At 68.8% G+C, this 53992-nt stretch carries 68 protein-coding genes (2 of these 68 only partly in view); 40 read left to right on the forward strand and 28 right to left on the reverse strand.

Annotated features, from left to right (window positions below):
• The 10 genes from folE to lysS form a co-directional block, all read left to right on the forward strand.
• Window positions 1-424, forward strand: partial view of a GTP cyclohydrolase I gene (gene folE / locus LXM64_RS01415; protein ID WP_137418250.1) — the 3' portion only. 167 nt of this gene lie to the left of the window's left edge; 424 of the gene's 591 nt are visible here — the last part of the coding sequence; its start codon lies beyond the left edge, outside the window; it ends in the stop codon at window positions 422-424.
• A gap of 11 nt (window positions 425-435) precedes the next feature.
• Window positions 436-1224, forward strand: coding sequence for a dihydropteroate synthase (gene folP / locus LXM64_RS01420; protein WP_234075510.1), 789 nt, complete (start codon window positions 436-438; stop codon window positions 1222-1224).
• Window positions 1221-1592 carry a dihydroneopterin aldolase gene (gene folB / locus LXM64_RS01425; RefSeq protein ID WP_234074316.1) on the forward strand — a complete coding sequence of 124 codons (372 nt, stop codon included), beginning with the start codon at window positions 1221-1223 and terminating at the stop codon, window positions 1590-1592. Before folP ends, folB begins: the two co-directional genes overlap by 4 nt.
• Window positions 1589-2113: a 2-amino-4-hydroxy-6-hydroxymethyldihydropteridine diphosphokinase gene (gene folK, locus LXM64_RS01430; RefSeq protein WP_234074317.1), complete on the forward strand. Its 525-nt coding sequence runs from the start codon at window positions 1589-1591 to the stop codon at window positions 2111-2113. Before folB ends, folK begins: the two co-directional genes overlap by 4 nt.
• Window positions 2110-2601, forward strand: a complete 492-nt coding sequence (locus LXM64_RS01435) for a DUF3180 domain-containing protein (RefSeq protein WP_137418247.1) — start codon at window positions 2110-2112, stop codon at window positions 2599-2601. The genes folK and LXM64_RS01435 overlap by 4 nt, the downstream gene beginning before the upstream one ends.
• Window positions 2549-3133, forward strand: a complete 585-nt coding sequence (locus tag LXM64_RS01440) for a PH domain-containing protein (protein WP_234074318.1) — start codon at window positions 2549-2551, stop codon at window positions 3131-3133. The genes LXM64_RS01435 and LXM64_RS01440 overlap by 53 nt, the downstream gene beginning before the upstream one ends.
• Window positions 3130-4728: a PH domain-containing protein gene (locus LXM64_RS01445; protein ID WP_234074319.1), complete on the forward strand. Its 1599-nt coding sequence runs from the start codon at window positions 3130-3132 to the stop codon at window positions 4726-4728. The genes LXM64_RS01440 and LXM64_RS01445 overlap by 4 nt, the downstream gene beginning before the upstream one ends.
• Window positions 4725-5432: a Rossmann-like and DUF2520 domain-containing protein gene (locus tag LXM64_RS01450; protein WP_234074320.1), complete on the forward strand. Its 708-nt coding sequence runs from the start codon at window positions 4725-4727 to the stop codon at window positions 5430-5432. The genes LXM64_RS01445 and LXM64_RS01450 overlap by 4 nt, the downstream gene beginning before the upstream one ends.
• A complete protein-coding gene (gene panC, locus LXM64_RS01455) occupies window positions 5429-6277 on the forward strand; it encodes a pantoate--beta-alanine ligase (protein ID WP_234074321.1) in 849 nt (282 codons plus the stop codon). The genes LXM64_RS01450 and panC overlap by 4 nt, the downstream gene beginning before the upstream one ends.
• Before the next feature lie 73 nt (window positions 6278-6350).
• Entirely contained in the window at window positions 6351-7913 is a 1563-nt protein-coding gene (gene lysS, locus LXM64_RS01460; RefSeq protein ID WP_234074322.1) for a lysine--tRNA ligase, read from the forward strand.
• Window position 7914: 1 nt separating this feature from the next.
• Here lysS and LXM64_RS01465 read toward each other — a convergent pair whose 3' ends face one another.
• Window positions 7915-9027 (reverse strand): DUF4192 family protein, encoded by a 1113-nt coding sequence (locus LXM64_RS01465; RefSeq protein ID WP_234074323.1) that lies wholly within the window; start codon window positions 9025-9027, stop codon window positions 7915-7917.
• 98 nt (window positions 9028-9125) lie between these two features.
• On the opposite strand from LXM64_RS01465, the gene LXM64_RS01470 reads away from it, so the two are divergent.
• The 4 genes from LXM64_RS01470 to LXM64_RS01485 all read left to right on the forward strand — a co-directional run bounded on the left by LXM64_RS01470 (window position 9126) and on the right by LXM64_RS01485 (window position 12858).
• Window positions 9126-9308, forward strand: coding sequence for a hypothetical protein (locus tag LXM64_RS01470; RefSeq protein WP_137418240.1), 183 nt, complete (start codon window positions 9126-9128; stop codon window positions 9306-9308).
• 67 nt (window positions 9309-9375) lie between these two features.
• Window positions 9376-10845, forward strand: a complete 1470-nt coding sequence (gene cls / locus LXM64_RS01475; protein WP_234074324.1) for a cardiolipin synthase — start codon at window positions 9376-9378, stop codon at window positions 10843-10845.
• A 116-nt stretch (window positions 10846-10961) separates the two neighbouring features.
• Window positions 10962-11660, forward strand: a complete 699-nt coding sequence (locus LXM64_RS01480) for a hypothetical protein (protein WP_234074325.1) — start codon at window positions 10962-10964, stop codon at window positions 11658-11660.
• A gap of 454 nt (window positions 11661-12114) precedes the next feature.
• The gene (locus LXM64_RS01485) at window positions 12115-12858 is read left to right on the forward strand and encodes a hypothetical protein (protein ID WP_234074326.1); all 744 of its coding nucleotides are present in this window, start codon (window positions 12115-12117) and stop codon (window positions 12856-12858) included.
• 205 nt (window positions 12859-13063) lie between these two features.
• Here LXM64_RS01485 and LXM64_RS01490 read toward each other — a convergent pair whose 3' ends face one another.
• Both LXM64_RS01490 and LXM64_RS01495 read right to left on the reverse strand, forming a co-directional pair.
• Window positions 13064-13294 (reverse strand): helix-turn-helix domain-containing protein, encoded by a 231-nt coding sequence (locus LXM64_RS01490; RefSeq protein WP_234074327.1) that lies wholly within the window; start codon window positions 13292-13294, stop codon window positions 13064-13066.
• Window positions 13291-13911, reverse strand: coding sequence for a hypothetical protein (locus tag LXM64_RS01495; RefSeq protein ID WP_234074328.1), 621 nt, complete (start codon window positions 13909-13911; stop codon window positions 13291-13293). The genes LXM64_RS01490 and LXM64_RS01495 overlap by 4 nt, the downstream gene beginning before the upstream one ends.
• A 198-nt stretch (window positions 13912-14109) precedes the next feature.
• On the opposite strand from LXM64_RS01495, the gene LXM64_RS01500 reads away from it, so the two are divergent.
• The 3 genes from LXM64_RS01500 to LXM64_RS01510 all read left to right on the forward strand — a co-directional run bounded on the left by LXM64_RS01500 (window position 14110) and on the right by LXM64_RS01510 (window position 17953).
• A complete protein-coding gene (locus LXM64_RS01500; RefSeq protein WP_234074329.1) occupies window positions 14110-16635 on the forward strand; it encodes an ATP-dependent Clp protease ATP-binding subunit in 2526 nt (841 codons plus the stop codon).
• An 82-nt stretch (window positions 16636-16717) separates the two neighbouring features.
• The gene (locus tag LXM64_RS01505) at window positions 16718-17221 is read left to right on the forward strand and encodes an amino-acid N-acetyltransferase (protein ID WP_234074330.1); all 504 of its coding nucleotides are present in this window, start codon (window positions 16718-16720) and stop codon (window positions 17219-17221) included.
• Between the two features lie 57 nt (window positions 17222-17278).
• Window positions 17279-17953 (forward strand): hypothetical protein, encoded by a 675-nt coding sequence (locus LXM64_RS01510; protein WP_234074331.1) that lies wholly within the window; start codon window positions 17279-17281, stop codon window positions 17951-17953.
• Here the strand turns inward: LXM64_RS01510 and LXM64_RS01515 are convergent.
• Both LXM64_RS01515 and LXM64_RS01520 read right to left on the reverse strand, forming a co-directional pair.
• Window positions 17950-19044 (reverse strand): tyrosine-type recombinase/integrase, encoded by a 1095-nt coding sequence (locus LXM64_RS01515; protein WP_234074332.1) that lies wholly within the window; start codon window positions 19042-19044, stop codon window positions 17950-17952. The two genes, LXM64_RS01510 and LXM64_RS01515, sit on opposite strands and share 4 nt — an antisense overlap.
• Entirely contained in the window at window positions 19019-19555 is a 537-nt protein-coding gene (locus LXM64_RS01520; protein ID WP_234074333.1) for a hypothetical protein, read from the reverse strand. Before LXM64_RS01520 ends, LXM64_RS01515 begins: the two co-directional genes overlap by 26 nt.
• A 117-nt stretch (window positions 19556-19672) precedes the next feature.
• On the opposite strand from LXM64_RS01520, the gene LXM64_RS01525 reads away from it, so the two are divergent.
• From LXM64_RS01525 to LXM64_RS01565, 10 genes are all read left to right on the forward strand, one after another.
• A complete protein-coding gene (locus tag LXM64_RS01525) occupies window positions 19673-19861 on the forward strand; it encodes a helix-turn-helix domain-containing protein (protein ID WP_234074334.1) in 189 nt (62 codons plus the stop codon).
• An 88-nt stretch (window positions 19862-19949) separates the two neighbouring features.
• The gene (locus LXM64_RS01530) at window positions 19950-20696 is read left to right on the forward strand and encodes a hypothetical protein (protein WP_234074335.1); all 747 of its coding nucleotides are present in this window, start codon (window positions 19950-19952) and stop codon (window positions 20694-20696) included.
• The gene (locus LXM64_RS01535) at window positions 20693-20923 is read left to right on the forward strand and encodes a hypothetical protein (RefSeq protein WP_234074336.1); all 231 of its coding nucleotides are present in this window, start codon (window positions 20693-20695) and stop codon (window positions 20921-20923) included. The genes LXM64_RS01530 and LXM64_RS01535 overlap by 4 nt, the downstream gene beginning before the upstream one ends.
• Entirely contained in the window at window positions 20920-21807 is an 888-nt protein-coding gene (locus tag LXM64_RS01540; RefSeq protein WP_234074337.1) for a tyrosine-type recombinase/integrase, read from the forward strand. Before LXM64_RS01535 ends, LXM64_RS01540 begins: the two co-directional genes overlap by 4 nt.
• Window positions 21808-21821: 14 nt before the next feature.
• Window positions 21822-22424, forward strand: a complete 603-nt coding sequence (locus LXM64_RS01545) for a hypothetical protein (RefSeq protein ID WP_234074338.1) — start codon at window positions 21822-21824, stop codon at window positions 22422-22424.
• Between the two features lie 354 nt (window positions 22425-22778).
• Window positions 22779-22949 (forward strand): MerR family transcriptional regulator, encoded by a 171-nt coding sequence (locus LXM64_RS01550; protein WP_234074339.1) that lies wholly within the window; start codon window positions 22779-22781, stop codon window positions 22947-22949.
• 187 nt (window positions 22950-23136) lie between these two features.
• Window positions 23137-23385 (forward strand): helix-turn-helix domain-containing protein, encoded by a 249-nt coding sequence (locus tag LXM64_RS16135; protein ID WP_419144872.1) that lies wholly within the window; start codon window positions 23137-23139, stop codon window positions 23383-23385.
• Entirely contained in the window at window positions 23382-23729 is a 348-nt protein-coding gene (locus LXM64_RS01555) for a hypothetical protein (RefSeq protein WP_234074340.1), read from the forward strand. The genes LXM64_RS16135 and LXM64_RS01555 overlap by 4 nt, the downstream gene beginning before the upstream one ends.
• A 9-nt stretch (window positions 23730-23738) precedes the next feature.
• Entirely contained in the window at window positions 23739-24653 is a 915-nt protein-coding gene (locus LXM64_RS01560; RefSeq protein ID WP_234074341.1) for a hypothetical protein, read from the forward strand.
• A 193-nt stretch (window positions 24654-24846) separates the two neighbouring features.
• The gene (locus LXM64_RS01565; protein ID WP_234074342.1) at window positions 24847-25413 is read left to right on the forward strand and encodes a hypothetical protein; all 567 of its coding nucleotides are present in this window, start codon (window positions 24847-24849) and stop codon (window positions 25411-25413) included.
• Between the two features lie 25 nt (window positions 25414-25438).
• Here LXM64_RS01565 and LXM64_RS01570 read toward each other — a convergent pair whose 3' ends face one another.
• Window positions 25439-25759, reverse strand: a complete 321-nt coding sequence (locus LXM64_RS01570) for a hypothetical protein (RefSeq protein ID WP_234074343.1) — start codon at window positions 25757-25759, stop codon at window positions 25439-25441.
• 72 nt (window positions 25760-25831) lie between these two features.
• On the opposite strand from LXM64_RS01570, the gene LXM64_RS01575 reads away from it, so the two are divergent.
• Entirely contained in the window at window positions 25832-26068 is a 237-nt protein-coding gene (locus LXM64_RS01575; protein ID WP_234074344.1) for a hypothetical protein, read from the forward strand.
• Between the two features lie 103 nt (window positions 26069-26171).
• Here LXM64_RS01575 and LXM64_RS01580 read toward each other — a convergent pair whose 3' ends face one another.
• On the reverse strand, window positions 26172-26693 hold the full coding sequence (locus tag LXM64_RS01580; protein ID WP_234074345.1) for a hypothetical protein: 522 nt from the start codon (window positions 26691-26693) through the stop codon (window positions 26172-26174).
• A 111-nt stretch (window positions 26694-26804) separates the two neighbouring features.
• Here LXM64_RS01580 and LXM64_RS01585 point away from each other — a divergent pair, with 111 nt between their 5' ends.
• On the forward strand, window positions 26805-27149 hold the full coding sequence (locus tag LXM64_RS01585; protein WP_234074346.1) for a hypothetical protein: 345 nt from the start codon (window positions 26805-26807) through the stop codon (window positions 27147-27149).
• 919 nt (window positions 27150-28068) lie between these two features.
• On the opposite strand, the gene LXM64_RS01590 is transcribed toward LXM64_RS01585, so the two are convergent.
• The 5 genes from LXM64_RS01590 to LXM64_RS01610 form a co-directional block, all read right to left on the reverse strand.
• A complete protein-coding gene (locus LXM64_RS01590) occupies window positions 28069-28758 on the reverse strand; it encodes a hypothetical protein (protein WP_234074347.1) in 690 nt (229 codons plus the stop codon).
• Complete coding sequence (locus LXM64_RS01595; protein ID WP_234074348.1) at window positions 28759-29043, reverse strand: hypothetical protein; 285 nt, start codon at window positions 29041-29043, stop codon at window positions 28759-28761.
• A gap of 116 nt (window positions 29044-29159) precedes the next feature.
• Window positions 29160-29360 (reverse strand): hypothetical protein, encoded by a 201-nt coding sequence (locus LXM64_RS01600; protein ID WP_234074349.1) that lies wholly within the window; start codon window positions 29358-29360, stop codon window positions 29160-29162.
• Window positions 29360-29524 carry a hypothetical protein gene (locus LXM64_RS01605; protein ID WP_234074350.1) on the reverse strand — a complete coding sequence of 55 codons (165 nt, stop codon included), beginning with the start codon at window positions 29522-29524 and terminating at the stop codon, window positions 29360-29362. The genes LXM64_RS01600 and LXM64_RS01605 overlap by 1 nt, the downstream gene beginning before the upstream one ends.
• 78 nt (window positions 29525-29602) lie before the next feature.
• Window positions 29603-29890, reverse strand: coding sequence for a hypothetical protein (locus tag LXM64_RS01610; RefSeq protein WP_234074351.1), 288 nt, complete (start codon window positions 29888-29890; stop codon window positions 29603-29605).
• 206 nt (window positions 29891-30096) lie between these two features.
• On the opposite strand from LXM64_RS01610, the gene LXM64_RS01615 reads away from it, so the two are divergent.
• A complete protein-coding gene (locus LXM64_RS01615; RefSeq protein ID WP_234074352.1) occupies window positions 30097-30426 on the forward strand; it encodes a hypothetical protein in 330 nt (109 codons plus the stop codon).
• A gap of 10 nt (window positions 30427-30436) precedes the next feature.
• Here LXM64_RS01615 and LXM64_RS01620 read toward each other — a convergent pair whose 3' ends face one another.
• Window positions 30437-30964 (reverse strand): HIRAN domain-containing protein, encoded by a 528-nt coding sequence (locus LXM64_RS01620; protein ID WP_234074353.1) that lies wholly within the window; start codon window positions 30962-30964, stop codon window positions 30437-30439.
• 167 nt (window positions 30965-31131) lie between these two features.
• On the opposite strand from LXM64_RS01620, the gene LXM64_RS01625 reads away from it, so the two are divergent.
• From LXM64_RS01625 to LXM64_RS01635, 3 genes are all read left to right on the forward strand, one after another.
• Window positions 31132-31611 carry a hypothetical protein gene (locus tag LXM64_RS01625; protein WP_234074354.1) on the forward strand — a complete coding sequence of 160 codons (480 nt, stop codon included), beginning with the start codon at window positions 31132-31134 and terminating at the stop codon, window positions 31609-31611.
• Between the two features lie 172 nt (window positions 31612-31783).
• Window positions 31784-32368 carry a Panacea domain-containing protein gene (locus LXM64_RS01630; protein WP_234074355.1) on the forward strand — a complete coding sequence of 195 codons (585 nt, stop codon included), beginning with the start codon at window positions 31784-31786 and terminating at the stop codon, window positions 32366-32368.
• Between the two features lie 31 nt (window positions 32369-32399).
• Window positions 32400-32993, forward strand: a complete 594-nt coding sequence (locus tag LXM64_RS01635; protein ID WP_234074356.1) for a hypothetical protein — start codon at window positions 32400-32402, stop codon at window positions 32991-32993.
• Between the two features lie 149 nt (window positions 32994-33142).
• On the opposite strand, the gene LXM64_RS01640 is transcribed toward LXM64_RS01635, so the two are convergent.
• Entirely contained in the window at window positions 33143-33997 is an 855-nt protein-coding gene (locus tag LXM64_RS01640; protein WP_234074357.1) for an alpha/beta hydrolase family esterase, read from the reverse strand.
• A gap of 85 nt (window positions 33998-34082) precedes the next feature.
• Here LXM64_RS01640 and LXM64_RS01645 point away from each other — a divergent pair, with 85 nt between their 5' ends.
• Window positions 34083-34430, forward strand: a complete 348-nt coding sequence (locus LXM64_RS01645) for a MerR family transcriptional regulator (RefSeq protein ID WP_137418231.1) — start codon at window positions 34083-34085, stop codon at window positions 34428-34430.
• 3 nt (window positions 34431-34433) lie between these two features.
• Here the strand turns inward: LXM64_RS01645 and LXM64_RS01650 are convergent, their stop codons facing one another.
• Together LXM64_RS01650 and LXM64_RS01655 are read right to left on the reverse strand one after the other, a co-directional pair.
• Entirely contained in the window at window positions 34434-34622 is a 189-nt protein-coding gene (locus LXM64_RS01650) for a hypothetical protein (RefSeq protein ID WP_234074358.1), read from the reverse strand.
• Between the two features lie 4 nt (window positions 34623-34626).
• The gene (locus LXM64_RS01655; RefSeq protein WP_234074359.1) at window positions 34627-35073 is read right to left on the reverse strand and encodes a GNAT family N-acetyltransferase; all 447 of its coding nucleotides are present in this window, start codon (window positions 35071-35073) and stop codon (window positions 34627-34629) included.
• Window positions 35074-35112: 39 nt separating this feature from the next.
• On the opposite strand from LXM64_RS01655, the gene LXM64_RS01660 reads away from it, so the two are divergent.
• Complete coding sequence (locus tag LXM64_RS01660; protein ID WP_234074360.1) at window positions 35113-35592, forward strand: GNAT family N-acetyltransferase; 480 nt, start codon at window positions 35113-35115, stop codon at window positions 35590-35592.
• A 24-nt stretch (window positions 35593-35616) separates the two neighbouring features.
• Complete coding sequence (locus LXM64_RS01665; protein ID WP_137418227.1) at window positions 35617-36030, forward strand: dehydrogenase; 414 nt, start codon at window positions 35617-35619, stop codon at window positions 36028-36030.
• Between the two features lie 208 nt (window positions 36031-36238).
• Here the strand turns inward: LXM64_RS01665 and radA are convergent, their stop codons facing one another.
• From radA to add, 10 genes are all read right to left on the reverse strand, one after another.
• A complete protein-coding gene (radA, locus tag LXM64_RS01670; protein ID WP_234074361.1) occupies window positions 36239-37588 on the reverse strand; it encodes a DNA repair protein RadA in 1350 nt (449 codons plus the stop codon).
• A gap of 46 nt (window positions 37589-37634) precedes the next feature.
• Window positions 37635-38507, reverse strand: coding sequence for a hypothetical protein (locus LXM64_RS01675; RefSeq protein ID WP_234074362.1), 873 nt, complete (start codon window positions 38505-38507; stop codon window positions 37635-37637).
• A gap of 183 nt (window positions 38508-38690) precedes the next feature.
• Window positions 38691-39803, reverse strand: a complete 1113-nt coding sequence (locus LXM64_RS01680; protein WP_234074363.1) for an acyl-CoA dehydrogenase family protein — start codon at window positions 39801-39803, stop codon at window positions 38691-38693.
• A 17-nt stretch (window positions 39804-39820) separates the two neighbouring features.
• On the reverse strand, window positions 39821-40735 hold the full coding sequence (locus tag LXM64_RS01685) for an ABC transporter permease (protein ID WP_234074364.1): 915 nt from the start codon (window positions 40733-40735) through the stop codon (window positions 39821-39823).
• On the reverse strand, window positions 40732-41904 hold the full coding sequence (locus LXM64_RS01690; protein ID WP_234074365.1) for an ABC transporter permease: 1173 nt from the start codon (window positions 41902-41904) through the stop codon (window positions 40732-40734). The genes LXM64_RS01685 and LXM64_RS01690 overlap by 4 nt, the downstream gene beginning before the upstream one ends.
• A complete protein-coding gene (locus LXM64_RS01695) occupies window positions 41901-43709 on the reverse strand; it encodes an adenine deaminase C-terminal domain-containing protein (RefSeq protein WP_234074366.1) in 1809 nt (602 codons plus the stop codon). The genes LXM64_RS01690 and LXM64_RS01695 overlap by 4 nt, the downstream gene beginning before the upstream one ends.
• Entirely contained in the window at window positions 43706-45235 is a 1530-nt protein-coding gene (locus LXM64_RS01700) for an ABC transporter ATP-binding protein (protein ID WP_234074367.1), read from the reverse strand. The genes LXM64_RS01695 and LXM64_RS01700 overlap by 4 nt, the downstream gene beginning before the upstream one ends.
• A complete protein-coding gene (locus LXM64_RS01705) occupies window positions 45235-46245 on the reverse strand; it encodes a BMP family lipoprotein (protein ID WP_234074368.1) in 1011 nt (336 codons plus the stop codon). Before LXM64_RS01705 ends, LXM64_RS01700 begins: the two co-directional genes overlap by 1 nt.
• Before the next feature lie 45 nt (window positions 46246-46290).
• Window positions 46291-46920, reverse strand: a complete 630-nt coding sequence (locus LXM64_RS01710) for a hypothetical protein (protein ID WP_234074369.1) — start codon at window positions 46918-46920, stop codon at window positions 46291-46293.
• On the reverse strand, window positions 46917-48014 hold the full coding sequence (gene add / locus LXM64_RS01715) for an adenosine deaminase (protein ID WP_234074370.1): 1098 nt from the start codon (window positions 48012-48014) through the stop codon (window positions 46917-46919). Before add ends, LXM64_RS01710 begins: the two co-directional genes overlap by 4 nt.
• A gap of 184 nt (window positions 48015-48198) precedes the next feature.
• On the opposite strand from add, the gene LXM64_RS01720 reads away from it, so the two are divergent.
• Complete coding sequence (locus LXM64_RS01720) at window positions 48199-48687, forward strand: nucleoside deaminase (protein ID WP_234074371.1); 489 nt, start codon at window positions 48199-48201, stop codon at window positions 48685-48687.
• 246 nt (window positions 48688-48933) lie between these two features.
• Here the strand turns inward: LXM64_RS01720 and LXM64_RS01725 are convergent, their stop codons facing one another.
• A complete protein-coding gene (locus LXM64_RS01725; protein ID WP_234074372.1) occupies window positions 48934-49686 on the reverse strand; it encodes a GntR family transcriptional regulator in 753 nt (250 codons plus the stop codon).
• 37 nt (window positions 49687-49723) lie between these two features.
• On the reverse strand, window positions 49724-50194 hold the full coding sequence (locus tag LXM64_RS01730; protein WP_234074373.1) for a PCC domain-containing protein: 471 nt from the start codon (window positions 50192-50194) through the stop codon (window positions 49724-49726).
• Window positions 50195-50428: 234 nt separating this feature from the next.
• Between LXM64_RS01730 and LXM64_RS01735 the strand changes: the two genes are divergently transcribed.
• The 3 genes in view from LXM64_RS01735 to LXM64_RS01745 are tightly spaced (at most 47 nt apart) and all read left to right on the forward strand, a layout consistent with a single transcriptional unit that may run on beyond the window.
• The gene (locus LXM64_RS01735; RefSeq protein WP_234074374.1) at window positions 50429-51622 is read left to right on the forward strand and encodes a metal-dependent hydrolase family protein; all 1194 of its coding nucleotides are present in this window, start codon (window positions 50429-50431) and stop codon (window positions 51620-51622) included.
• Window positions 51623-51669: 47 nt separating this feature from the next.
• Window positions 51670-53283, forward strand: coding sequence for an ABC transporter substrate-binding protein (locus tag LXM64_RS01740; RefSeq protein WP_234074375.1), 1614 nt, complete (start codon window positions 51670-51672; stop codon window positions 53281-53283).
• Window positions 53283-53992, forward strand: the 5' portion of a protein-coding gene (locus LXM64_RS01745; RefSeq protein WP_234074376.1) for an ABC transporter permease. Its footprint extends 307 nt past the window's final position; 710 of the gene's 1017 nt are visible here — the first part of the coding sequence; its start codon is at window positions 53283-53285; the stop codon falls past the right edge of the window. The genes LXM64_RS01740 and LXM64_RS01745 overlap by 1 nt, the downstream gene beginning before the upstream one ends.

The raw sequence follows: 53992 nt of genomic DNA on the forward strand, positions 1-53992 counted from the left end.
CACCATCTCGGTTGCGCAGGGGCCGGCGCCGGACACCCTCCCGTCGGGACCCGTCGTGCTGCGCGATGTGCGCTTCCGCTCGGTGTGCGAGCATCACCTCCTGCCGTTCGCTGGCAAGGCGCACCTCGCCTACCTGCCCGCCGAGCGTGTGGTCGGACTCGGGGCGCTGCCGCGCGTGGTCGACATCCTCGCCTCCCGCCCGCAGGTGCAGGAACGTCTCGGCGAGCAGATCGCGGACGCGATCGCCCAGGGCGTGGCTGCACGCGGGGTGCTGGTCGTGCTCGACGCGTCGCACGAGTGCGTCACGATGCGCGGCGGACGCCAGGTCGATGCGACCACGGTGACCATCGCGGCCCGCGGCGAGCTCGCCGAGCCCGCGGCGCGCGCCGAACTCATCGCCCTGATCGCAGGAGGAGCCTCGTGAGCTGTCTGATCATGGGCATCGTCAACGTCACGCCGGACTCCTTCAGCGACGGCGGCCGTTTCCTCGCCCACGAGGAGGCGGTGCGCCACGCGCTGCGGCTGGTGGGTGAGGGCGCCCAGATCATCGACGTGGGCGGCGAGTCCACCAGACCCGGCGCGGAGCGCGTGGGCGTCGAGGTGGAGCAGGAGCGCATCCTGCCGGTCGTGCACGCGCTCACCGAGTCCGGGGTGACCGTGAGCGTCGACACGATGAACGCGGCGACCGCCGCCGCCGCCGTGGCCGCGGGTGCGCGGATCATCAACGACGTCTCCGGCGGACTGTCGGACCCCTCGATCCTGGATGTGGCCGCCGACGCGCACGTGGACATCGTTCTCGGGCACTGGCGCGGCCACTCCGACGACATGTACGCCCCGGCGCAGTACCGCGATCTGGCCCGCGAGGTGACGGGAGAGCTCATCGCACGGATGGAGGCCGCCGCGTCCGCCGGCATCCCGCCGTCTCGCCTGGTGCTCGACCCCGGCGTCGGCTTCGCCAAACGCGGCGCGCAGAACTGGGAGATGCTGCGGGCTCTGCCGCAGGTGGTCGGGATCGGTCCGCGCGTGCTCGTGGGCACGAGCCGCAAGCGGTTCCTCGGCGAGACGCTCGGCACCGACGATCTCGCCCGTCGCGACCGGGCCACCGCCGTCACCAGCGCTCTGGCCGCCCACGCCGGCGCCTGGGGTGTGCGCGTCCACGATGTGCAGGCCACCGCCGACGCCCTCGCGATCGCGGAGGCGTGGCGCTCGGGAGGAGCAGGATGAGCCGCGACACGATCACCCTCACCGGCCTGCGCGGCCTCGGCTTCCACGGCGTCTACGCCGATGAGAAGCGTGACGGACAGGAGTTCGTGGTCGACGTCATGATGCGCCTCGACCTCGCCCCGGCAGCCGTGAGCGACGACGTCGCCGACACGGTGCACTACGGCGAGATCGCCGAAGAGGTCGTGGCCGTCGTCACGGGCGAGCCGGTCGATCTCATCGAGACGCTCGCCGCCCGCATCGCCGCCGTCGTGCTGGCGCGCCCGCTCGTCGACGAGGTCACGGTCACGGTGCACAAGCCGCAGGCGCCCATCACGGTGCCGTTCGCCGACGCGGCCGTGACGATCGTGCGCGCCCGAGGCGAGCGATGAACCGCCGGCTCGCCCAGGGCTTCGACGGCTCGTCCGCGCCGGCGGGGGCCGCATCCGTCACGGCGGTGATCGCGCTGGGCTCCAACCTGGGCGATCGCGGCGCGCTGCTGGACGAGGCGGCGGCCGACCTCTCGCGGCTCCCGTTGACGACGAACGTGCGCGTCGCTCCCGTCATGGAGACCGTGGCGGTGCGTCCCGACGGACCCGACCCCGACGCGCCCCGCTACCTGAACACCGTCGCGCTGGTGGACACCCGCCTCGCGCCCTCCGTGCTGCTGGAGTTCCTGCACCGCATCGAGGCCGACCACGGCAGGCGCCGGCGTGAGCGGTGGGGCGACCGCACGCTCGATCTCGACCTCATCGCCCACGGCGATGTGCGCTCGGACACGGCGACGCTGACGCTGCCGCATCCGCGCGCCGCCGAGCGCGACTTCGTCCTGCGGCCCTGGCTCGCCCTCGACGCCGATGCGGTGCTGCCCGGTGTCGGCCGTGTCTCCGACCTCGTCGAGGCGCTGTCATGAAGCGCACCTCGCCCGCATCCCTCGCGATCGCCGTCGTCCTCGGCGCGGGCGTCGGCTTCCTCATCGACCAGGTGCTGACGGCGTCCGGTCAGGCGACGTTCACCCCCGTTCTGACGCTGCCGATCCTGTTGGCGCTGCTCGGCGCGCTCGTGCTGGTGCTCGGCATCGGGGTGCGGCGCGCGACGCGCGGACGCTCGGCCGTCCCGATCGATCCGTTCCGAGCCGTGCGCATCGCGATGCTCGCCAAGGCCGCGAGCATCGTCGGTGCGGCGATGGGCGGCGTCGCGATCGGGCTCTCGGTGTTCCTGCTGACGCGGCCCGTGATCCCCTCGGTAGGCTCGTTCAGCACCCTGATCGCGACGATCGTGGCCTGCGTCTTCCTCGTCGCGGCCGCCTTGGTGGCCGAGAGTCTGTGCACGATCCGGAAGGACGACGATGACGAACCCGACGCCGGGAGCCCCGGAGGCGACACCCTCTCCCACCTCTGACGAGGCGGTGCTGGATGCGGGCACCTTCGACGAACTGCTCGAGTCCCGTCGGGAGGGACTCTTCGTGCGCGACGGGTCGTGGCACCAGCTCGCCCGCGCCTACCGGACCGTGCAGCTGATCTCGCTCACGGCAGCGCTCGTGCTCGTGGCGGTCGCGGCACCGGTCATCGCGGCGGTCACCGGCACCGGTTGGGTGTGGATCCCCGCGGGCGTGCTGTTGGTCGTGCTGGCCATCACGCTCATCCTGACCCCGCGCCAGATCCGCTCCTTCGGCTACCGGCTGCGCGAGAACGATCTCGTGCTGCGCCGCGGCATCCTCTTCCAGCGCGTCGTCGCCGTTCCCTACGGACGCATGCAGCTCGTCGACATCACCCACGGTCCGCTCGATCGTGCCTTCGGCATCGCGCAGCTCAAGCTCGTGACCGCGGCCGCCGCATCCGCCGTCGTGATCCCGGGGCTCACGCAGGATGCGGCCGAGAAGCTGCGCGACGTGCTGATCGCGGTCGCGGAATCCCGGCGGACGGGACTGTGACCGAATCGGATGCGGGCCGCTCGGCGCTGAGCGACGGCGAGTGGCATCGGCTGCACCCGCTGACGCCGCTGCTTCGCGGCGGACTGTTCCTGGTCGTCGTCCTCGGCTTCATCGTCGCCAATCTGCGCGACCGGCTGATCGAGATCTTCGCGCCCTGGCTGGCGCCCGGGTTCGCGGGTCCGGTTCCGGGCGATCCGGTGGACTACGTGCTCGGCCACGACCTGGTGCTGCTCGCGCTGGCCGTCGTGCTGCTGGTGGTCGTGGCCCTCATCCTCGTGTTCTGGATGTCGTGGCGGTTCCACACCTTCCGCATCACGGGCGACGATGTCGAGGTGCGCTCCGGGGTCGTCTTCCGCACCAACCGGCGGGCGCCGCTCGACCGCGTGCAGGGCGTGAACCTCACGCGGCCTCTCGTGGCGCGGCTGCTCGGTCTCGCCAAGCTCGAGGTGGTCGGTGCCGGCCTCGACGCCAACGTGCGCCTCGAGTACCTCTCGACCTCCAACGCGGAACAGGTGCGCGCCGACATCCTGCGCCTCGCTTCCGGCCGCGCGCTCGGTGAGAGCCGACCGAGCGGTGCCGGCCCCACGGGGTCGTGGCGCTCGGCGGCCGTGCAGACCGCCTCGCAGGCGATGGACTCGCTCGTGGCGGGAACCGACGAGCCCGAGGTGGAGCCCGCATCCGTCGTCCGCATCCCGCCCGGCCGGGTCATCGGCTCCATGCTCCTGCGCGACTCGACCGTGGTGGTGTTGGCGATCATGATCGCGCTCGCCGTCTGGGCGGCGACCGGCCCGGGCTGGCTCGTGTTCGCGATCCTTCCCACCATGATCGGATTCGCGACTTACGTGGGCCGGGGGACGGTGCGTGCCCTGCGCTACGCGATCGCGCCGACCGACCACGGCGTGCGCATCGTGTTCGGCATCCTCACGACCGTCACCGAGATCCTTCCGCCGGGTCGGGTGCATGCGGTGCGTGTGCACCAGCCGATCCTCTGGCGCCCCGCGGGATGGTGGACGATCACCGTCAACAGGTTGTCCGGCTCGCGGGCGGGCCAGGAGGCGGCGGAGGCGTTCACCCGCGTGCTGCCGGTCGGCACGCGCGAAGACGCCGAGCGGGTGGTCGCGCTGCTGCTGCCCTGGCTCGACGACGCCGAACGCGCGCTCCTGTTCGAGCGCGGTCTGCTCGGCGCCGCCGCCGACCCCGCCTTCACGACGACGCCGCGCCGCGCCCGCATCCTGCGTCCGGTGTCGTGGCGGCGCAACGGCTTCGCCGTGACGGATGCGGCGCTGTTCCTGCGCCGCGGGAGATTCTGGCGTTCGCTCGTCGTCGTGCCGCTCGCCCGGCTGCAGTCCATCGCGCTGCAGCAGGGGCCCATCGACCGCGCGCTGCGCGTGGCCTCGGCCCGCGCGCACACCGTCGCCGGAGCGGTCGACACGAGCCTCGGCGCGATCGACGTCGAGGCGGCGCGGGGGATGTTCGAGGATGTGGCGCGTCGCGCGGTGACGGCGGCGCAGAGTGACAGGTCGCACCGGTGGTTCGTCGAGGATGCGGCGACCGTCCGACCGGGCGACCGACGGGATGAGGAGGAGAACGGATGAGGCGTGACGGCCGTCTGGGCGTCGGAGTGATCGGTGCGGGCCGGGTGGGACCCATCATGGCGGCCGCTCTCGGCGGCGCGGGACACGCGCTCACCGGCATCACCGCCGGCAGCGACCAGGACCGCGTCGAGGCGATCCTGCCCGGAGTGCCGGTGCTGGATGCGGCGGAGGTGCTCCGGCGCAGCGAGCTCGTCGTGCTCGCCGTTCCGCACGAGGAGCTCCCCTCGCTCGTGGCGGGCCTGGCCGAGCTCGGCGCCTGGCAGCCCGGCCAGCTCGTGCTGCACACCGACCCCGGCTACGGCACCGAGGTGCTCGCCCCCGCGCAGCGGCTCGGCGCGATCGGACTCGCCGTGCATCCCGCCATCACCTTCACGGGGACCACGATCGATCTCCGCCAGCTCGCCGCCTCCTACGCGGCCGTCACGGCGCCCGCCGCCGTCCTGCCGATCGCTCAGGCGCTCGCGGTGGAGATCGGCTGCGAGCCGGTCGTGATCGCCGAGGCCGACCGGCCCGCGTACGCGGAGGCGATCGCGACCGCGACCGAGTTCTCCCGCGTGATCGTGCAGCAGGCGACGGGGCTGCTCGCGGGCATCGGCGTCGAGAACCCTGGCGGGTACCTGTCGGCGCTCGTGCGTTCGACGGTCGACGACGCCCTGACACGCGCGGATCCGCGCGGACCCGTGGGCGATACGATCGACGGATGATCCGCACCATCGCGGAGCTGCGCACCCGACTGGCAGACGCCAGAGCCGCGGCTCCCCAGGGCACGCGTGTCGCACTCGTCTCGACGATCGGTGCGCTGCACGACGGCCACACAGACCTCATCCGCACCGCGCGCGAGAACGCCGGGATCGTGGTGGTCTCCTCCTTCGTGAACCCGCTGCGCTTCGCCACGCACGCCGAGTACGAGGCCTATCCGCGCACGCCCGACGCGGATGCCGCGCTGCTCGAGCGGCTCGGCGTGGACCTCGTGTTCGCTCCGGATGCGGCCGAGCTGCTGCCCGCGGGGAAGGCCACGACGAAGGTGAGCGCGGGAGATCTCGGCCTGCGCTACGAGGGACGGGTGCGTCCCTTCTACTTCGACGGACTGCTGACCGTCGAGGCGCAGCTGCTGAACCTGGTGCGCCCCGACGTCGCCGTCTACGGCGAACGCGACCGCCAGCGCGTGTTCCTCGTGCGCCGGATGGTGCGCGAGCTCTTCTTCGACGTCGAGATCGTCGAGGTCGAGACGGTGCGAAGCGCAGACGGCGTGCCGATCTCCACACGGCTGGACACGCTCGACGCGGCCGATCGCGCCGCCGCCGCGCTCCTGCCGCGCGCGCTCGAGGCCGCCGCATCCAACGCCGACCGTGACGTCGACGCGTGCATCGCGGCGGCGCAGAGCGCGCTCATGGGCGAGTCCCGCATCCGGCTCGAGTATCTGAACGTCGTCGACCCGGCGACGTTCCTGCCCGTCGACGAGGGTCACCAAGGTCCCGCGCTCGCCCTGATCGCCGCCTCCGTCGGCGGCCACCGTTTCGTCGACAACGCCGAGATCTTCGTGCGCTGAGCCCCGCCGGCGGCAACCGGGCACCGCAGGCGCCCCGGATAGACTTGACGGCGACTTCCGAGGAGCCCCCACGATGACCTCTCAGCCCGAGAACACCGCGCCCGCCGAGACCCCCGAAGAGGACGTCTTCGAGCAGAAGGCGGTGCGACTGGCCAAGCGCGAGCGACTCATCGCGGAGCGGACGGATGCGGCGGGCGGGGCCTATCCCGTCTCGGTCGCCGTGACCGACACGATCCCCGCGCTGCGGGAGCGTTTCGCGAGCCTGGAGGCGGGCGAGGAGACCGGCGTCATCGCCGGCGTCGCCGGCCGCGTCGTCTTCAGCCGCAACACCGGCAAGCTCTGCTTCGCGTCGCTGCAGTCGGGCGACGGCAGCCGCATCCAGGCCATGGTGTCGCTCGCCGCCGTCGGCGAGGAGTCCCTGCAGCGCTGGAAGGAGCTCGTCGACCTCGGCGACCACGTGTTCGTGCGCGGCCAGGTCATCTCCAGCCGCCGCGGTGAGCTCTCGATCATGGTCGAGGACTGGCAGATCGCGTCGAAGGCGCTGCTGCCGCTGCCGAACCTGCACTCCGAGCTGAACGAGGAGACGCGCGTGCGCTCGCGCTTCCTCGATCTCATCGTGCGCGACCAGGCGCGGGCGACCGTGCGCACCCGCGCCGCGGTCAACGCGAGCCTGCGCGAGACCTTCGCGGGGCACGAGTTCATCGAGGTCGAGACGCCGATGCTGCAGGTGCAGCACGGTGGCGCATCGGCGCGTCCGTTCGTGACGCACTCCAACGCCTTCGACACGGAGCTCTATCTGCGCATCGCCCCGGAGCTGTTCCTCAAGCGCGCCGTCGTCGGCGGACTCGACCGGGTGTTCGAGATCAACCGCAACTTCCGCAACGAGGGCGCGGACTCGACCCACAGCCCCGAGTTCGCGATGCTCGAGGCCTACGAGTCGTACAGCGACTACAACGGCATCGCCGATCTCACGCAGGAGCTCATCCAGAACGCGGCCGCGGCCACGAACCGCCTCGCCGGACGTCCGGAGGCCGGCCACGTCGTGACCTGGGCCGACGGGACGGAGTATGACCTCGGCGGCGACTGGGACCGCATCTCGATGTACGACTCGCTCAACGAGGCGCTCGCCGTATCCGAGATCGATGCCGATCCCATCACCCCGCAGACGCCCGTCGCCGAGCTCGCCCGCATCGCCGAGGCCGCCGGTGTCGACGAGCCGCCGCACGCGACCCACGGCAAGTACGTGGAAGAGCTGTGGGAGCACTTCGTCAAGACGCACCTGGTGCGCCCGACCTTCGTCATGGACTTCCCGCTCGACACCAGCCCGCTCGTGCGCGAGCACCGCTCGATCCCGGGCGTCGTGGAGAAATGGGACCTCTACGTGCGCGGTTTCGAGCTCGCCACCGGGTACTCCGAGCTCATCGACCCGGTCATCCAGCGCGAACGCTTCGTCGAGCAGGCGAAGCTGGCCGCGCGCGGCGACGACGAGGCCATGCGCATCGACGAGGAGTTCCTGCGGGCGATGGAGCACGGCATGCCTCCCATGGGCGGCATGGGGATGGGCATCGACCGACTGCTGATGGCCGTGACCGGCCTCGGCATCCGCGAGACCATCCTCTTCCCGCTCGTCAAGTGAGTCAGCCGGGCTGAGCCCGGAACGCCCAGTCGGGCAGATGGCCGGCGTCGACCATCGACAGCACGATGAGAGACAGGCCGTGCTCCGCGTCGATCGCGAGCGCCTGCTCGCAGTAGCGCGCGGCGTGGGTGGAGCGCCCGAGCGCCCACGAGAGCCAAGCGCCCGCCGCGAGTGCGCCGGGTCGATACGCGGCGGGAGCGGATGAGGCCGCGAGTCGGCATACCTCCAACGCACCGGTCAGTCGATCGACGTCGGGGCGCGCTCCCTCGCCCATCATCCAGGCGCCCAGCTCGTCCGGGTACGCGACACCGGCCTCCCACTCCTGCTGCGCGATGAGCGCCGCATCGCCGCCGTCGACGCCGCGCACCCACGTGGCCAGTGCGATGTCGCGGAGGGCCGGGCGCGCCAGGCACCAGATCAGCAGCGCGAGATCCTGCACGTCGGCGCGCTCCGCGCCGGCCGCGTCGCCCGGCGGCACCGCACCTCGGAGCGTGAGCCACGTCTCGAAGAACGCGGGCAGATCCTCCAGGGCGAGGGACGCGACGAGGGCGTCGGGATGGATGCGGGCGTCCGCCGGGCGCGACCCGTTCAGCACCCACTCCAGTGCACGGGCGCACTCGGTCAACGCCCGGCCGACCCGCTCGCTCCGCGCGAGGTCGACGTGCGGCAGGGAGGCCCCTGCCCCCTGGTCGCCGGCGGGGTGGTGCGCGCCCGCATCCGGGTCGGCCGCGATCTCTCCGCCGAGGGCCGGATCGAGATAGGAGCGCCACCGTCCGGAGGAGATGTGGAGCGCATCGATGCGGCGGAGACCGCACGCCTGCGCCCTGACCTCCAACGCCGCCACGAGCTCCGCATGCGTCGGGGTGTCGGCGTCGTCGTACACGAGCAGGGCGTAGGCGTCGGTGTGCTCGACGCGGCAGGCGAACCCGATGAGGGTCGAGGCCACCGCATCCGTGTCGGCCGCCGCGGGCGGCAGGTCGACGCGAAGGCCGCCGTCGGTGCGGCCAGCGCTGAAGGGGATCAGCACGACGCTGTGTCGCGGCTCGTAGCCGAGCAGCCGCGGAACCAGAGAGAGGAAGTCGGCCGCATCCCGGGCCTTGATGATCGTGGTCATGCATCGAGGCTGCGCGGTCGCGGCCGCCAGGATCCGATCGCACAGGCCGCCGCGCCGGGCCCGGTCGGTGTGGAGGAGCCGTCGCGTACCATGGAGGAGTGGAGAACATCTGGGTCGCGGCGCTGTGGTCGATTCTGCCGACCATCGTCGTGACGGCGACGTTCTTCTTCATCGTGCGTTCGATCCTGCGTATGGACCGCACCGAGCGCCGCGTCTACTCGGAGATCGAGGCCGAAGAACGCGCCAAGCGCGGCCTGCCTCCGATCGCCTCCGACCACTGAGCGCCCACCACGCGGGTCTGGTGCGCCCGGCCGCTACGCTGAGCAGGATGCGGGCGGGGGAGACGACATGATCAACATCGACATCGATCTCGGATCGTGGTGGCTGGTCGCCGTCTTCGTCTTCGATGTCGTGATCCGCATCGCGGCGATCATCATCGTCCCCCGCAACCGGCGCCCCACGGCGGCCATGGCGTGGCTGCTCGCGATCTACTTCATCCCCGTGATCGGTGTCGTGCTCTTCCTGGTGATCGGCACACCGCGCCTGCCGCGCAAGCGCCGGCGCAAGCAGCGCGCGATCAACGAGTACATCCAGCAGGCCACGGCGGGGCTCGATCACGGCACGCTGCGTCCCGGTGCGCCGGGCTGGTTCACCTCGCTCGTGCGGCTGAACACCAACCTCGGGGCCATGCCGCTCTCCGGTGACAACGAGGCTCACCTCATCGCCGACTACCAGGAGAGCCTGGATGCGATGGCCGACGCCATCCGCGGCGCCCGGCGCTATGTCCACGTCGAGTTCTACATCCTGCAGACCGACGCGTCGACCGACAACTTCTTCCGCGCGCTCGAAGAGGTCAGCGAGCGTGGCGTCACCGTGCGGGTGCTGCTGGATCACTGGGCCAACAGGGGCAAGCCCTTCTACCGGCGCACGCTGAAGCGCCTCGACGCCATGGGGGCGCAGTGGCACCTGATGCTCCCCGTGCAGCCGCTGCGCGGCAAGTACCAGCGTCCCGACCTGCGCAACCACCGCAAGCTCCTCGTCGTCGACGGGGACATCGCCTTCATGGGCTCGCAGAACGTCACCGATTCGACGTACAACCTGCGCAAGAACATCCGCCGAGGCCTGCACTGGGTCGATCTCATGGTGCGCCTCGAGGGGCCGGTCGTCGGCAGCGTCAACGCCGTCTTCCTCTCGGACTGGTACAGCGAGACCGACGAGCTGCTGACCGAGGAGGTCGACGAGTTCGACCTGCGTCGCGCCACCGGTGATCTCGACTGCCAGATCGTGCCGAGCGGTCCGGGGTTCGAGTTCGAGAACAACCTGCGTCTGTTCCTCGGGCTCATGTACGCCGCGAAGGAGCGGATCATCCTCGTCAGCCCGTACTTCGTGCCGGACGAGTCGATCCTCAACGCCATCACGACCGCCTGCCATCGCGGAGTCGAGGTCGAGCTGTTCGTCTCCGAAGAGGGCGACCAGGCGATGGTCTACCACGCTCAGCGCAGCTACTACGAGGTGCTGCTGCGCGCGGGCGTGCGCATCTGGATGTACCGCAAGCCCTACATCCTGCACACCAAGGCCATGACGATCGACGACGAGGTCGCGGTCATCGGATCGAGCAACATGGACATGCGCTCGTTCGGTCTGAACATGGAGATCTCGATGCTCGTGCGCGGCGAGGAGTTCGTCGAGGAGATGCGGCAGGTCGAAGACCACTACCGCAATCTCAGCACCGAGCTCACCCTCGAGGAGTGGCTGCGTCAGCCCCTGCGCTCCACGGTGCTCGACAACCTCGCCCGGTTGACGTCCGCTCTGCAGTAGCGGTGATCGTGACCCGGCCGTTACCGGGCTTTCCGGTGATGCGCAGGCCGCTGCGACAAGATGAGAGACCGGCGGTCGCGTCGCGGCCGCATCCGTAGATCTCTGAGGGAGCCGTCATGCGCCGCACCACGACCCTGCTCACCATCACCGGCTCGTTGCTCGTCGCCGCCGGCATGCTCACCGGATGCGCGGGCGACGCCGCACCCGGCGAGTCCGCCGTCGCCGACCTGCAGCTGGATGCGGGCTGGGTCGACAGCGGCCGGATGATCGCCGTGGTGACCGAGGGCAGCTCCACCTGTGTGCCTGTCGCGGAGACGCCCACCTTTGCAGACGGAGTGATCACGGTGAGCCTCGACGACGCAGCCGGCGACGCCGGCCGAGCCTGCACGAAGGACCTCGTGCCGCGCGTCACGCTCGTCGGTGTACCGGAGGGCGTCGATCCCGCACAGGCGACCCGTGTGGACGTGAGCTACGGCAACGCATCCGGCAGCGTCGGGCTGCCAGGGGTCGAGGGCCTCGCCGGCCCCGGCACGCAGACGGATTTCCTGCCGAGCGCCGGCTGGCTCACCTCGGGCGGATTCGCGCTCGTGACGTGGGGTTCCTCCTCCTGCGCGCCCGTCGTGGACACGATCGAGAAGACGGCTGACGCCGAGATCACGCTCACCTTCCAGACCCCGGCCGCGGACCGCGCCTGCACGATGGATATGGCCCCGCGTGCGCTCATCGGCTCCGCCGAGGGGGTGGCCGAGGGGACCGGCGTCGAGCTCGTGCTCGTCGGCGACACGTTCGACAACACCCGCGTCCCCGTTCTCTGACGCCCTGCCGCTCCGGGGCTCCGATAGCTTCGCCTGTCACAGATCGACGAAATCGGCTCGATTCGTGACAGGCGAGCGGCTGGTCTGGATGCTCCCCTGTCACAGACCGATCGCTTCGGTTCGATCTGTGACAGGGGAGCCCTGGGGGATCGCCTGATGTGCGGCGCGGGTGCGCTCCTCCACACGTGCTCGCTGCGGCGTGTCCAGGTGGGGATGATCCGCCGTCGGTGCGGCGTGCATCCAGAGTGGAGCCGTGTCAGGAGGCCTCCCCCAGGATCTCGGCCCCGCGTTTCGAGTGGGTGCCGCACGGAAGCTCGGTGTTTCCGAGGCGACGCTACGTGCGCCCGATCTGCTGCGACCGTTCCACGGTGTTCGCGCGAAGGAGCGTGAGCTCCCTGTGCAGTGGCGCGGTGGCCTTCTCGGCGTCCATGAGGCTCGCCACATCGGACGGGCCATGGATTTCGCGACTCAGATGGGCGCACACGAGTTCTTCACCCACGCGACGGCGGCGGTTCTCCTTGGGCTGCCGTTGCCGCCTCGCCTGGCTCGCGACGAGGCGGTGCATGTGGGGGTGTTGGCTCCGCGGCGTCCTCCGCGGGGACGTGGTGTGGCCGGTCACCAGGCGGTCCCTGACCTCACCTCGGTAGTCCAGCATCGCGAGACCGGTCTGCATCTCACCTCGCCGGCGACGACCTGGGCGATGCTGGCCGCATCCCTCCGCCATCCCTACGACGTGGTGGCCATCGGTGATGCCGTCTTGCGCGACTGGCGGCTCGAACCCCTGGCGTCGATGGCCGAGATGAGCCGAGCAGTGGATGCGGGACGGAGGGTCGGGGTGGCTCGTCTCCGGGAGGCGCTCCCACGTCTGCGTGCCAGATCGGGCTCGCGACCGGAGACGTGGCTCCGGCTCACGATCGTCGATGCAGGATTGCCCGAACCGGATCTGAACGTCGATGTGTTCGTGGCAGGCGAGTACGTCGCGTGCGTCGACCTCGCGTATCCGGAGCGTCGCATCGCGTTCGAGTACGAGGGTGAGCACCACCTGCGTGACCCGCGTCAGTGGGCGTTGGACATCGAGCGTTATGAGCGTCTCGCCGCGGCCGGGTGGCTCGTCATCCGGGCAACGAAGCAGGACGTCTTCGAGCAGTCCGGTCGCTTCATCGCGCGCGCCCGTCGTGCGCTCGCGTCCCGATGGTGATGCCACGCCGCGTAAGTCGTGCTCACCTGTCACAGATCGACGCCGAATGCGCGATCTGTGACAGGTGAGCGGGACAAACCCTCACTCCCCTGTCGCAGATATAGGCGTTCGCGTCGATCTGTGACAGGGGAAGGTGAGGGGGGACGGACCCCGGAGGCGCGGGCGGCGGGTGGCGGGTGGCGCCGGGCCCGGGATCAGCCGGGGGTCAGTCCTGGCGGACGAGCAGGTCGCCGATCTCGCAGTCGAGGGCGCGGCAGATCGCCGACAGCGTCGAGTAGCGGATGGCGCGGGCGCGGTCGTTCTTGAGCACCGACAGGTTCACCACCGAGACCCCGACCGTGCGCGACAGCTCCGCGAGCGTCATCCCGCGCTCGGTCAGCAGTTCGTCGAGCCGGCAGTGGACACCGCTGGGGCCGTCGTCCTCGGCGGGGCTCATACCAGGCCCTCGGTGTCGCGCTGCAGCCGGTCGCCGACCGTGAACACGGTGCTGGCCATCGCGACGATGAAGGCGGCGAGGATCACCGGCGGCAGGTCCACGCTCATGACGGGGTTGTCGAACGTGCCCTGCGAGATGTCCCGGAAGGCGTCGTTGGCGACGATGTTGCCGAAGAACGGCACGCCGAACAGGCCCGCGAGCCCCGACGCGCCCGCGGCGACGACGAGCACCGTGTTGCGACCGTTGAACACCCGCCCTCGCATGACCGACAGCGTCACCAGCAGCAGGCAGACCACGACCGCGCTGACGGATGCGGCGAGCACGAGCTGCTGGATCACCAGAGCCCCTGTGCCCGCGACCGACAGGGCGCCCGGCGTGATCCATGCGCGCTCCAGGAGGATGTCGCGCATCGCCCCGTCGGGACCGATGGGAGCGGCGACCGTGGTGTCGGAGAACAGCGCCTCGACGGGAAGTGCCTTGCCGCTGAGTGCGTCGACGATCCGCCCGATCGCGAAGAAGAGCGTGACACCGACGACCGCGATCCCGGCGCCGACGAAGATCCACATCGCGGCGATGTCGCTGCCGCGCAGCACGCGGGCTTGAGTGGGGGTGGTCATGAGGTCCTCCCTGGCATATCGAATATCGTTGTTATCGAAAAACGATATGGGATGACTGGTGTGACCGCAAGCGGCGGATGCGGTGCGCCCACGGCGAACACGGGCTTGCCGCATCCGTGCTCTGGTTAGCCTCGATGTACAGCGCGCCGGAGGGTGCGCCCGATGTTGGCGTCACCTGGCGCCGGAGGAGTAGCCGCGATGTTCGAGAGATTCACCGACCGAGCCCGTCGCGTGGTTGTGCTCGCCCAGGAAGAGGCGAAGATGCTCAACCACAACTACATCGGTACCGAGCACATCCTGCTCGGTCTCATCCATGAGGGCGAGGGCGTCGCCGCCAAGGCGCTCGAGAGCCTGGGCATCTCGCTCGACGCCGTGCGCGAGCAGGTCCAGGACATCATCGGCCAGGGGCAGCAGCAGCCGACCGGCCACATCCCCTTCACGCCGCGCGCGAAGAAGGTGCTGGAGCTGAGCCTTCGCGAGGCGCTGCAGCTGGGCCACAACTACATCGGCACCGAGCACATCCTGCTCGGCCTCATCCGCGAGGGCGAGGGCGTCGCCGCCCAGGTGCTCGTCAAGCTCGGCGCCGACCTCAACAAGGTGCGCCAGCAGGTTATCCAGCTGCTGAGCGGCTACCAGGGCAAGGAGCCCGCGGGCGTCGCCACCGGCGCCGGCGAGCAGGCCACGACCGGTGCACAGGGCGGCTCGGCCGTGCTCGACCAGTTCGGCCGCAACCTCACCCAGGCCGCGCGCGACAACAAGCTCGACCCGGTCATCGGGCGCGAGAAGGAGATCGAGCGCGTGATGCAGATCCTCTCGCGCCGCTCCAAGAACAACCCCGTCCTCATCGGCGAGCCCGGCGTCGGCAAGACCGCCGTCGTCGAGGGCCTCGCGCAGGCGATCGTGAAGGGCGACGTGCCCGAGACGCTGAAGGACAAGCAGGTCTACTCGCTCGACCTCGGCTCGCTCATCGCCGGCTCCCGCTACCGCGGCGACTTCGAGGAGCGCCTGAAGAAGGTCACGAAGGAGATCCGCACTCGCGGCGACATCATCGTCTTCATCGACGAGATCCACACCCTCGTGGGCGCGGGTGCCGCCGAAGGCGCGATCGACGCCGCATCCATCCTCAAGCCGCTGCTCGCCCGCGGCGAGCTGCAGACGATCGGTGCGACGACCCTCGACGAGTACCGCAAGCACTTCGAGAAGGATGCGGCCCTCGAGCGCCGCTTCCAGCCGATCCAGGTCGCGGAGCCGAGCCTGCCCCACGCGATCAACATCCTGAAGGGTCTGCGCGACCGCTACGAGGCGCACCACAAGGTGCAGATCACGGACGGTGCCATCGTCGCCGCCGCGAACCTCGCCGACCGGTACATCTCGGACCGCTTCCTGCCCGACAAGGCGATCGACCTGATCGACGAGGCCGGCGCGCGCCTGCGCCTGTCGATCCTCTCGAGCCCGCCCGAGCTGCGCGAGTTCGACGAGAAGATCGCCAAGGTGCGCGAGCAGAAGGAAGCCGCATCCGAGGAGCAGGACTTCGAGAAGGCCGCATCCCTGCGTGACGAGGAGAAGTCGCTGCTCGCTGAGCGTCTGCGCCTCGAGAAGCAGTGGAAGAACGGTGACGTGGCGACCACCGCGGTCGTCGACGAGGGCCTGATCGCCGAGGTGCTGGCCCAAGCCACGGGCATCCCGGTGTTCAAGCTGACCGAGGAGGAGACCAGCCGTCTCGTCTTCATGGAGAAGGCGCTGCACCAGCGCGTCATCGGCCAGGAAGAGGCGATCGCCGCCCTCAGCCGTACGATCCGTCGCCAGCGCGCCGGCCTCAAGGACCCGAAGCGTCCCAGCGGCTCGTTCATCTTCGCCGGCCCCACGGGCGTCGGAAAGACCGAGCTCGCCAAGGCGCTCGCGGAGTTCCTGTTCGACGACGAGGGTGCGCTCATCTCGCTCGACATGAGCGAGTTCGGCGAGAAGCACACCGTTTCCCGGCTGTTCGGTGCCCCTCCCGGGTTCGTCGGCTTCGAAGAGGGTGGGCAGCTCACCGAGAAGGTGCGCCGCAAGCCGTTCTCCGTGGTGCTGTTCGACGAGATCGAGAAGGCGCACCCCGACATCTTCAACTCGCTGCTGCAGATCCTCGAAGAGGGTCGTCTGACCGATGGTCAAGGCCGCGTCGTCGACTTCAAGAACACGGTGATCATCATGACCACCAACCTCGGTTCGCAGGCCATTGCCGGCGGCCCGGTCGGGTTCCAGGTCGAGGGCAACGCGCAGACGACCTACGAGCGGATGAAGGGCAAGGTCGACGAGGAGCTGAAGCGTCACTTCAAGCCCGAGTTCCTCAACCGTGTCGACGACGTCATCGTCTTCCCCCAGCTGAATAAGTCGGAACTGCGCCAGATCGTGGGTCTGTTCACCAAGCGTCTCGCTGAGCGTCTGCTCGATCGCGACCTCACGGTGGAGCTGTCGGATGCGGCCAAGGACCGCCTCATCGAGATCGGGTTCGACCCGACGCTCGGTGCGCGTCCGCTGCGCCGTGCGATGCAGCGCGAGGTCGAGGACCAGCTCAGCGAGAAGATCCTCCACGGCGAGCTGAACGCGGGCGACCACGTCAAGGTCGATGCCGAGGGCGGCCGGTTCACGTTCGACATCGCCCCCCGCGGCGAGAAGGTCGCGCTGGGCGCGAGCGTCGCCGGCGAGATCTCGGCGACGCCGGACATCGTCGCCGGAAGCTGACACCGCACACGCACGAAGGGCCGGATGCACATCGCATCCGGCCCTTCGGCGTACGTGCCGCATCCCGGCGTAGGGTTGCACCGTGAGCGAGTTCACCGTGCGGCCGGCGCGGACGGCAGATGTACGTGCGATCCACCGGATGCTGGAGCCGTACGTGCAGCGCCGCATCCTGCTCGGCAAGGACATCGTCGTGCTCTACGAGGCGGTGCAGCAGTTCCTGGTCGCGGAGGACGCGAACGGCGTGCTCATCGGATGCGGCGCCCTCCACGTCATGTGGGACGACCTGGGCGAGATCCGCACGCTGATCGTGGACGACGCGTGGCTGCACCGCGGCGTCGGGCGGGCGCTCGTCGAAGGTCTCGAGGAGCAGGCGCGCACGCTGGGGCTGTCGCGGCTGTTCTGCCTCACGTTCGAGGTCGACTTCTTCACGCGGCGCGGCTTCGCGCCGATCGGGGAGCACGTCGTCGACCCGGACGTCTACTCGCAGCTGGTACGCAGTCCTGACGAGGGCATCGCCGAGTTCCTCGACCTCGCGCACGTCAAGCCCAACACCCTCGGCAACACGAGGATGCTCAAGGAGCTCTGAGGTTCGCGCGCGGAGAGCCGTCGGGGCGAGGCGCCGGGTGCGACGTAGCCTGGATGCGTGAGTTCCCCCACCCCGCGTCGTCGTCCGTCGAAGGCCGTGTACCGCCGTCGCCGCCTCGTCGCGCTGATCGGCCTGCTGGCCGTCATCGGCCTGGTGTGGCTGTTCATCGCTCAGCCGTGGAACTCTGCCGCCGCGCCCGCGCCGGCCGCATCCACACCCGTCGCGACGCCGGCCCCCTCGACGTCGGTCGCAACCGACGTCCCGGCCGCCGATGCGCCCGCGGATGAGGCGACGGCCGGCGGCGAGGCGACGGATGCCGGCATCCCCACCTGCACCAAGGACGACGTGCGCGTGGAGGCACTGACCAACCAGTCGACCTATGCGGCGGACGAGAATCCGCAGCTGTCGATCCGGCTCACGAACACCTCGGCCGCGGACTGCACGATCAACGTCGGCACGACGAGTCAGACCTTCACGGTCACGTCCGGTGAAGACACGTGGTGGCGGTCGACCGACTGCCAGAGCGAGCCGAGCGACATGGTCGTGACCCTGACCGCCGGTCAGGAAGTCACCAGTGCGACGCCGATCACCTGGGACCGCACGCGCTCCGCCGTCGACACCTGTCAGAACACGAACCGGCCCAAGGCGCCGGGCGGCGGGGCCTCGTACCATCTGGCCGTCTCGATCGGCGGCGTCCCGTCCGCGCAGTCGGCGCAGTTCCTGCTGAACTAACGACCGGCCTGAGATTCCGCCGGAGAGGGAGTATCTGTCCGCGCTGAGTCCGCAGAACGCTCCGCAAACGCCGCAGACACGACTGCGCGGGAGGCTTCGTCACGGTCAGGGAACAGGTGCCCGTAGACGTCCAGGGTCGTCTTGGCGGAGCTGTGGCGCATCCGCGCCTGAACCGTCTTCACGTCGAGCCCCGACGCGATCAAGAGGCTCGCGAAGTAGTGGCGAAGGTCGTGGATCCGGAAGCCTTCGGGCAGTCCTTTGACCTTCGCCGCTGCATCCGAGAACGCTGAGTTGACGACGGTGGGCGAGACGGAGCGGCCGTAGGCGTTCGTGACGATCGTCGTGCTGCCGAACTTGGCGGGCATCCGATTGAGCTCGAGTGCCATCTCGGGCGGGATCGGGACGGGGTTGCGAGACTCGTTGGTCTTGAGGGGTACCCCGCCGTACTGCAGGGCCGGCGTGAGCACGCCCCGCATGAAATCGACGTCTTCAACCCGGAGCCCGAGAATCTCGTTGCGACGCAGTCCAGCGAAGGCACCGAGAAGGACGACCGCGCGCAGATGCTCGGGGAGGGCGTCGTGAAGAGCCCACACCTGTTGCGTGGTCGCGACGTAGGCGATCTGTGATCCCGAGCCTGGGGCGGTTCGTCGCGACACCGGAGAGCGGGGGATGAGCCCGTCGTGGACGGCGTCGGTGAGGATCTGGCCGAGACGGGAGTGCAGCACAGCGATCGTGGACTTCGCGTACTTCGCCTCCAACGCCACCAGCCACGCTTTCACGTCGGACGGCTTAATGGTCGCGATACGACGCGATCCGAGCCCTTCCTTGATGACCTTCACGTGCGTGCGCGCCTGTGTCATCGTCGTGGCCCTGCCGGAGTAGCCTGCGAGCCAGACATCGCACCACTCGTTCAGCGTCGTCTTGGCGCGCTTCGGGTCGGTCCAGGTGCCGGTGACGAGCTTCGCTATCTCGGCATCGAGCCACTGACGCGCCTCGCGCTCGAGCTTGAAGTGGCGCGCGTGCTCCTTGCCATCGTGGTCGCGGTACCGCGCGCGGTAGACGCCGTCAGGGCGTTTCTTGATGCTCGCCATGTTGACCCTCTGCGGCGTAGAACCGCCGCATCCAATGTCCGAGAGGCTCGCTGTTGGCGAGCTCGGTCGGTGTCAGCAGGCGCTCCTGCATGAGCGACAGAACTACATCGACTCCAGTGGTGTCGATCCACCTCTCAGCAGTCATCCGGAGTTCGCGCCCCACCTCCGTTTCCGGGCTCTCGTCCAACGCGGCTGCCAGAAGAAGGCGCGCGCGACGATAGTGATCGAAGGCGGAATGCAACTCCCTGTGCCAGTGAGTGACAGATTTCACCTCAGCCTCGGCGCGCACGATGGAGGTTCCACGGAGGAGAGCGCTCACGTCTGCGCCGTAGATGTCTGACACGGCTTCGGCTTCTGACAGTCGCAGTGGTCGCTCGCCCTTCTCGACGCTCCACACAGTCGCTTGCGACCACTTGAAGCCTCTCTGACGCATCCAGTCCGCGAGCTCTTTCTGGCTCGACTTCCCGCGCATCGCCACCAGGTTTCGCCCGATCTGCTCATCGTCAGCCACCTCTCGATTCTAGTCAGCACAACATCATCCGCTAGTGAACACGCAAATCTAGTCGCAAAACTGGCAATGAATGTGTACTGTGAATGCTAGTCAACCAACTAGGAAAGGATGTGTGAGATGGATAAGCAGGGCAACCTTCTGCTCCTGACCGAGGTCGCTGAAGAACTGCGTCGGTCAGTTGACGGAGTCCGGTGGCTCATCAAGTCGCAGCAACTCAAGGGCGCGAAGCTCGGAGGCCGAATGGTGGTTCGCCGGGAGGATCTCGATGCGTTCGTCAACGCGGCCTTCGCCGATGCCGTCGACTGAGCAGTTGATGGGGCGCGTTTGTCAGGTGGGTCGCGCCACTACATCGCCGAAAAGAAGAGCCGCCTACAGGTGCAACTGCAGGCGGCTCGTGATTCCCGAAGGAAATTTCATGAATGAAGTTACCACTGCCCGCACTGATTTCCTCGACTGCGAGCCTGGAACGATCATCGACGTCTCCGGCTCGCGCTTCGCCGCACCGGAGGAGGACTACATCGTCGTCCCTCGGGCGGCTCGCCGCGACGCCGCCAGGATCGTCATCGGCCAGAGCATGCACAGCTTCGGCCAGTTCCACCGACTCGACGGCGAGCCGATCCCGACGGAGGATCCCGAGCTACTGGCATGGGTTGCCCGCACGCAGGTCAACGCAGATGCATGGAACATCTTCCACGGAGTGATGGCGAAGAAGAACGCGGCCTATGTGAGCGACGACCTCGTGTTCGTGAGCCACGGCTTCCGATTCGCCCATGCCGAGACGGAACTCTACGGAGTTCCTGCCGTGGCCTTCGTGACGATCGACGAGGTAGATCGTCACAGACAGGCCGCGGAGGACGCGTTCATTGAGGCGCACCCGGAGATCCGCGCCTCCAGACCTGTGTGGGCCGACAAGGTAAGGGTGATCGATGAGCCAACGGGCGATCGACTCGTCCTCTTCGAGACCGACGTTCGCGACTTCGCAACCGTTGCGACGAGCGCTATCTGGCGTGACGGGGTCGTCGTGATGGACGATGCGATCTGCATCGACGCGCAGTTCGATGGTGACTGCGACGCCGATGTGCTCGACGATCTCGCGCAAGGCTTCGCCGAACTCGCTGCACGATTCCGGACCGCATCATGAGCGCCGCCGACTTCATCGTTGTCGGCTGGGTGGGGCACGAGCAGGAGCCTCGTGTGGTCATCCTCGGGGAGGACGGCGCGGCGGCGCAGTACCTGGACGCGATCGAGGCGCGTGACGCCGCACAGCGGCTCATCGAGCTCGGCAAGCAGATCCTCACGCCGATGTCGCCGCGTCGACTTCGACTGATCGAGCGACCCGCGCACGCGACGAGCAAGGAGGAGTCATGAGCTTTAGTCCCGCTCCCGCAGTAACACCAGAGACGCGCTTCGCTCTCGAGATGTTCGCTCTCGAGCAGCGTGCGCGCGGCTTCTCTGACGCGACCATCCGGAACCGCGCGTGCATCGTCGCCATGCTCGAGAGAGAGATGGGCGGTCCCGTTCTGGGTGCAACCAAGCGCGACGTCACTCTGTTCATCGCCCGGCCTGGCGTCAAGGCGAGCACTCGTCGCGCCTACCAAGGCGCCCTCGGATCCTTCTTCAGATTCGCGGTCACGCAGAGCCTTCGCGCCGATGATCCAACGGAGCAGATGCCGGCCGTCCGCGTCTCCCGTGGACGTCCCCGCCCGTTCAGTCGTGAACAGCTCGAAGCGATGCTGCGCTCGGGTGCGTACCGAAAGACACGAGTGATGATCCTGCTCGGGTACTACCAGGGGTTCCGGGTGTCGACCATCGCATCCGTACACGGACGCGATCTGGACCTAGCAGCGGGCACTATTCGCGTGATCGTGAAGGGTGCGAAGGAACGGGTGGCGCCGCTCCACCCAGCCGTGCTCACCGTGGCCACGGAGATGCCTCGTGACGACTGGTGGTTTCCTGCGCGCGGCAACAAGACCGGGCATATCGACGGCTCATCCGTGAGCGACCTCGTCCGCAAGGCCAAGGAGCGCGCCGGCATCACCGATGAGACTCTCACCGCACACTCTCTGCGGCACTCCTTCGGCTCACACCTGATGGAAGAGGGAGTCGACATCCGGATCATCCAAGAGCTGATGATGCACGAGTCGCTCGCGACGACGCAGATCTACACGGGCGTCTCCGAGAGCATGGCTCGCCGCGGTCTCGCCGCCTTAGGTGGCGTCAGCGCCCCTGGACGCTCCGGGCGCGGGCGCTGATCGGCGGGGGCGCGGTGACTGACGCACGACTGCGAGGCGAGTGGCTGACAGCGGCTGCGCACGACGGTCTCTCCGATGCCGCCTACCGCGTGCTGCACAACGCGCTCATGCACTCCGCTGAGCAGGGGACAGACGGGGCGATCTCACGGCGAGAACTTCGCTTCCTCTATCCCGGCCCGTTGAAGAAGGAGGTTCTCGACGAGTTGACGGCCGCAGGCTTCTGGGCGGAGACCGACGAGGGCTTCCAGATGATCGGGTGGGCCACGACATTGGGCCAGTCGACCGCGGCCGACGTGGAGGCGTACCGCCGCAACGCCCGCGAGCGGCAGCGTAGGCGCCGCGAGAAGCTCTCCGGCACGCCAGATGCCATTGACGACGCCCATCGCCTCCAAGCCGAAGGTGTCACGGGTGATGTGACGGACAGTGTCACGCGTGACGTCATGGGGAACGTAGGCAAGGACAGGACAGGCCCGGACCGGCCTGTCCTTGCCAAGAGGAAGAACGCGCGCGCGAGCCACGACTGCGAACGCGACGGACACGTCCGGATCCCGGCTGGCGGGTGTCTCCACTGCGAAATCCGGCCGGCAGATCTCGAGCCCGAGAGGAAGACAGCATGACCGCACTCACACCCGAACAGAGACTCATCGCTGCCGCCACCATCATGCGCGACGCCATCGAAGCGATCGACGCGCAACGAGACCAGGAAGAGGACCGGCGATGACCGTCAGCGAAGCGTACGCGGACCTGGGCGGAGGGCTCAGCCGAGCTGAGGCTGCGACCGATGCGCCGAGGCGATTCAGCATGGTCGAAGCGAAGAAGACCCCCGGTCTTCACGCCCTCGGCTGGCACATGTTCGACCCCATCTCCGGATGGTGCGGATGTGGTCAGCGAGACGACGGCGCCACAGCGCCCGGTTCCCCCGCATGGCGAGCGCAAGTCGAGCGGGCACTTCCCGGTGAGGAGCACGAAGAATGCCCCTGACTATCTGGCTAACGTACTTCGAGGCCGCAGACCGAGCGGGAGTGCCCGTCCGCACGATCCGCGACTGGGTCGCCGTGGGGCTCCTCACCCCCCAGGCCAGCCGCTTCCGAGCCAGCGACGTCACCGAGTGCGCGCTGCGCGCTCGAGAGGCGCGAGAGTGACCGCTGTGACGACGACTCGACAGGTGGACTGATGAGGCCGGCAACACATCTCGTCCACGGCACCGACGGCGCAGTCGTCATTTTGTCGGGTCGAGTCTGTGCCTATCTGGGGCGGTACGCCGGCTTGGAACAGTTCCGACTCGACTCCCGGGGTCAGGATGCGGAGGTCGACCAAGCCCTAATCGCGATGCGAGTCGCTGCTCTCGCCTGGCGCAGTTCCGCCCTCGGAACCCATGCTGCGCGGCCCGCGGAACCGGAGTCAGTATCGGATCGACGGTGCACCACGCGGGGCGCCGCCGATCTCCTGGGTATTGGGGAGCGCGCCGTTCGCAAGGCGATCAGCGGTGGCGCGCTCCCTGCGGAGAACGTCGGTGGCCGTTGGCTAATCGATCGAGAAGACGTCGAGCAGTACCGAGCGAAGACGAGGCGCACATGACATCTCTGGACGCGACGGCCCGAGCGGTCGATGCGCGCGACGCGTCAGACATCGCACGGTCGATCACGAATGAACCCGCCGCGCAGCTGCGTCTGCGAGCAGCGGTAGCCGCGCACGACAACGCGCTGTGTCGCGCAATCGCAGCGATCGCAGCTGAACGTGGCTGGACGAATGTCCGCTGGACTCCCGAAAGGAAACTCGCCATGAGTAACAGAGATGCTCCCCCGTTCGAGGGCACGCAAGACCCGTACCACCAGGTCACCGAAGCCATCGCAGAAGCCGAGGACCGAGAACGCGACGATCACACTGCTGACGAGATTGCCGCCATGGTGCTCGGACGGTAAGGCCGGCAGATGAACCGCATCAAGACGGAGCTGCTCCACGGAGAACTCGCCGACGCGAGCTACTACGACGCCTGGGTCCTGTGGCTCACGACACACGGAGTGGATCCCGACCATCTGTCCAAGCTCAAGGATGCCCGCGACGTCCTCGACCAGGTCGATGATCTTGCGACTGAGCTCGAGCAGGTTCAGCCGGCGCCTGTCCCAGTCGTGGTCGTCGACCCGGCGCAGTCCGCAGCCGAGCTGCTGCAGTCGATCCGGTCCAGCCTGTCCGCACCGACGAGAGATGAGCTGGACGCAGCACGGGCGGCACTCAGCCAGCGACACAACGAGGCGAACGCCGCAGTGCGCGGGACGTTCCGTCGCTACGTTCGAGCCCATCTGATCGACGGCCTGACGCCCCATCACGATGCGCTCGTGGCCCGAGCGACGACCCTCGCCGCGCTCTTCCCGGAAGCACTCGGCAAGGACACCGACGCGGACCTCGGCGGTCGACGCGCAGAGTGGGAAGAGCTCGCCTCCGTCATCGAGGAATGGGAAGAGCTCCACACCCTGCTGCAGAGTCTCCGAGAGAAGGGCCTGCTGTCCGCATCAGGCCGACGCAAGGCTCGCGAGTACAACACCCTCGAGTTCCGGTTCCAGGACCCTGAAGCCGCGACGAAAGCGCTGCGACTGCCTGCCAAGCGGATGCGCTATGCACGCGCCATGGTGACCGCGAAGCCCCGCCTCCTGACCGTGGAAGACATCGACAACCTGCGAGCAGCAGCGCCATCACTCACGCTCAACGAGGACAGTGACGTGCGGCAACTGCACGCCGAGAACCTGCGCCGCAAGCGCGAACTCGACGAATGGACCGCCGCAGGCCGAGCCAAAGCTCATCGCGAGCGACTCAACGCACGCGCCGAGCGCATGAGGAGCACCCAATGACGCGACCCCGAGCCCCGCACACTCCCACCCGACACGGCGGGGGTGGGGGTACCCCCCTTCGCTCTGCACGAAGGACCGACGGGGCTAGCAACCAAGCATCAGCACGCATTTTCCGCTCGTTTTTTCGGGCAGCAGCAATGACGACGGCTGCGCCCTCTCACCACGCTGTACACAACACGGAGGGACGCGCCTGATGGTTGCTCGTGACAGGTTGAATGACGACGGGTGGGAGCTTCGCGATCTGAAGCGGCGCGTGAAGGCGCTGGAGACGTCCGCTCCTCTCGGTTATTCATCGATCACGCGCGGGTCGTTGCGGGTCGCGTCTGAGGACGGACTGGTCGTCCAGGGCTCCGCGCTCGTGACGGGCATGTTCCGCGCCGTGGGGCAGATCATGCTCGAAGCGCTCGGCATCCTCACGATCAAAGGGCTCGCGCAGCTGTTCGGATCGCTTCGCGTCAAGGGTGGCGGGGACATCACTGTCGAAGATGGCGGCGACGTCGTCGTCGATGGCGGTCAGATCGTCGTGAACGGCGGGACAGCCATCCGTCTCGGAACCAACGGGTCCGGCATCGCCTCGATGACGCTCGGCACTTCGGAGATCCGAGGAGCCGACGCTGGAATCGTCCTCGACCCTGGAACAGGCGCAGCCATCACCACAGGCTCCTCGGGCGTGCGCATCTTCCTGCTCCCCGACGCACCAGCGGGGGCTACTCCGAACTTGCACATCAACTCCCTCGGCTACCTGTCGGTGATCCGATGAGCGCCGGCTGTGTCATCCCCGTCGTTCAACTCGCATCTGGCGCAGCGGTCTCGTCTGTTTCGGTGGGCTTCTTCTCGCGCCAGAACGCGGCTAGGACGATGAATACCGCGAATCCAGGAGTTGCGATGAGAACAGCGACAAGCAGCACGGCGAGGCCGAGCGAGAAGTTTCCGTTGAAGAGGCCGACAAGGCTGATCAGCGTCACCAATAGCCCGACAACGGCGAGCGTCCAGTCGATTGGGTCGGAGAACCTCGCCAGGCGACTGTGCTGCCCGATCCGTGAGCGAAAAACGAGGTTGTACAGGCTGAGAACGGCGGCGAGCGCGCCGACTGCAGCTGCGCTCACAGCGACATTGTCTGGGTTCATGAATCGCATACTGCCGCAGTCGCGGACGGCAGCGCCACGGGTGAGCGTGGCATGAGCGTGCGAGACCTGCTCAACAAGGCTGCTCCCGTTCCCGAGGAGCCAACCAAGGCGCCTGATCCGAACGGCCTGCGTGAGCGGATCGCCCGCGCGAAGGCGCGGGCAATGGAGACCATGACCATCGAGGTCGGGTTCGGTGATGCGGTCGCGGAGGTCGTGCTTACGGTAGCTCGTTCAACTCCGCTGGCTACGGGGCACCGTCGTTTTCCGTGTCCGGTGGCGCGCTGGTGATCTCGCACGCGTCCTACCCATCCACGGGTGTAACGGCTCGAGTGAACATGGCCGAGATCTCGCCTCGCGGCGGACTGCAGTCGTGAGACGGGGGTGAGGTGACTCAGTCCCGCTTAAGGAGAAGGTCGTCTCGCAGTGAGGCGAAGATCCGTGTGCGGTCCGATGCTGAAACCGTGTACCACTCCATCGCATCGGCCGGGATCTGTAGAACACCCGAAAGGCCTTCGAACTCGACGAGGGTAACAAAGGCTGGGCCGAATTGCGGCTGCGGCGACTGGAGCGCCATGCGCAACGATGTGATCGCTGATCGGGCAACCACGTCGAGTCTCGATCGTGATGCGCTCGGCGAGTTCTCAGGCTTCGTCAGAGTCGCCCTCGCCACGAAACGCGTGGACAAGATCGTCGCCGTGAGCGAAGTTGCCTCAAGCGCGTTCTCGGCCCAGTCGTCGTCGCCGCCAGCGTAATCGAACACCGCATAGTCGACGCTCTCGCCGCTCAACCAGGTGCGAACCTCTACGTCGAGCTTCGCGACCCATGCCGGCCAGCTATCGTCCTGACGGTTGCGAAGCGCGCTCCACCCTTCATGCCGCGCATCGACGATCTTCTGCCACTGGTCGTCTTCCATGACGTCCCCTTCCCCCAGTTGCGCTCACGATACTCCGGGAAGTCCCATCGCCGTGCAGAAGGGTCGTGTCCGAGGTGGGTTCTAATCTGCCGCCACCTGAGGAGATTGGTAGTGGCGATGGCAGTCAGAATCGAGAATCAGCGAGTCCGGATCACCGAGTTGCTGGAGCCCGACGGCTTCTCGCTCGCGGGGATGGTGGCGACGAATGTCACGTTCGTTGGCCCAGCGGTACTCGCGCTCGTCGGAGATATCTCGTTCCTCGGCGCCACGCGGTTGAACGGAAGCGTCGAGGAACTGCTCTGGGACATCCCCGACCACCGCATCAGCGCGATCGGATCGATCGACATATCTGGCGCTGTCTTCACGGACTGCACGTTCTCGATGATCGGGTTCGCTGGACGCCATTACATGCTGCAGCAGTTCATAAGGTCGGCAACGATCGCGCCCAAAGTGTAAGCCCCGCGCCGTATGGATCCGAGATGGGGGAAACTGGAGGCAAGGCCAGTCACCGCTACCTGTCGCCTGAGCAGATGTCCGAGCTGATGCCGGGATGAATCGCAGTTTCGACCTTCATTCGTGGATCCTCGTGACGATGACGGCAGCGCGGAGGCACAGGCTGCGATCGCCATCTGTCAGGCGGTGGTCAGCGAGAGTGACCGAGTCTCCGATGAGTGCCGCGGTCGAGCTGGCCCAGAAGCGTGGCCGCGCCTGAGAGATCATATCCGTAGCGCCGTCAGCTACTGAGGCCCACCAGATCCGAGATGGCTCGAAGCTGCTCGAGCGTCGCCCGCCCTGGTTGCTCGTCACGCTTGTAGGCCGAAACAACCTCAAAGCCAAGCAGGAGGAGTGACTCAACGTGATGGTACCGGTCGGCTCGCCCCTCAGAGCGTGGGGGGCTGATGCTGATTGCGCGGACGATGTCCCGCAACCCACTTCGTACCGTCGGGTCGAGAACGTCGCCCACCAGACGGTTCAGCGGAGCCTCCCTTCTCTCGTACCAGACCGTTGGCAAGAAATGGTCTGACGTGTACTCCTCGTGCATGCCGTCCGGTAACCCGCGAAGCGCCGCCAGGCTCAGTTGCAACTCATCCGCAATGGCGTCGGCGGTGCGCGCGCGTTGTTCGTCACGCCTCTCACGTCGGCTCCGACGGCCAGCGGCGTATGTAGGGGCAGAGCCGATCGCAACGCCGACAAGAGACGAAGCTGATGCAATGAGGGCGGTCCATATAGGGGTGTCCACGCCACCACTATGCCCGCCTTCGACGCTGGCCCCGTTGCAGCCCGCGCACTTCTCTCGGAGGCGCAAGCGGCCAACTATCAGGTTAGGAGTATCGCTCCGTGATCGCGCCGACATGATGGCTCGTCGTGGCCAGCCCTAGCGCTTCTCCAAGTTCTCGTTGATACGGCGTATCTGGCGAGCGATCGTGTCCAACGCAGTAGGCTCCGCGATCGAGTAGCTCCAGGGAGCAAGATCAAGGATGTGGGCCTCCGAGTACCGTCGGGTTTCCACCGGGTCCGTGTAGGAAGTAACTACGTCGTAACGTTGGGGAAGAAGATCCGGCTTCCCGACCACTTCCGACGTGAAGTCCAGGATGTATTCCAGCTTTTGGCCGGGAGCGAGCATCCCGATCACGGGCTCGCCGGAGAAGATTCGACCCAGCGCCTTGAGAGCTGGGTCCTCTCCGCTGCCGCCGGGTCGCCCATGCCCGCTGGATTGAAACTCCGGCGTGACGGTCAGGGCGACGTCCCGCGCGGGAGTCTTGCCAACACTTTCGACAACTACAAAAACGAGGCCATCGGCGGCAGTCTCGGTGGGGTTCGCGGCTGGAAGCGCCCGTAGGTCAAAGTACACAGACACGTAAGGTCGCGCCTCCGACTCAGCCGCTGCAGCAGCTCGCTGGTTAGCGGCTGCTGAAAGCGCGAGCTGTCGGGCCCCTTGTCGGATCTGAACGACCGCGATGATGGCAGCTATGCCAGCCACGATCAGTGTGAGAACCGACGCGAGCGCCTGCCACTCGTCAGGTGTTGGCCACCCTTCCCCATGCCACCACGCGAACCTGTGCACTTACGACACCATGACTAGGCGCTCAACCACGCGGTCCACGTCATCGCTCACGAACTCAACAATTTCAGGATCTGAAGCGGCAAAGCCCACGAAGTATGTGGCGCGGCCCTCTTGGCGGCGCAGCACCCGCCCGACTCTCTCGCGGTCTTTGGCGTTCAGCGTCCACTCTCCGGGGCGAACGACACTGGCCACGATCTCGCGCTCGCCAATGTCTACCCTGCAGCGCCGTGGGCTCTCGTCTGAGAGCTCGATCGAGTGGAAGAACTGCTCTTGATGCATGTTCATGACGGTGATCATAGGGTGGGGTGGCCCCCGAGGGTGGGGGTTACCCGTAGCGGGGGCCTCTCACGGTTGACCACCGGGGCGACTTCCCGTCTCTCCCCACGGCAAAATCGGCACTCTCATCCAAACGTCCGGCATCTTCGGGGCTGGGAGGGCCAGACGTCGCGCGGCGCGGCGGCCTGTGCCTGCTTGACCTTCCGCTGGAAGCGTCGGTCCTCGATCAGCGCATTCTTGATCGCGTTCTTCGTCACGAAGTAGCTCACAATCCAGTTGGCGATGACGATGATGATGGCCGCAACGATGATGGTGACGGCATCCATTACGTGCGCTCCGCCATCGCCTCAAGGACCGCCTGGGTGCTGAGACGGATCGCATGCGACACCCAACCCGCGAGTAGACACACGAACCCCAGCGGCAGGAGCAGCCACGACAGCACTGTCATGGGCAGGATGAACAAGCACACGAATCCAAGGAAGATCGTCACGGGAAAGCCGCGACGTGGGGGGTGCCCTCACCCCCCAACCAGCCGGTCGCCTGGGAGACAAACTCTTGGTCTGCCAGGTCAAAGGGTTTTGTCTCCGCCCCGCGGCGCCTCGCTCACGGCCGAGGCCCACACCCATGTCCGCATCTGCTTTCCCGCCACCTCAAATGAGATCCCGCATGCTCGTGGTGTCCAGCGATGCACCAGCGCGTCGACGAGCACCGGCGTGGACCCGAACCGCACCCATGCCTTCGCGGGCTTCGGATGCGGGTCGATCGTGAGCGGCTCCCGGTCGAGCTCGAGCTCCGTGTCGGTGAGACGCTGCAACGGGCCATCGGCCGCAGCGCGCTCCAGGATGCGTTCGCCCACGCGCCGGTCCACAGCGTTCGCGTATCGCCTATTCGTGCCCACTGCCAGGTAACCCCTTCCCCGGCCGGAGAACCGATCGTACGTCCCGCCCACGACAGAAGGCGCTGACCGCTTACGTGAGCCACCGAACACCACCCCCGGCCCCTCTAGCTCTGGTGCGGGTGAATCACTGGCTCTGCAGGTCGACGTGATCGTACGATCACGATGTGGAGCGTATTGACGTGCATACGACGACTGCCGGCGCTGCGGATCTGGCGTATATCGAGGGGGCGCTCTACCGTGACGATGCCAAGGGCGGTGAGCTGGTCTGCCACTTGAGAGGCGACATGTACCTCGAAGAACGTCGCTTCTATGTTGGCTGGATTACGACCGAGGGGAAGCATCGTCGTTCAGGCTCCGCGTCGCGTTTGCTTGTACACATAATCGACCTCTTCGGCGTCCGTGTACTTGCTGCGGGAACTGTGAACGAGGAGGCGGACGCCTTCTTTGTCCGCCTCGCGCAACGTGTTGAAGGACTGTCGCTGGAACTCGACTAGGGTTGGGCGCTCACATGCGTCGTCGGAGATAGAGCATGGTTGCGGGCGTCGCAGCCACAACCTTCGGCGGATCTACAGACACCCCCAGCGCTTCGAGCTTGGTGCCGGCGTCGAGGGCGTGGGCGAGACCACTCGCCATCTGCTTGTTGAAGTAGCCGACGTGGACGCCGTTCTGGTGGATCGCCACCGCATTCCGGTCGTGGGGATTGTTGGGCTCCCGGACGAGCTGGACTGGTCCGAGGCGCAATGTGCCCGGTGCGTGTTGATCGCCGCGGACGCGGCAGCTCCATATGCCGAGCGCCCGGAGCTGTCGAGTCGCTACGTTGACGAGCTTCCCTGTGGAGTCCTCCGCGAGCCACACCGCTCCGTCTCGGGACACGAAGTGGAGAGGCGGCATCCCGTCCGCTGAGGGCACCAGCAGAGTCGCCGCCACCGCGCTTGAGAGATACGGCGAAACGTAGCCAGCCGGCGGGCCCGAGGATGGCGCTGACGCCGACGCCCGGATCCTCGCTCCGTTCGCCGTGATGTCCAGCACCACCCGCTGTTGCCTGCTCTGAACTGGCGGTCGGAGCGCGGGCGCTGCAGGCTTACGAGTGAACCAATCCCGGATCCCCATGCACGGATGGTAAAGCAGAAGGGGTGCGCCCCACATGCGTTCACTTGCGCGGTGGGCGTTCGCTGGCCTGCTCTCGGTAAGGTTCCGACATGGAGTGGATCGCGACAGCCGTCGCTGTGATCGCTGCCGTCGCGGCCTTCTGGCAAGCTTGGGAGGCGCGGCGAGCCCGGAACGACGCAGCGGCTTCCAGTTCAGATGCGGCCACTCATGCGCGGCGGGCTGCCGATGCCGCGGAGCGGCAGGCGGAAGCCGCCGAAGAGAGCGCCGCGCTCACGCGGCAGGCGCTGACCGCGTACCGGCCGCCCTGGACGGCTATCCGGGTCGCGAAGAATCGTTGGCGAGTCACGTTGGGCGGCGCCGAGGAAGCCCGTGGCGTTCGGTTTGTACAGTATCCATCCGAGGGAGATGCAGAACTACTGGACGAGCCGCGCGATCCGATGCATCCGGGAGAGTCGCTCTCGATCCTATGGGCGCGTTCGTTCGACTCGCCGGCGACCATCACCGCAGAGGTGTACTGGAAGCGTCCGGGAGAGAACCAGGAGCGTGTCTGGCGGATGACGCTCGACTGACCCTCTCTGCGCGGCATCGGTTCGCAGCATTGGATCAGAGATTCGTTGCATGTCATTGTTGTAAGGCATAATCGCGCGGACAGAACCGTTGTCTTGCTTGCAGACTATTCGCAAGAGCGTTCAGTACACTTTTGTCAAGTTGGTCATGGTGTTTCGTCGGAGGGGGCGCGAGATGGCAACGACATCTGCAGCGTCCGTTGCTGCGAGCATGCTGGAGCGTGCTGCCGTCGACGGTGAACCCGTCTCGAACCTTAAGTTGCAGAAGCTCGTGACCTTGGTCCAGAGCGTTTCGATGTTTGCGACGTCGGCCCCTGCGTTCTGTGAGCCGGTGCAAGCCTGGAAGAACGGTCCCGCAATCAAGCCGCTCTATGGGTTGTACAAGCGGTTCGGAAGCGACCAGATCACCTCGGTGATGCAGCCGTGGAGCGGGTTGGAGAGCGTCTCAGGGTCTGTCGGTATGATGATCGATGAGGTATGGGACGTCGCCGGGAAGCTGTCGGCCTCTGATCTGTGGAAGCTGACGCATACGGTCGGGCCCTGGGAAGCGCACTACAGTGCGAACACGCGCGATGTTGAGATTCCGGCTGAGCAACTTGGCTCTGCTTGGACTGACTACCTGTCATGCGCCTTGAAGATGGCCACACCTCAGGACCAGTCTTCCGTTATTGGGCGAGGGCAGCTCGGATACGAGGGCGAGCATCATTGGGAGTTCGCCTCGGCGAGCTTCCGCCCTGTCTCTGCCCGCGAGAGTGCTTAACGCTGAGCCCCATCCGTCGTCGGGGCACCTCTTGGTCGTGCTTGACGTGAACGTCTTCCTCGATGTTGCTGAGCTGGTCGGTGAGCCGTTCAGTTGGGAGCGTTTTGACGAGGTGCAGTCGTCCATCCAACCGCATCAGCGAGGCGCGCAGAGTTTCCGCGTAATAGCTGGTCTGCGCACCGGGCAGCGTCCCGACGGGCGCAGGGTTGAGCTCTGGACCAGTGATCACATCGACAGACTCGTCGCCTTGAAGGCATACCACCCTCGAGATGCAGATGATGAGCGTGACCGCGGCCTCGGATGGAGTCGCGACGGAGCCCAAAGTCTCATTGACGTTTTGATCGCAGACCTTGTGCAGTGGACCGGTGGTGGCACTGTTGGGGACGTCGCAATTTCCTACGGGACGCCTCCTCTTAGTCATGAGGACGGCTGTGTCTACGCAACGGCACGGGACGCGGGGCACGCCGACGTGTATGCGGAACGGTACTGCCTGACGCGCGACAATCACTTCCTCCATGCGCGGCTGCCAGGTCTCATCGACGTTCAACACCCGCGCGACTGGATGGTGGACAACGACGCCATGGCGCGAGCGGCAGCGCTGAGGAAGATGCTCAACGGTTCCTGAGCGTGGCTTGATCCTCGTCCGCAGAAAGTCCGCAAAGCGTGCATGATCGTCAGCGGTGCACATGATCTGACCCCGGTTTTGCCCGCGCAATTCTGCACCTGACACGACTTACATCGACATGCGCTGAAGGTGCCCCGCTTCCTGCTGAACTAACCGGCCAGCCCGAACGCCTCGGCGGCGAGCCCGGCGACCGAGATGCTCGTGGCCGTGCGCCCGATCAGGCGCGGGCCGGGCTTCGGCCCCGGGACCGTGTGGCCGCCGCCGTGCACGGTGACGAACGTGACCGGCGGGTGGCCCGCTTCGCGCCAGTCGGCGCGCTCGATGCGCGTGCGGTCGGGATGGGATGCCGCATCCGCTCGTGTCGTTGAGGGCGCAGCCATGCCGTTCCGTCGCGCGAAGTACGCGGCGGTCTCGGCCGCGGAGAGCGACGAGCCGCCCACTCGGAAGACGACCTGCGCCCAGCGCGGCATCCGTCCGCCCTCGTAGGGGACGACGGGATCTGCGGTGCCGTGCACGAGCAGAACCGGAACCGGATGCGGCGCGGGAGCGACTTGGGGCAGCAGGAAGCTGTCGGGCTCGGGCAGCGTCGCGGCGACGATGGCGCCGCCGGCGAGCGGGGGCGCATCCTCGTGGAGCAGGCGCATGACCATCTGGCCGCCGTTGGAGTATCCGATTGCGTACACACGGGTCTCGTCGATGTCGTGCGTCTCGCCGAGCCGGGCGATCACGGCACGCGTGAAGGCGACATCGTCGACTCCGGCGAGCCGTGCGGGGAACCGGCTCTCGCGACGCGCGTCGTTCCAGTTGCCGCGGTAGCCGTCGAGGTACACGACCAGGGCGCCCTTCTCGACGAGCGCGTCGTACGCGCCGCCGGTGAACGCGCGATGGATCTCGCCCGACTGCCGCGATCCGTGGAAGACCAGGACGAGCGCCTGTCCCGCGCTCCGTTCCCCGACGACGGTGAAGGTCCGCATCCGCCCGTCGATCTCGATCTGCTCCGTCATGCGCTCCGCCTCTCCGACCCGATCGTGGTTCGCTCGCGACGATATGCTTTGACATCGTGTCAAGGTCAAATCGAGGGGCGCACGCATGATCATCGGCGAGCTGAGCGACCGGAGCGGCGTCAGTGCGCGCTCGATCCGGCACTACGAGAAGCTGGGCCTCATCAGTCCGCAGCGCGGCGACAACGGCTACCGTCACTACTCGGACCGGGCGGTGCCGATGGTCGCCACGATCCACGCCATGTTCGAACTTGGGTTCACACGCGATGACGTTCGAGCCGTCCTTCCCTGCGCCACGGGAGAGAAGTCGCACGGTGACGCGGAACTGCTCGCACGGGTGGCCGAGATGCGGGAGCGGGTGGCGGGTCGCATCCGCACGCTCAGCGAGACAGAGGAGGCGTTGGCCGGCTTCCTCGCCGCCAACCGGGGGCGCTGAGGCTCAGGGTCTCATGCCGCGCTTGCCGGCCGTGAAGGCCACCACGAGCCCCCATCCGCTGAGGGCGCCCGCGATCCAGGTGATGTAGTGCAGCCACGACGGTGCACCGTTGAGGTCCCAGATCACGAAGAGGGTCGCCAGGATGAGGCCGATGGCAGCGGCGACGATGCCGATGATGCGATCGCGGTTCATGCGGTCACGGTAGCGGCGCGGCCGGCTCCCGTCGCAGGAATGCGTCGACCTCGTCTTCGTGATAGAGCACGAAGCCGTGCCGCTCGTACAGGTGCCGCGCGGGCGACCCCTGCAGCACGTTGAGTCGCAGCGGTGCGTCGTCGGTGTGCTCGTCCAGCACGAGGGCGAGCACCTGGGATCCGATCCCCCGCCCCTGGTGGGCCGAGGCGAGATAGAAGTGCTCGACCCAGACCCCGTCGGACGCGGGCCGCACGGCGATGCTTCCCGCATCCGCCCCGTCCACGACGATCACACGAGTGAGGGCGGGGTCGAAAGCCTTCAGGAAGCGCTGCCGCACGTAGACCGGGTCGTACCGGTCGAGCCGCTCGAGGTCGGGCCGCATGACCTCCGCACGGAGCTCTGCGATCCACGCCGCGTCGTCGGGGGTGCTCGGACGCAGGCTCCAGCTCATCCGTCCATTCTCCCGCGCCGACGGGTGTGGAATGGAGGGATGAGTCCTGCCGTCGTCCGCATCGCCGCCGCCGGCGATGCCGCGGCGGTGGCCGAACTCCTGCGCGCGTACCACGAGCACACCGAAGCCGAGAAGGTCGCGCACGAGCTGCAGGAGTTCGGGCCGCTGGCGCCCGCATATGCGGCCGAGGTCGACGCCGCGGCCTTCCCCGACGCGGACGTGCTGCTCGCCGAGCGCGACAGCCAGATCATCGGGATGGTGGTTCTGCGCGTGGACGGAGCGGATGCGGAGATCAAGCGACTGTGGGTCGACCCCGCCGTGCGTGGGGCCGGAGCGGGCGGGGCGCTCCTCGCCGAGGCCGCGCGACGCGCGACCGCGGCGGGGGCCGCATCCCTCCGCCTCTCGGTCTGGGACTGGCGGCACGACGCGCTCGGGTTGTACCGGAGCCGTGGCTTCGTCGAGGTTGCGTCATGGGAGACGAGGGAGCGCCTCGTGTGCCTGCGGATGCCGCTTCGCTGACGACGCGGCGGATACCCTGGGGGGATGGCCGGTAAGCAGAAGCGCGGGAAGAAGCAGCAGCCTCCGCTGGAGTTCCGCAACACCGCGCTGACCGATGCGCTGCAGACGCAGGACATGGCGGCGGTGGCGTTCGCGCTTCGGCACGGCCCCACGGTCGTCCCGCTCATGCGCACCGGCGAGAGCGACAACCCGCTGGATGCCGGCGAGGTGTGGACCTACCGCGACCCGAACACCGGGCAGGTGGCGCTGCTGCTGTTCAGCGATGCCGCGCACAAGCCCGAGACTCTCCCGCCCACGGTCGGGTTGCAGGGCCCGGACTGGCTCCGCAGCTTCCTCAGCGCGCACCGCGAGGAGATCACGACCGTGTTCTTCGACATCGCGGGCCCGCATCCGCTGCAGGCCACGCCCGCCGACCTGCTCGCCGCCCTCGAGGTCTGAGCCGTCGGAGCCTTCGCGCGTCCCGGCGGCGTGACAGGGGCTCCTGACCCCGCGAGCGCCACACCGGCTCGCGGCCCGGGTGAGCGCCACACTTCTGCGCAGCTGCGCCAGTGAACCTCTGTCGCGGATGCGGAGAAGTGTGGCCGTTGCGCAACTGCGACGCAGTTCGGGGAGAGGGAAACGTGTGCCGGCGGACGGGCGCGCGTGATCAGCGGTGGGAGGCGGCGGGGGTGGGGATGTGCACCCGGCCGAGGGCGGAGAGCAGATCCTTCGCGCCGGAGTCGATGACCGTCGTGTAGCCGAGGCGACCGGCCTCGGTGCGGCGCTGGGCGAGCTGCGCCACCGGACGCACCTCGCCGGTGAGGCTCAGCTCGCCGATCGCGGCGACCTGGTGCCCGACGGGGCGATCGGTCGCGGCACTCGCGATGGCGAGGGCGATCGCGAGGTCGGTCGCGGGCTCGGTGATCTTCAAGCCGCCGACGGTCGATACGTAGATGTCGCGCTCGCCGACCCGCAGCCCGGTGCGGCGCTCCAGGACGGCGAGGATCATCGCCACCCGTGACGATTCGACGCCGTTCACGACACGGCGCGGGTTGGGCCCGGATGCGGCCACGACGAGCGCCTGGATCTCGACCGGCAGCGCGCGGCGCCCCTCGAGGGCGACCGTGACGCACGTGCCGCTGACGGGCGCGCCCTTGCTGAGGAACAGGCCCGAGGGATCCGGGACCTCGCTGATGCCGTCGCCGGTCATCTCGAAGCAGCCGACCTCGTCGGTGGGGCCGAAGCGGTTCTTGAGCGCGCGGACGAAACGCAGCGAGGTCTGCCGGTCGCCCTCGAAGTGGCAGACCACGTCGACGAGGTGCTCGAGCAGACGGGGGCCGGCGATCGAGCCGTCTTTCGTCACGTGCCCGACGATGAGCACCGGCAGCGCGCGCTCCTTCGCGATGCGGATGAGGGTCGCCGCCACCTCGCGCACCTGGCTGGGGTGGCCCGCGAGACCTTCGCTGAGCGAGGAGGAGACCGTCTGCACACTGTCGACGATGAGCAGCGACGGCTGGACGTCGTCGATGTGGCCGATGAGGGTGGCGAGGTCGGTCTCGCTCGCGAGGTACAGCTCGTCGTGCAGTGCACCCGTGCGCTCGGCGCGCAGGCGCACCTGCGCGGTCGATTCCTCCGCGCTCACGTAGAGCACGCGGTGCCCGTCATGTGCCGCGCGGGCGGCGACCTCGAGCAGCAGGGTCGACTTGCCGACGCCGGGCTCTCCCGAGAGCAAGATGGCCGCGCCGGGCACGATGCCGCCGCCCAGCACCCGGTCGAACTCGGCCACGCCGCTCGCGCGCCGCGGGGACTCCGCGGTCGTGAGCTCGGTGATCGGCCGGGCAGCGCGCGCGGCGGTGGGGCTCACGGGCGTGAGCGAGCGCATCACACCCGTCGGCTGCGCCGCCTCGACGACGGTTCCCCACTGCTGGCACTCGCCGCAGCGACCGGCCCACTTCGCCGTCGTCCACCCGCATTCGGTGCAGCGGAAGGGCGCGGGAGCGGGGCGACGGGTGGCCATGCTCTCAGGCTACGCGGCGCCTGGGACATCCCTGGGGCAGGACGCCTCAGTCGGCCGCGGAGACGGAGACGAAGTCGCCCGGCTCGGTGCCGCCGGTCGGGGAGAAGAGGATGCGCTGGACGTTGCCCGCATCCGCCGGGTCGAACAGCAGGGGGCGCCGTGACCCGGTGGTGGGGAACTGCTTCGTCGGCACGGCGACGATGGACGTCACCCAGCGGCTCGTGCCCTCGGCATCCTCGAAGCGCAGTGTGATCTCCGCCATCATCCGGGACGAGTTCGGCTCGCGAAGCGGGGCGTCGGTGACCTCGGCCTCGACCATCGCGCCGCTGTGGAGCAGATGGGTCGCGAGTTCGTCGTTCAGGCGACGGCGCTTCTGGGCACCCAGGCGGCCGAGCAGCGTGAGCAGGGTCAGGAGCGCGAAGACGCCCGGCAGCCACCACTGGGCGGCGTACATGATCCATGCGCCCGCGTCCCAGTTCTCGTTCTGTCCGAACGTCGGGTCGATCGCGACGCCCACCGCGTCCGGCGCGGTCCACAGCGTGGTGGCGTACCAGGAGCCGAGGGTGAGGCCGGCCAGCACGATGGGCAGCGGGCCGAGGAAGGCGTAGCTGTCCGTGCGCCCGGAGTACCGGTGGTTCCACGTGCTGTACGCACCGACCGTGATGATCGTGGCGACGATGCCGATCGGCAGCGACCAGCTGCGCAGCCAGATCGGGATGGCGGTGTCCCACGTGCTGAAGACACTGTTGATGCTCATCACGCGGAACTGGTCGACGAACCCGCCGATGCCGAAGCCGATGACGGCGGTCGTCGCGAGCGACGCGACCCCGAACAGGATCGTCGCGATCAGCGCGGTCGGGCTCCCGTGGTACTTCGCATTGCGGCGGGCTTCCTTCTCGCGGGGATCGATGAGGCTCATCATTCCAGCGTATCCACCGGCCGGCTGAGGACGAGAAGGCGGAAGACGGAGCATAAGGATGCGTGGCGGCGGCCGCCGGGAACGTCGAGGAGGGGGGTCCTCGGCGTGCCTCGGGCGGAACATCGCCGCCACGCACCCCGACCCGGGCACCGCTTCGCAGAGCGAAGGCGGCACCCGGGGGTCTCACCCGCTCAGCACCCAGCCTCCGACGAGTTCGGAGCTGAACGGAACGGAGTAGGCCATGAGGGCGCCCGCCTGCGCGTCGCGGAAGATGCGCTGGACGGGCGAGGAGACGAGGAACCCGCCGCCGCCGCCGATACGGACCGCGAGGGCGGCCGTGCGCTTGGCGACCTCGTTGGCCAGCATCTTCGTCTCGGTCGCCGCGGGCATCGCCTCGGGCGAGCGCTGGTCGGCGAGCCAGGCGGTGCGCTCGGCCATGAGCGTCGCCGCCGTGAGCTCAGCCCACGCCATGCCGGTCTCCTGGCGGACCCAGGTGGCGTCGGCGAGGCTCGTGCCGCCGCGCACCTTGCCCGCGGTGAGGGCGATCGCGTCGATCGCGGATGCGGCGATGCCGAGCGAGAGGAACGCGAAGCCGACCGTGATGAGGTTCGCGTACTCGGGGGCGGGCGGTCCCGTCAGCCGGGAGCGCAGCAGGGGCGTGCCCTCGAAGAGGATCGTGCGGCTGCGGGTCGCCCGCATCCCCATCGTCTCCTCGATCGGTGGGAACGAGACGGTGTCGTCGATCGTGACGCCGAAGAAGGCGGGGGCGCCGTCGATCCGGGCGTTCAGGAACAGGTGGTCGGCTGCCTCGGAACCCGACACGAAGAGCTTGCGGCCGGTCAGCGACCAGTTCTCGCCGACCGCATCCGCATCCTGCTGGGACGCCAGGAAGTGATTGCCGCCGGCCGGCTCGCTCAGGGCGTTCGCGAACCGCTTGCCCGCCTTCAGCTCGGAAGCGAAGAAGGCGGCCTGTTCGTCGGACGACAGCGTCACGAGCGCGTGCGCCGCTCCGAGGTGCATGAGCCACACGGTGGCCACGGCCGGATGGGCCGCGGCGAGCGTCTGCACCACGGCGCCGAGCGTGGCGTACGACAGCGCCTCGCCGCCGTGCTCGCGCGGCAGGAACGCGACATCCAGCCCCGAGGCCGCGAGGGCCCGCAGGTGCTCGATGGGCAGGCGCGCCTCGGCGTCGTCGGCGGCCACGGTCGCGGCGAAGCCGGCGGCGAGCTCGCGGGCGGTGTCGACCCAGTGCTGCTCGTCGGCGGGAGGGGCGACGGGGGACGGGCGGGTGAGCATGGACGGGTCCTTTCGGGTCAGGACAGACGGAGGCGGGACAGCTGCCGGCGCAGCTGGGCACGGGAGGTGAGCACGAGCACGACGAGGGTCACAAGGTACGGCAGTGCCGTGTAGAGCTCGCTGGGAAGCTGGATGCTGGTCGACTGCGAGAGCAAGGAGAAGCTCTGCAGGAAACCGAACAGCAGGGCGCCCAACGCGATGCCGATCGGGTTCATCCGACCCATGATCACGATCGCGAGCACGATGTAGCCACGGCCCGCCGTCATGTTGGGTGTGAACGAGCCGATCGCCCCGACGGCGATCACCGCGCCGGCGAGGCCGGCCGTCGCACCGCCGATGAGCAGCGCCCGTGCTCCGACGCTGCGCGGGCGCACTCCGCGCAGGGCCGCGGATGCGGGATCCGAGCCTGTGGCGCGCACCTGCAGGCCGAAACGGGTGAAGCGCATGACCAGCCACGCGGCGGCCAACAGCACGAGCGTCGCGTACACGAGCGGGCTCTGTCCGAAGAGGGCAGGTCCGATGAGCGGGATGTCGGTGAGCGGGCCGAGATCGATCGGGGCGATCGTCGGAACGCTCACGTTCGTCCGGCCGGCGGGGATCCAGAGCTGGAACAGGTAGGTCGACAGTCCGAGGCCCAGCATGGTGATCGCGAGGCCGACGACGATCTCGTTCGCCTTGAGCGTGTAGACCAGCACGTTCATGAGAAGCGCCAGGGCGATGCCGACGACGGCGCCGGCGACGAGACCGAGCCAGGGGCCGAACGAGCTGCCGACATAGATGGCGGTGAAGGCGCCGAGGATCATCATGCCCTCGATGCCGAGGTTGAGTCGTCCCGCGCGTTCGACGAAGCCCTCGCCGATCCCCGCGATCACGAGGGGGGCGGCCAGCGCGATGGCGCCGGCCAGGATCGACGCCCAGAGTGCGATGGTCATCGGGTTCCCTCCTCTGCGGCGATCTCGGCCTCGACGACCGGTTCACCGGATGCGGCCGTCGCATCCGTGATCTCCTCGGCGGAGAAGGCGCCGTCATCCGGCGCCGGAGCCGGCCCCGGATGCGCGGGGGCGACGAGCCCCGGCCGTGACGCCGCGATCACCGCGACGCCCAGCAGCAGGACGCCCTTGATGACCTCCGCGATGGACGACGGGATCGTTCCGGTCGCCGACTGCATCCCGACCGCGCCCACCGTGAGTGCGGAGAAGAAGACGGCCGCGACGGCGATGCCGGCGGGAAGCAGGCCGCCGAGCAGGGCCACGGCGAGACCCGAGAAGCCGACACCGCCCGAGACCGAGCCCAGCAGACGCTCGTTGACGCCCGCGATCTGCAGCCATCCGACGACGCCGGCGCCGGCGCCGGAGACGAGCATGGTGCCGTAGAGGGTCCGTTGCCGCGTCGCGCCGAGGCGCAGTGCGAGCGCGGGGCGCTCCGCAAAGACGGCGACGCGGGTCGCCTGCCGCGAGCGGCGCCACCACTCGAACAGCACCACGGCAACGATGACGAGCAGGATGCCGACGTGCGCGCGGGTGCCCGGGATGAGAGCGGGAAGGGCCGCCGCGTCAGGCAGCCGCTCGCTCTGCGGTGTCGCCGTCGCCTCGCCGCTGGCGAGCCAGGTGCGCAGCGTCCAGCCGAGGAAGCCGGTGGCGACGTAGTTCAGGAGGAGGGTCGAGAGGATGACGTTGACCCGCCAGCGCACGGCGAGCCAGGCCGGCACCAGCGCGAAGGCGGCGCCGCCGACGGCGCCGGCGACGAATCCGACCAGCGCGTAGACGGCGGCGGGTGCCGCATCCGATGTCCCGTCGCGCACCCAGAGGATGGCGGCGGTCGCGAAGATCGCGCCCATTGTGACCTGGCCCTCGGCGCCGACCGAGAACACGCCCGCCCGGAGCGCCGGAATCAGCGTCAGTGCGACGATCGCCACGGGAGCCGCCCCCACGAGCAGCTCGCCCACGCGGTACGGCGAGCTGGAGACCCCCTCCACCAGCCCGCGCAGACCCGTGAGCGGGTCGGCGCCGGCGAAGAGGATGAGTGCGACCGCCACCAGCAGGACCGCGGCGACCACGCCGCCGGTCAGGGCGACGGACCGCATCCGGGAGGAACGGATCACGCGTGCTCCTCGGGGTCGTGGCCGCAGGCATCGACGGGGCCCGGCACGAGCACGTCGACGAACTGCTGCGTCGCCGCGTCGATCAGGCCGAGTTCGGTCAGACCGAGGTCGGGGACCACGTAGAGCCCCACGAACGACAGGATGATGTACGGCGAGGCGATCGTGCAGCCCAGCTCGTGGGTCGCCGCGTGCCCGGCCGCGAGGGCCGCGGCGGTCTCCTCGAACGGGGCGTCGCTCATCATCCCGCCGACCGGCAGCGCGACGCGCGCGAGGACCTCGCCGTCGGCGACCGTCACGAAACCGCCGCCCATGCGGCCGAGTTCCTCCACCGCGAGACGCATGTCGTCGTCATCGGCGCCCACGACCGCGATGTTCATGTTCGGGCAGTTCATCGTGATCGCGATCGCGCCGCGGCCGAGGCCGAAGCCTTTCACGAAGCCGTGCCCCGCGAGCGCCTCGCCGTGGTGGCGGTCGACGACCGCGATCTTGAGCACGTCCTGCGAGGGGTCGGACACGACCTGGCCGTTCACGACCGGAAGGGATGCGGTGAACTCCCGCTTGAAGTAGCCGTTGTACATCTCCATCGCGCGCACGCGCACCCGCGTGGTGCCCTCGGGGGCGGCGACGACCAGCAGGTCGGCCGGCAGCTCCTCCGGCAGGTGCACCGTGTCGCGCGCCCAGTCGGGGAGCACGTCGGTGTTCTCGAAGAGGGCCGCGCCGTCCCTGGCGACGAGGCGCCCTGCGACGATCACGGCCTCCGGCCGCACCTCGGCGAGGTCGCGGATGACCTGGACATCCGCGAGGCGGGAGGGGGCGAGCAGGCCCAGCACCTGGTCGAGCCGGTAGTAGTGCGCGGGCTGCGTGGTGGCCATGCGGTACGCGAGCTGCGGGTCGACACCGAAACGGATCGCCTGGCGCACGTGGTGGTCGATGTGGCCTTGGGTGTGCAGGTCGAGCGCGTGCTTGTCGTCGGCGCAGAAGCTCAGGTGGCGAAGCGCCGGCTCGATCGCCTCGAGATCGGCGAACAGGGGGACCGTGTTGTCGGCCAGCGACGAGCCCATCACGGTGATCATCGCGCCGAGGCGCGTGCGCTCCAGCACCTCGTCGACGGTCGAGGCGTTGTGGTCGTCGCTGATGCCCGCCGCCAGGTAGCCCCAGAGCGACTCGTGCGTCTGCGCCGCCGTGTGGCCCGTGAGACGGCGACCCGCGACGAGCGCCTCGCGGAAACGACCGGTGGAGAGCTCGCCGTAGTCGAACGGGTTGGACTCCCCGAGGGTCGCGGTGTTGTCGTCGTGGAGGCGGGCGCGCACGACCTCCTCCTCGATGACCGCACCGCCGCGCTCCAGTGCGAAAGAGGTGGGGGTGGTCGGCGAGACCTGCTGGAACACGTGCAGCGGCGTCGTCGTGGACAACGCCAGGTCCATCCCTCGCGCGCCCCAGACGTTCGCCGCGCCGTTCGGATCGGTGAGCACGGTGGTCGTGCCGCGGGCGACCGAGAGGCGGGCGAGCTCGCCCGGCGTGAGGTTCGTGTACTCCACGTGCAGGTGGGTGTCGATGAAGCCCGGCACGACGTGGCATCCGCGCGCGTCGATCTCGGCGCCCGCCGTCGGGACGTGGTCCCACGGCGTCAGCGTCGCGATGTGCCGCCCCGCGATGAGGACGTCGCGCTCGAGCCACTCCTCGGTGCCCGGCGACTGCACGAGTCCGCCGCGCACGATCAGATCGGGGGCCGTGTGTCCCGCCGCGACGGCGCGCAGGTGCACGAGTTCCTCGGTCGTCGGCAACAGGTCGGTGAAGTCGGTCATGAGGGCTCCTCTGCGGGGTCGAGTCCTGCCATCGCCGCGCCGATACGGGCGGTGGTCGCTCTCGCCGCGGGCAGGTCGGCGACGATACGCCCATCGAAGACGACGACGATGCGGTCGGCGAGACCGCGGATCTCGTCGAGGTCGTGCGAGGCGACGGCGACGGCCGCCCCCGCCTCTGCGGCCTGGATGAGGCGGTCGCGGATGGCCTGGGCCGCCCGAAGATCCAGTCCCTGGGTCGGCCCGTACGCGAGCACGACGCGCGGTGCGCCGCCGGGCCAGCTGTGACCGAGCTCGCGGGCGGCCAGCAGCTTCTGCTGGTTGCCGCCGGACAGACCGCCCGCGGCGAGGGTTGCGACGGCGGGTCTCACATCGAAGGCGGTGAGGCGCTCGCCGGCCGAGGCGCGCGCCTCACCGCGGGTGCGGCGGTCGGTGCGCACGCCGCTGGCCGCCTCGTAGAGCGCCAGGGTGTCGCCGAGCGAGAGTGCGGGAACGAGCGCGTCGCTGCGCTCCTCGGGGATCCACGCCACGCCGCCGCGGAGCAGCTCGACGGCGGAGGGCGCCGTGCGTCCCTGGAAGACGAGGGATCCGGATGCGGGTGCCCGCAGCCCCGCCAGCACGTCGATGAGCGTGTTCTGGCCGCTGCCGGCGACGCCCGCGATGCCGACGATCTCGCCGGCGCGGAGTTCGAGGGACACATCCGTCAGGGCCGCATCCGTGTCGGACGAGGCGTGGACGCCCTGCACGGCGAGCACCGTCTCGCCCGGGATGCGGGGCGCGCGCACGGCAGGCTCTTCGAGGTCGCCGACCATGAGCCGTGCGACCTCGGCGGCGGAGAGGCCGCGCGCGGGGCCGTGGTGCACACGGCGTCCGTGCGACAGGACGGTCACCTCGTCGGCGACCGCACGCACCTCCTCGAGGCGGTGAGTGATGAGCACGATCGCCGTACCCAGGCCGCACAGCGTGCGCAGGTGTTCGAACAGACCGCCCACTTCGCGGGGGCCAAGACTCGCGGTGGGTTCGTCCAGGATGAGGGTCGTCGCGCCCTCGGCGAGAGCGACCACGATCTCGCCGAGCTGGCGGTGCGCCTGGCTCAGCCGTGCGGTGGGGACGTCGAGGTCGACACTCACGCCGGCGCGCTCGAGCGTGTCCGCCAGGGCCGCGCGTGCGGCGCCACGGCGGGCGATGCGCGTCGAACCCACGAGCAGCAGGTTCTCCACCAGGCTCAGCTCGCCCACGAGGCTCAACTGCTGCGGGACCATGTTGACGCCGCGCCCCTTGCCGGCCGCGCGGTCGCGGGGCGCATAGGAGGATCCGTCGAGCGTCATCGTGCCCGCATCCGCTGACTCGATCCCGGCGAGGATCTTGGCCAGCGTCGACTTGCCCGCGCCGTTCTCGCCGACGAGGGCGTGCACGGTGCCGGCGCGCACGGCGAAATCGACGGCATCCAGGGCGTGGACGGCGCCGAAGCTCTTGGAGACCGACCGGGCGACGAGCGCCCGGTCGGTCTCAGGGGTGGGGGTGGTCATCAGGAGATGGTGACACTTCCGTCTTTGAGGCCCGCGATGAGCTCTTCGACCTTCGAGGCGACGTCGGCAGGCACGGCGCCGTCGACGCTGTTGATGTCCTGGTAGACCAGTCCGCCGTTCTCGAGCGTCGAGGTGACGCCCTTGCCGCCGAACTTCTTGTCCGCGACCTCTTCGACCCACGCCTTGACGATCGGGTACATGTCGAGATCGACCGTGGACACGTTGGTCTTGAGAGCCTCGGCGCCGGCGGCGGGGGAGACGCCCACGGAGAGGACGCCCGCCTTGGAGGCCGCGGCACCGACTCCGGCGGCGATGCCGTCGCCGGTCGTGTAGACGAGCTTCGCGCCTTGGCCGATGAGGCCCGTGGTCGCGGATGCGGCGGCCTCGGCGTCGTCGAAGCTCCCGGCGTAGACGACGGGAAGCAGCTCGGCCGACGGGTTCGCCGCGAGTGCGCCCTGCTGGAAGAAGGAGTCCGTCGCCTTCACGAAGTCCAGCTCCAGGCTCTCCACGCGTCCGATCGGCGATGCCTGCGTGAGGCCCGCGATGTAGCCGGAGAGGTAGCCCACCTCGGGCGTGCTGTAGGTCCACGTCTCGACGTTGTCGGTGTACTTGTCGAGGATGTCGGCACCGCCCGAGGCGGTGAAGTGCGTGTCGGGGAAGTCCTTGGCGACGGAGAAGATCGCGTCGCCGAGCTCGATGCCGTGTCCGATGACCAGGTCGAATCCCTGGCTGGCGAAGTCGGCGACGACGGGCTCGCTGGTGGCGGGGTCGGCCATCTGCTCACGCAGCTCGTAGGTGATGAGTCCCTCGTCCTGGAGTTTGGCGAGGGCGTCGGCCAGCGCCTGGTTGAAGGCGCCGTCGTTCGCGTTGCCGGGGGTGAGGGCACCGACGCGGATCACGTGATCGGATGCGGCGGAGGACGACGTGGCGTCGGCGGTGCCGGAGCAACCGGCGAGTGCGAGCGCGGCCGTCGCGGCGATGGCCGCGGCGAGGAGGGGGCGAAGACGCATTGCGGTGTCCTTTCGGGTGGGTGTGGCAGGTTCGGATGGTGCGGGTCAGGAGGTCGAGACGGTGAAGCCGGGGGCGAGGGTGGCCCCCACGAAGGCCGCGCTGTCGGGGGACCAGTGCGCGAGCACGGCTCCGGTGGCGCGGTCGAAGCACGGGTCGAGCCGCACGTCGGCGGCGGCCGCATCCGGGTGCAACGCGGCATCGGCCACGCAGACCACCGGTGTCCTGTGCAGGGTGCGGGCCGTCCCGGTGGCCGGCAGCCGCCCCTGGCGGTCCAGGGCGATGAGGGCGGCGGTCGCGAGGAAGCCGCGCAGCTGCGTGTCGTCGGCGCAGTTCGCGGCGTCCTTGGTGCACCCCTCGGTCCAGGCGATGGTGCCGGCCGCATCCACCGAGACGGCGCTGCGCTGTGTGCCCAGGGCGGTGTCGCCCTGACCGATGACCTCGATGCGCACCTGGAACGCGTCGCCCTCGCGCCGCGCGTCGATGCGCTCGGTGTACAGCGGCTCCGACTTCGTGCCGGTGACCTGCCAGTGCGTGCCCCAGCCGGCGATGAGGGGTGCGAGCTCGACGGAGTCGTCGGTGCGGGCCAGGGCCGCGCCGGTGAGTGCCGTCGCCACGACGACCGCTCCTGCGCCGCAAGCGGCGGCCAGGAGGGTCAGGCGACGGCGACCGCTCATACCGGGGCGACCTCGCTCACGGCCGCGAGCTCGGCGTGCAGCCGGCTCTTCGTGTCGACGTCGGCGAACGACGCGTCGATGGAGCGTGCGGCGAAGCCGACCAGATCCGTGTGGTCGAATCCGAACTGCTCGGCCGCCACCGCCCAGTCGGTCTCGAGGGTGGTGCCCAGCGGTGCCGGGTCGTCCGTGTTCAACGTGACCGAGACGCCGGCGGCCAGCAGGCGCGGGAGGGGGTGGGAGTCCCAGTCGGGGTAGATGCCGAGCGTGAGGTTCGAGCGCGGGCACACGCCGAGGCTGATGCCGTCGGCGATGAGCCGGTCGATGAGGTCCGGATCCTCGATCGAGCGCACGCCGTGGTCGATGCGCTCCGCCTGCAGCAGGTCGACCGCATCCCACACGCCCTCGGGGCCGCTCGACTCTCCGGCGTGCACGGTGCGGTGCAGACCCGCGGATGCGGCCAGCGCGAACGCGCCCCGGAACTTCTCGCCGGTGCGGCCGGTGACTTTCTCGTCGCCGTCGATCGACAGGGCGATCACACGACGCGGCCTGGCGGCGACGAGCTCGCCGACCAGACGTTCCGCCTCGGCACCGGACTGGCTGCGCAGCAGGGAGTACGCGACGCCCACCTGGCAGAGGCCGTCCTGCTCCGCCTCGTCGAACCCGGCGCCCAGCGCGTCGAGCAGGTCGAGCTCGCGGCCGCGCCACGCGTTCCAGTGCGTGGGGTTGACGATGACGTCGCTGTAGCGGATGCCGGAGGCGCTCTGACGTACGGCGAACGCGTAGGCGACCCGGGCTGCCTGCGCCGGGGTGCGCACCAGCCCGCACTGCCAGTCCAGGAACCGGAGGAACCCGCTGAGACCTGCGGAACCGGCGCCCGCGCCGCCCCCGGTGGTGATCGCGGGGGCGGCGAAGGCGTCGTGTGTGGAGATGTCGAACAGCGTCGCGGCGGGTCCAGGCAGCGCGACGTCGTTCTCCTTCGCCAGCGTCAGCATGTCGAGCAGCGAGAACGTGCCCTCGAGGTGCACGTGCACCTCGGCCTTGGGCAGCGCGCGGATCGTCGTCTCGTCGATACGCGCAACGTGGTTCTGCGACATGGGTTCCCTTCGGATGCGGGTGGGAGGTACAGCGGAACGCTATCCGCTTCGCACAACTTGTCGACAAGTGGAGCGAATCTCGTTCGCGACTTGTAACACCCGCGTAATGCTCACCCCGGATTTTGGCGGGTCTGGCCGCTACGGTGAAAGTCGGTTCGTAGCACTTGTTCACAAGGAGAGATTCGTGACGCACTCACTGACAGACGCCGACCTCGCCCATCTGCGCCAGAGCATCCAGGTCGCCGAAGACGCGGTCGCGCACGGCACGCATCCGTTCGGGTCGATCGTCGTGAGCGCCGCGGGCGAGGTCGTCTCCTCGTGCGGCAACAACTCCCTGCCCCCCGAGGGAGACCCCACTCAGCACGCGGAGCTTCAGGCTGTCGCCGCCGCGTTCCGGGTGCTGGGAGCCGAAGGGATGAAGGGCTCGACCCTGTTCACGAGCGCCGAGCCGTGCGCCATGTGCTCGGGTGCCGCGTACTGGTGCGGCATCGACCGTGTGGTCTACGCGCTCAGCGAGCACCGGCTGCTCGAGCTCACGGGCGACCACCCCGAGAACCCGACGTTCTCGCTTCCCTGCCGCGAGGTGTTCGCGCGCGGTCAGCGCGAGATCGAGGTCGTCGGCCCGCTGCTCGAGGACGAGGCCGCGAAGGCGCACGTCGGCTTCTGGGTCTGACTCCCGCGGCGCGGCTCTCAGCTTCCCCTGTCACAGATCGTGGCCCGGGGCGCCTTCTGTGACAGGTGGGCATGAAGTTTGCTCGCTCGCCTGTCACAGATCCACGCGGAAGGCGCGATCTGTGACAGGCGAACGGGCTCAGGGAGCGCCCGTACGGTGACCGCGACCGGGGCGAGCGGACCCGGACGCGGATGCGGGCCCGGATGCGGATGCGGATGCGGAGCGGAGCGGACGCGGATGCGGGGCTCAGGCGCCGCCCCACGGCGGGCGGACGGTGCGCACGAGCGAATACGACACGATGTCGGGCGCGTGGTACTCGAAGCTGTGCATCAGGCGGCGCCCGCTGGCGCCGATCCCCACGATCTCGGAGGTCATGACGGGCGAGCCCTCCGCCCGCTCGAACAGCGTCGCGAGTTCGCCGTGGAGGGTCGCGACGCCCGGCGTCGAGACCTCCCAGATGACCGGTTCGCCCCAGACCTTCGCCGCCGCGGTGAAGACGGACTCGTCGGGATCGAAGCTCCGCTCGGCGGTGTCGAGCGGAAGCAGGTCGTCGGCGATCATCGCCACGACACCATCGGCGCGCCAGCGTTTGCGCACGGCGAGCGCGGGCATCTCGGCCGCCAGTTCCATGAGCGCGCCGGCATCCGGGCCGAGGGCCTTCGTACCGCTGGAGAGCGTCTCGACCTCGGACTGGTAGCCGAGGCGGTCGAGCAGGTCGGTGTGCTCGAACTGCTCCTCCAGGCGCACGCTCAGCCGCAGCGCGATCGGGTCCACGGTCGTCACCGAACCCTGTCGGCGGCGGACGATCCCCTGGGCCTCGAGGGCGGCCATCGCGTTGCGCAGCTGCTGCCGCGTGCACTCGAGGCGCGCCGTCAGCTCCAACTCGCCCGGGAGGGGGGTGCGGCTGGCCGCGGCTTCGCGTACGAAGCGCAGCAGACCGTGGAGGACGCGAAGGTGGGCGCGATCGCCGAGCGGGCGGGGCAGCGGCAGATACGTCACAGCGGGACCTTCCGGGTCGCGAGCACGGCTGAGAACATCATGGCGCAGTCGCGGGGGCGATCTGAAGGATCGGAAGTCCCGCGGATCCCGGATGCGGACGCCGCTCGAGGACGGGGGAGAGGATCTCGTCCAGTACCACCTCGACGACGTAGTGCGTCTCGCCCGAGAGGAGATGCCCCGCGTAGGCGCGGGCGGCGTCGTCCTTCACCCCGACCGCCACGTGCACGTGGACGACGAGCGCGCCGTCGGATGCGGTCGTGATCGTGCCCGAGCCGAGGCCCTCCGTGTAGGGAACGTCGACGGCGGTCGGCATGGGAGCCTCGGGATCCGCGGCGGGTGTCTCTGCAGCGATGAGGCGCACGGTGCGAAACGCGCCGCTGAAGGTCGAGATCGCCGCCTGGGCGATGCCGTGGCGGCGGCAGGCGTCGGCGAGCGAGGTGAGGATCTCGTCCCCGGGTTCGAGTACCACGACGACACGGCGCCCGGTCTGGATCTCGGCGGTCTGCATGGAAGCTCCTGTCGGGCTGCTTGTCGATAAGTGAGCGTTCCCGCGGCACGGGATCGGTCGCTCAGATCATCCCTGATGGCGATTTCTTGCGTGTTGCTCGTGTTTCGCTTCGGTAAATATTCCGCCGTATGTCAACACTTGTCGATTTGTCGGCCATGTTCCTCGGTATCGTGACGATCGGTCAGCGTTGCCCACCCCGTCCCCCTCCGCCCTCCTCGCCCCCGGGAGATCGCCGTGTCCACCTCTGTCACCACCCCCGTCCTGCACGTCTGGGACGGCGAGCGCGATCTCGGTGCGGCCCGCCTGTCCTGGCAGGACGGACGCATCACGGCCGTCGAGAGCGCCGAGGGCACGCCCGAGTACAGCCTCATTCCGGGGCTGATCGATACGCACGTCCACCTCGACGCGTCGGCGGCCCCCGGCGCCGACTGGCTCACCTGGCCGATCATCACCCCGGCCGCGGAGCGCTCGCTGCACGTCCTCGCGCACACCCGACGTGCGGCGGCCGCGGGTATCACGACCCTGCGCGATCTGTCGGGCAGCGAGGTGCAGTACGCCGTGGCCCGTGCACTGGAGGCGGGACTCGTCCCCGGCCCCCGTCTGCTCGTGAACGGGCCCGTCGGGATGACCGCCGGACACGGTGACCTGTTCACGCCGCCCCACTACCCGCACCGTCCGCCGGTGGCCGACTCGCCCGACGAGTGCCGCAAGCTCGTGCGCCAGTGGGCGCGCGCCGGTGCGGACGGCATCAAGATCTACACGAGCGGTGGCGTGCTCTCGATGGGCGACAAGGTCGGCTGGCGCAACCAGACGGATGCCGAGATCGCCGCGACCGTCGACGAGGCGCACGCTCTCGGCATGCTCGTGGCCGCCCACACGCACAGCGCGGAGGGCGTCGACATCGCTCTGCGGTTCGAGGTCGACTCGCTCGAGCACGGCACCGGCATCGAGGAGCGCCATTGGGAGACGCTGATCGAGCGCAACGTGCCGATCGCTCCCACCCTGCTCATCAACGACGCGATCGCCGATCGCCGCATCCCGGTCAGCGACGAGGCGGCCGAGAAGGCGCGCGCCGTGGTGATCGAGCGGGACGCGAACTTCACGGGCGCGGCCGCGGCCGGTGTGCGCTTCGTGCTCGGCACCGACGCGAACGGCGTCATGGTGCGCTTCGGCGACCAGCTCGAGGAGCTCCGCCTCATGAAGACGGCATTCTCGTGGAGCTCCGAGCGCGCGCTCATCGCGGGCACCTCGGATGCGGCGGACGCGGTGCGCCTGACCGGCACCACAGGGCGCCTGAAGGCCGGCCTCGGTGCCGACTTCCTCGTGGTCCGCGGCAAGCCCTGGCAGGACATCGAGACCCTGCGCCCCGAGAACCTCGTGGCCGTCGTCGCCCGCGGCGAGCTCGTCGCAGGCGCTCTTCCCCTCTGACCTCCCCCCATGCACCACCCGACCCCTTCCCGCATCAAGGAGATCCCGTGACCCTCATCCGATCCGGCGGCGCCCGACGCGTCGCCCTCCCGCTTCTCGCGGGACTCGCCGTGGCGACCCTCGCAGGCTGCGCCGCTTCGGCTCCCGCCGTCGATTCCGCGACCCCCGCCGCCGATCTGCCGCAGGACATCGTCTTCGCGCTCAAGGAGGACCCGACCTGCCTCGACCCGCAGCAGTCGTCGGTGACCACCTCGCTCATCGTCGGCCGTCAGCTGACGGACTCGCTGCTCGACCAGAACCCCGACACCGGCGAGATCGTGCCGTGGCTCGCGAGCGATTGGACCGTCGCGGACGACCTCATGTCCTACAGCTTCACGCTGCGTGACGGCGTCACCTTCAGCGACGGCACCCCGCTGACCTCCGAGGCGGTCGCCGCGAACTTCGACGCGATCAAGGCGCTCGGCGCATCCGCATCCCTCGCCAACGGCTACCTCGCCGGCTACGCGGGAACCGACGTTACGAGCGACACCGAGTTCACGGTGAACTTCTCCGCCCCCAACGTGCAGTTCCAGCAGGGCGCCACCACGATGTCGCTCGGCATCCTCTCGCCCGCCACGGTCGCCGAGACCGCCGAGGCGCGCTGCCAGGCCGTCGCCGGCACCGGCCCGTTCGTGCTCGACTCGTACGTGCCCAACGACGCCGTGAAGATCGTCAAGCGTGACGGCTACGACTGGGCGTCGTCGCTGCGCGGTCACGAGGGCGAGGCCTACCTCGACTCGGTCACCTTCCCGATCATCACCGAGCCGTCGGTGCGCACCGGCGGTCTCGAGTCCGGCGAGTACGACGTCATCCAGGACGTGCCCTACGTCGACGAGGCGCGCTTCTCCGGTGACAAGTACCACCTGTACGCGAAGGCGAACCCCGGCGTTCCGAACTCGCTCGTCGTCAACACCTCGCGCGGCGTGCTCGCCGACGAGGCGGTGCGCCAGGCGGTCACCAAGGGTCTCGACCGCGACAAGATCAACGTCCTCGCCGGCTCCATGAGCGGCAAGGCGCCCACGAGCGTGCTGACCTCCTCGACCCCTGGCTACACCGATCTCGGCGACACCCTCGCCTTCGACGCGGATGCCGCGAAGAAGCTGCTCGAGGACGACGGATGGACACTCGGCTCCGACGGCATCTACGCGAAGGGCGGTCAGCCGCTCAGCTTCACGGTCACGGCCTTCTACGCGCAGGACGTGCTCGAGGCGGCGCAGATCCAGCTCAAGGAGATCGGCATCGACATGCAGCTGAAGATGGTCTCCTCCGGTGACTTCTTCGGCGCCATCGCCTCCGGCGACTACGACGCCCTCGGCGCGGGTCTGACCCGCACGGACCCCGACGCGCTGCGCACCCTGCTGTCGACGGCGTCCCCCTCCCGTTGGGGCATCGTCGACGACGCGGAGCTCGAGGGCCTCCTGCAGAAGCAGTCCCAGACGGCCGACGTCGCCGCTCGCCAGAAGATCGTCGACGAGATCCAGCAGATCGTCGCCGAGCGTGCCTACGTGATCCCGACGCTGGAGACCGTGCAGCTGCACGGCTCGCGCGCCGGCGTCGAGGGCATCACCTTCGACTCGGCTTCGCGTCTGCACCTCTACGACGCCGCGGTGGTCTCGAACTGATGACCATCCCCGAGCAGCGCGTGGCCTCAGCGGGAGGGCGGGCACAGGCGATCGCCCGCTTCCTGATCCCGAAGATCGTGCAGTGCCTCTTCGTGATCTGGGCGACCTACACCGTCGCCTTCCTGCTGATCCACGCGCTGCCCGGGGACCCCATCCTCGCCGCGCTCTCCCTGCGCGGCGGCGACGCCACCACGACCGACCCCGCCCAGCTCGCGGCGCTCCGCGAGCGTTACGGGCTGGACGGGCCGGTCTGGCAGCAGTACATCGTCAACTTCCTCGCCCTCTTCCGCGGCGACCTCGGCATCTCGATCGCCACGGGCCAGCCCGTCGCGGAGATGATCGGCCGTGCCTTCCCGAACACCGCCGCCGTGGCCGTGTTCGCGCTCGTGGTGGGCTTCGTCGCCGCCCTCGCATTCACCGTCTGGGCGTACATCGCCAGACCCGCGTGGATGCGGGCGTTCGTCACCCAGATCCCGCCGCTCGGCATCGCCATCCCGGCGTTCCTGTCGGGCCTCGTGCTCATCAGCGTGTTCTCGTTCGGACTCGGATGGTTCCCTGCATCCGGCACCAACGGCTTCGCGAGCGTCGTGCTGCCGGGCATCACCCTCGCGCTGCCGACCGGAGCCATCTTCTTCCAGGTCTTCTCCGCCGCCGTCTTCGACGCCGGCGCCAGCCCCTTCGTCTTCACCGCCAACGCGAAGGGCCTCGC

This window comes from Microbacterium binotii, assembly GCF_021398715.1.
GTDB classification, from domain to species: domain Bacteria; phylum Actinomycetota; class Actinomycetes; order Actinomycetales; family Microbacteriaceae; genus Microbacterium; species Microbacterium binotii_A.

Coding starts and splice junctions, on each gene's coding strand:
- folP (WP_234075510.1), top strand. CDS start 436: ATGGGCATCGTCAACGTCACGCCGGACTCCTTCAGCGACGGCGGCCGT.
- folB (WP_234074316.1), top strand. CDS start 1,221: ATGAGCCGCGACACGATCACCCTCACCGGCCTGCGCGGCCTCGGCTTC.
- folK (WP_234074317.1), top strand. CDS start 1,589: ATGAACCGCCGGCTCGCCCAGGGCTTCGACGGCTCGTCCGCGCCGGCG.
- LXM64_RS01435 (WP_137418247.1), top strand. CDS start 2,110: ATGAAGCGCACCTCGCCCGCATCCCTCGCGATCGCCGTCGTCCTCGGC.
- LXM64_RS01440 (WP_234074318.1), top strand. CDS start 2,549: ATGACGAACCCGACGCCGGGAGCCCCGGAGGCGACACCCTCTCCCACC.
- LXM64_RS01450 (WP_234074320.1), top strand. CDS start 4,725: ATGAGGCGTGACGGCCGTCTGGGCGTCGGAGTGATCGGTGCGGGCCGG.
- panC (WP_234074321.1), top strand. CDS start 5,429: ATGATCCGCACCATCGCGGAGCTGCGCACCCGACTGGCAGACGCCAGA.
- lysS (WP_234074322.1), top strand. CDS start 6,351: ATGACCTCTCAGCCCGAGAACACCGCGCCCGCCGAGACCCCCGAAGAG.
- LXM64_RS01465 (WP_234074323.1), bottom strand. CDS start 9,027: ATGACCACGATCATCAAGGCCCGGGATGCGGCCGACTTCCTCTCTCTG.
- cls (WP_234074324.1), top strand. CDS start 9,376: ATGATCAACATCGACATCGATCTCGGATCGTGGTGGCTGGTCGCCGTC.
- LXM64_RS01480 (WP_234074325.1), top strand. CDS start 10,962: ATGCGCCGCACCACGACCCTGCTCACCATCACCGGCTCGTTGCTCGTC.
- LXM64_RS01485 (WP_234074326.1), top strand. CDS start 12,115: ATGGATTTCGCGACTCAGATGGGCGCACACGAGTTCTTCACCCACGCG.
- LXM64_RS01490 (WP_234074327.1), bottom strand. CDS start 13,294: ATGAGCCCCGCCGAGGACGACGGCCCCAGCGGTGTCCACTGCCGGCTC.
- LXM64_RS01495 (WP_234074328.1), bottom strand. CDS start 13,911: ATGACCACCCCCACTCAAGCCCGCGTGCTGCGCGGCAGCGACATCGCC.
- LXM64_RS01500 (WP_234074329.1), top strand. CDS start 14,110: ATGTTCGAGAGATTCACCGACCGAGCCCGTCGCGTGGTTGTGCTCGCC.
- LXM64_RS01515 (WP_234074332.1), bottom strand. CDS start 19,044: ATGGCGAGCATCAAGAAACGCCCTGACGGCGTCTACCGCGCGCGGTAC.
- LXM64_RS01525 (WP_234074334.1), top strand. CDS start 19,673: ATGGATAAGCAGGGCAACCTTCTGCTCCTGACCGAGGTCGCTGAAGAA.
- LXM64_RS01535 (WP_234074336.1), top strand. CDS start 20,693: ATGAGCGCCGCCGACTTCATCGTTGTCGGCTGGGTGGGGCACGAGCAG.
- LXM64_RS01540 (WP_234074337.1), top strand. CDS start 20,920: ATGAGCTTTAGTCCCGCTCCCGCAGTAACACCAGAGACGCGCTTCGCT.
- LXM64_RS01550 (WP_234074339.1), top strand. CDS start 22,779: ATGCCCCTGACTATCTGGCTAACGTACTTCGAGGCCGCAGACCGAGCG.
- LXM64_RS16135 (WP_419144872.1), top strand. CDS start 23,137: ATGCGAGTCGCTGCTCTCGCCTGGCGCAGTTCCGCCCTCGGAACCCAT.
- LXM64_RS01555 (WP_234074340.1), top strand. CDS start 23,382: ATGACATCTCTGGACGCGACGGCCCGAGCGGTCGATGCGCGCGACGCG.
- LXM64_RS01560 (WP_234074341.1), top strand. CDS start 23,739: ATGAACCGCATCAAGACGGAGCTGCTCCACGGAGAACTCGCCGACGCG.
- LXM64_RS01565 (WP_234074342.1), top strand. CDS start 24,847: ATGGTTGCTCGTGACAGGTTGAATGACGACGGGTGGGAGCTTCGCGAT.
- LXM64_RS01575 (WP_234074344.1), top strand. CDS start 25,832: ATGAGCGTGCGAGACCTGCTCAACAAGGCTGCTCCCGTTCCCGAGGAG.
- LXM64_RS01580 (WP_234074345.1), bottom strand. CDS start 26,693: ATGGAAGACGACCAGTGGCAGAAGATCGTCGATGCGCGGCATGAAGGG.
- LXM64_RS01595 (WP_234074348.1), bottom strand. CDS start 29,043: ATGAACATGCATCAAGAGCAGTTCTTCCACTCGATCGAGCTCTCAGAC.
- LXM64_RS01600 (WP_234074349.1), bottom strand. CDS start 29,360: ATGGATGCCGTCACCATCATCGTTGCGGCCATCATCATCGTCATCGCC.
- LXM64_RS01625 (WP_234074354.1), top strand. CDS start 31,132: ATGGAGTGGATCGCGACAGCCGTCGCTGTGATCGCTGCCGTCGCGGCC.
- LXM64_RS01630 (WP_234074355.1), top strand. CDS start 31,784: ATGGCAACGACATCTGCAGCGTCCGTTGCTGCGAGCATGCTGGAGCGT.
- LXM64_RS01640 (WP_234074357.1), bottom strand. CDS start 33,997: ATGACGGAGCAGATCGAGATCGACGGGCGGATGCGGACCTTCACCGTC.
- LXM64_RS01645 (WP_137418231.1), top strand. CDS start 34,083: ATGATCATCGGCGAGCTGAGCGACCGGAGCGGCGTCAGTGCGCGCTCG.
- LXM64_RS01650 (WP_234074358.1), bottom strand. CDS start 34,622: ATGAACCGCGATCGCATCATCGGCATCGTCGCCGCTGCCATCGGCCTC.
- LXM64_RS01655 (WP_234074359.1), bottom strand. CDS start 35,073: ATGAGCTGGAGCCTGCGTCCGAGCACCCCCGACGACGCGGCGTGGATC.
- LXM64_RS01660 (WP_234074360.1), top strand. CDS start 35,113: ATGAGTCCTGCCGTCGTCCGCATCGCCGCCGCCGGCGATGCCGCGGCG.
- LXM64_RS01665 (WP_137418227.1), top strand. CDS start 35,617: ATGGCCGGTAAGCAGAAGCGCGGGAAGAAGCAGCAGCCTCCGCTGGAG.
- radA (WP_234074361.1), bottom strand. CDS start 37,588: ATGGCCACCCGTCGCCCCGCTCCCGCGCCCTTCCGCTGCACCGAATGC.
- LXM64_RS01675 (WP_234074362.1), bottom strand. CDS start 38,507: ATGAGCCTCATCGATCCCCGCGAGAAGGAAGCCCGCCGCAATGCGAAG.
- LXM64_RS01680 (WP_234074363.1), bottom strand. CDS start 39,803: ATGCTCACCCGCCCGTCCCCCGTCGCCCCTCCCGCCGACGAGCAGCAC.
- LXM64_RS01685 (WP_234074364.1), bottom strand. CDS start 40,735: ATGACCATCGCACTCTGGGCGTCGATCCTGGCCGGCGCCATCGCGCTG.
- LXM64_RS01695 (WP_234074366.1), bottom strand. CDS start 43,709: ATGACCGACTTCACCGACCTGTTGCCGACGACCGAGGAACTCGTGCAC.
- LXM64_RS01700 (WP_234074367.1), bottom strand. CDS start 45,235: ATGACCACCCCCACCCCTGAGACCGACCGGGCGCTCGTCGCCCGGTCG.
- LXM64_RS01705 (WP_234074368.1), bottom strand. CDS start 46,245: ATGCGTCTTCGCCCCCTCCTCGCCGCGGCCATCGCCGCGACGGCCGCG.
- LXM64_RS01710 (WP_234074369.1), bottom strand. CDS start 46,920: ATGAGCGGTCGCCGTCGCCTGACCCTCCTGGCCGCCGCTTGCGGCGCA.
- add (WP_234074370.1), bottom strand. CDS start 48,014: ATGTCGCAGAACCACGTTGCGCGTATCGACGAGACGACGATCCGCGCG.
- LXM64_RS01730 (WP_234074373.1), bottom strand. CDS start 50,194: ATGCAGACCGCCGAGATCCAGACCGGGCGCCGTGTCGTCGTGGTACTC.